The sequence below is a fragment of the Glaciecola sp. KUL10 genome (assembly GCF_003203515.1).
Classification (GTDB): domain Bacteria; phylum Pseudomonadota; class Gammaproteobacteria; order Enterobacterales; family Alteromonadaceae; genus Glaciecola.
The window spans coordinates 115,344-173,014 of sequence record NZ_BGNG01000009.1; the positions used below are offsets into that span (position 1 = coordinate 115,344).

The window sequence follows — 57,671 nt, forward strand, 5'->3', positions numbered from 1 at the left end:
GTTGAAGAAGACGATAAGTGGGCTGAGTTTAGACCCTATGATGGCTTTAAGGTCAACTTCAAAATTGATTTCGATCACCCTGCTATTTCACAAACGCGCCAGCACGTTGAATTGGATTTTTCAAAAGACTCTTATGTTGACGAAGTCAGTCGAGCGCGTACGTTCGGCTTTATGAAAGATTTGGAATTAATGAATTCAATGAATTTGGCGCTTGGTGGTAGCATGGACAACGCCGTTGCGCTTGATGAGTACAGAGTGCTAAACCCTGAGGGGCTTCGATATTCGGATGAGTTTCTCAAACACAAGATTTTAGATGCTGTGGGCGATTTGTACTTAGGCGGTAATAGTCTAATTGGTGAACTAGTGGCATACAAAACTGGGCATGGTTTAAACAATAAGTTACTCAATGCAATTTTAAAAGATACGAATGCTTGGGAATACGTAGAGTATGAAGACGAAAGCCGCATGCCAATTAGGTATATTGAGCCGGCCCTTGCGTTTTGAGGGATAAGCGCGAAGCAAGTAAGTACTAACTTTTGTATCTCGTACAACTAATGATATGGATAAATATAAGTGTCACGCTCATGTAAAGGTTTAAATGTACCGATAACAAGGTTACACTTAAGTTAATTAAAGATTAATTTTAAATACACGAAAGGTATCAATGAGTATTACAGTTCTATTCAGAGGAAAAAAGCGTCGCTTTGCCACGCGGTTCTCTGTACGCAAATTTTTGAGCGTAGTAGTACTGTCTTCGTTGGTATTACTGATTTCGAGTCGTTCCTCTGAGTCTGTTTTCGAGAATCATGTGCGTGTGAATGTTGTTAAGACTGGTTTAGAAGGCCAAGCCAAGCTCGTTCAGCAGCTTCAAATTGATACCACAGAACAAATCAAAGGCATCGTCAATCAGCTCGCTACCATGCAGAGCCAAATTAATAAACTCGATACCAAAACGGGTGCGATCGCCGAAAGTGCGGGGCTTACCAAAGAAGATTTCGTACTATCTGAAGAATTAAAAGCAGAGCTATCGGGTAAGAAAGACTTCACGGCGCAGATAGAAACCATGTCTAAGACGCTTGAATTTAAAATTGAGCAGCTCAATGCCCTTGAATCTATCTTGATGGGCCTCAATATAGAGAAAGAGAGTGAGTTGTCCGGTCGCCCTGTATCGAAAGGTTGGTTGTCGTCATATTACGGAGTTCGAAAAGACCCGTTTAGTGGTAAACCGGCAATGCATAAGGGAATAGATTTTGCGGGTAAATCAGGAGATGACGTTGTCGCCACTGGTGCAGGTGTCGTCACTTGGTCCGGTGAGCGTTACGGATACGGATATTTAGTAGAGATAGACCACGGTAACGGAATTAGAACGAGATACGGACACAACAAAGAATTGAAAGTTGCGGTCGGTGATATTGTAACAAAGGGCCAATCTGTAGCCTTGCTCGGTAACACTGGGCGTTCAACAGGTGCTCATGTTCATTATGAAGTATTAAAAAATGGGGAGCAAGTCGACCCATTACCGTACATCTACAGGTAACGCTAGCAACAAGCGCTTAAATTAACCTCTCTCTCATTCGATAGTTTATTGACGATATCCTTGCTATGATATCGCGCGTTTTAATTATTCAAGTTTTGGAATCACAGTAAGCATGTTCGCCACTATAGTAAAAAAAATCTTTGGTACGCAAAATGACCGCATACTCAAAAAGCTCAACAAAACCGTCGCTGTTATAAATGGCTATGAAGTCGAATTAGAAGCTTTAAGTGACCAAGAGTTAAAAGAAAAAACGCAAGCATTTCGAGACAGAATCGAAAAAGGTGAGAGTTTAGATCAAATTCTACCTGAAGCATTCGCTGTGGTTCGTGAAGCGAGCAAGCGTGTTTATGGTATGCGTCATTTTGATGTCCAAATGCTTGGTGGCATGGTATTGCATCAAGGTAAAATCGCCGAAATGCGAACAGGTGAGGGTAAAACGCTTACTTCTACGCTTCCTACTTATTTAAATGCTATCAGTGGCAAAGGTGTACACGTAATCACAGTCAATGATTACCTTGCCAAACGTGATGCAGATTGGAGCAGAGCGTTATTTGAATTTCTAGGTCTAAGCGTGGGCTGCAATATTCCGGGCCTATCTCCGGTTGAAAAAAAGCAAGCATACGAGGCCGATATAACATACGGAACCAATAATGAATTCGGATTTGACTATTTGCGCGATAATATGGCGTTTAGTCCACAAGACCGTGTTCAAAAATCGCTTCATTTTGCCGTCATAGATGAAGTTGACTCCATCCTAATAGACGAGGCAAGAACACCACTCATCATTTCTGGTGCGGCCGAAGACAGTTCTGAACTATATAAGCAAATAAACAAGGTTATTCCACAACTCCAAGAGCAAGATAAAGAAGACGAAGAGGGTAACTTTGGCGACGGTCACTATACGATTGATGAAAAAGGTAAACAAATTCACCTGACCGAAAACGGGCAAATATTTGTTGAAGAATTGCTTCAACAAAATGGCATGTTAGGTGAAGGTGAGTCCTTGTTTTCAGCTGCTAACATAAGCTTGTTGCATCATGTTAATGCGGCCCTTCGCGCTCACAAACTCTTCAGTAAGGATGTAGACTACATCGTCAAAGGTGAGGACATCGTAATTGTTGATGAACACACTGGTCGAACAATGGAAGGGCGTCGTTGGTCTGAAGGTCTACATCAAGCCGTTGAAGCAAAAGAAGGGGTGAAAATACAGAATGAGAACCAAACGCTAGCATCAATTACCTTCCAAAATTACTTCAGAATTTATGACAAGCTTTCAGGTATGACCGGTACAGCAGATACTGAAGCCTTTGAGTTCAATCATATTTATGGTTTGCAGACTGTCGTTATTCCAACCAACAAGCCAATGGTTAGAAAAGATAAAGCAGACAAGATTTTCCTGACGGCGCAAGAAAAATACGAAGCAATCATCGAAGATATCAAGGGTTGTGTGAAGCGTGGCCAACCTACACTAGTCGGCACGGTTTCGATTGAAAATTCAGAATTATTAGCTTCGATTCTCAAGAAGGAAAAAATTCCACACAAAGTACTCAACGCCAAGTTTCACGAACAAGAAGCGGATATTGTTGCAAATGCTGGTTTACCCGGTGCGGTGACTATCGCAACGAATATGGCTGGGCGTGGTACTGATATCGTATTGGGTGGCAATCTTCAGTCTGAAATTGACAAACTCAAAAATCCAACAGAACAGCAAATAGAACATGTGAAATCCGAATGGAAAAAACGACATGATGCAGTATTGGCGTCTGGTGGTTTACACATTATTGGGACCGAGCGACACGAGTCTCGACGCATAGATAATCAGCTTAGAGGACGTTCTGGCCGACAAGGTGATGCCGGTTCAACACGTTTCTACTTGTCACTAGATGATGCTTTGATGCGTATTTTTGCCTCTGAAAAAATGGGCAACATGATGAAGCGTTTAGGCATGGAGAAAGGAGAAGCCATCGAGCACCCTTGGGTTTCTCGTGCAATTGAAAATGCGCAACGGAAAGTAGAAGGACGTAACTTCGACATACGTAAACAGCTACTTGAATACGATGATGTGGCAAATGATCAAAGGCGCGTTATTTATGAACAACGCAATGAATTATTAGACGAAGGCGATATTGGCGATACCATCGAAAAAATTCGAGGCGACGTCGTAGATAGCTTAATTAGTCAATATATCCCGCCACAGTCCTTAGATGAAATGTGGGATGTGGCTGGTTTACAAGAACGACTCAAAAGCGATTTCCTGTTAGACTTGCCGATTCAGCAGTGGTTAGACGAAGACGATAAGCTTTACGAAGAAAAGTTGCGCGAGCAGATTCAAGAAAAAGTAGACACCGCCTACAAAGAGAAAGAAAAGGCAGTTGGAGAGCAGGTCTTGCGTCAGTTTGAAAAAGCCGTGATGCTGCAAACTCTTGATAACCTATGGAAAGAGCATTTGGCTGCTATGGATCATCTTCGTCAAGGCATTCATTTGCGGGGCTATGCACAAAAAAATCCTAAGCAAGAATATAAGCGTGAATCCTTCGAACTTTTCTCTGACATGCTAGAAGCGCTAAAAGCAGAGGTAATTAGTATTCTGAGTCGTGTTCAAGTGCGAGAAGAGTCTGATGTGGAAGCTGTCGAGCAGCAGCGTAGAGCAGCAGAAGTGAAAAAGAATTATGAGCATGAAGCTGCCAGTGCAACTGGTCAAGCGCCTGCCCAGCAAGCTAATGCGCCTGTTCAACGCGAGCGTAAAGTTGGCAGAAATGACCCATGCCCTTGTGGCTCAGGTAAAAAGTATAAGCAGTGTCATGGTAAGTTGTCATAGGCTAAACCCAGTACAAGATGAGCATATTGAAAGAAATACATGTTGCAGTGGGTGTCGTTAAGCGTAACGACACCTTTTTTATTTGTAAGAGAAGTAAAGAGCAACATCAGGGTGGTTTGTGGGAGTTTCCGGGCGGGAAAGTCGAACCGGGTGAGTCTGTTTTTGAAGCTTTGTCGAGAGAACTTTCCGAGGAAATAGGTATTCAAGTTCATTCTTCAACACCGTTTATGGTCATTCAACATCGTTACTCAGATAAAAATGTTAGGCTTGACGTCCACCTCGTTGAGGACTTTGAAGGCGAACCTTTGGGTGCAGAAGGGCAAGAATGCACTTGGGTTAGTAACGAAAAATTAGATGAGTACGATTTCCCGAAAGCAAATGAAGAGATACTGAAAAAGCTGCTTAAGTGCTGACAGCAGCTTTTATTTTTCGTGCATCAAAATTTGAATTTCGTCGCACTCGCCATTGCAATTCCGAGATGATAGTAGGCTGCCTCGCCAATAAAATGCGGGTATATTACTGCTTCTTCCTGATAGTTAACCGTCACGCCGTCAAACCGTAAAAACATGGGCATGCCTTTTTCTAAGGTTTCAAAGTCCTTATCTTGAAGCTCGGGGTGTATCATAGCTGATATCTCGCCTGTCTGACTTCTTGGAAACGAGATCTCTTCGAGTAGCCTAAATGCATCAACTTCTACACGACTATCATTAAAGCCATGTTGATTATACATTTCACAAAACGATAATATTGCCTCGCACATTTGCTTGGTTTCAAGATAGGCTTGTCCTCGCAAAACGCCTTGTGGTTGTGGACCTACTTCTATCATGACGCCCCTTTTACCAAGGGTACAAAGGTACTTATGTGCTAAGAAAGGTTTTTCATCTTCCACTAAGATTACTGCTTCTGGCATGTTCGCTGTGACATAACTGGCTAATTGACGGTGGAATTCATCACTTTCTAAAACAATAAGTGTTGGTCCCATATTGCTTGTTGTGTTGTGAATATCAATCACGAGGTCAATCTTTGAGTTTCCCTTCGGGCCGAATTGTCGATTCAATGCTAATGCGATTGCGTGTTCAGCTGACGTTGCATTGATTTGCTGTAGCTTTTCGGGTGTGAATTGCCGATTAAGATCCTCTTCGCAGTAGCGAGTGCGAGCGTCTATTGCAGGTTGATTCGCGAGATGCCAGTGCAGGTTTAGTAGTGGGTACGCTTGCTCAGTTGCAAGAGCTTGTTGATCATCGATTAGGTGATTTTTAACATAGGTGACTCCCGATAATTCGTTGCCATGCGTACCACCTACGATCAGTATTTCTTTTATATGGTTCATCTAATTAGCTTTAAAAAAGTCAGGTTCTTGTTGACTCAACAAGGCTTCAATATCTTCGATATCAAGGCTCGAAGCCATTTCATTTTCTTTGTCTGAACCCGCGGCAATTGAATTTTCTTCATTTGCCCAGCCGCCGAGATCGATAAGCTGACAACGCTTTGAACAAAATGGCCGATACTCACTGGTAGTATCCCATACAACTTGGGTTTGACAGGTGGGGCATTGAACTTTCATAAGATTGTGATAATTACCTCTGTAATTCATGTAATACGATAACGTTAACAGCTTGCTAACTCAAAAATAACTTGTTGTGCGACGGCTCCACTAGAACCGGCTGATGGATGTAACTCCATAAATTTAATGCCATAGCGATGCTTGTTACCACTGAGGACTGGATAAAAGCCGCTTGAAGTATCATATTTCACTCTTACCATATCTATCTTGTTATCTACCATAGCTTGGTAAAACGCGTTCTCACCGACGATGGTTTTAAATTGCCCTTTTTCGCGCAAAAATGACAACAGTAGTGATATCGAATCTTGTACAAGTGAAAGCTGCGATAACCATTGAGTTATATGCGCTTGTCTGTTTTCAAGAGCTTGGTTGATCCAGCAAAATAAATTCGGTAAATCAAAACTAGTTGCTCCGCCAGGTATTGAAAAGCGTTGCCGAATTGAGCTTAAAAATTTGTCTTCTTTTAAATTGGAACCCAGTTTCTTTGTGGTTTTTAACTGCGCGATGATATCGTGAATCTGCTGTAATGCTTTGTTAAGCGCTTGAGTGTCAATATTGGGATGACTTGACCAATGCACGAGGTTTTTTTCATGCACATCGATGTCTCTAATTAAATCAGTCCGCAAATCTATGCGCTCAAGAAGATCAAGCATTGTAAATAGGACGTCAAAAAAATACAGCGTTTGGAATTTGTTATCGGACTCAATTGTTGAATTAAGTTGCGCGAAGAGCTGCTCAAGCCGCAGATAGTTTCTCACTTTTTCGGAAAGTGGAAATTCGTAAATTGCGACTGACATTAACGCTCCTCTTTATTATTGTTATTCCATTTTTTTAGTTTACAACTATTTAGCCGCTAAGGTTAAATAGTTTTTATGTAACTGGGCAACTTTGCGGCTCAAAAACTCTTGGTCTTTATCATTGACTATTACATCGTCAGCTAGTTCAAGTCTTTGTTGCCTATCTGCTTGTGCTTTCATGATATTTTTAATTAAATCCTCACTGCATTGATCACGTTTAACTGCGCGACTCACTTGTAGTGCTTCAGGGACATCTATCACTAACACACGGTTGCATAATTTATTCAGGCCATTTTCAACAAGTAAAGGAACGACCAAAACCACATAAGGTGTTTGAGATGCTTCAATCTTTGTTTGCATACGCAGTCGTATTGCAGGGTGCAATAAATTGTTCAACCACGTTTGCTCATCTGGATGGTTAAATACCTTAGCTCTTAAGGCTGCTCTAATGAGTTGCCCATTTTGATCAACCATGTCTTGTCCAAAATGTTCGATTATCGATACAAGCGCAGGCTGTTCAGGTGCTACAACTTCCCGCGCAATAATATCAGCATCCACAACATCGATGCCTAATTTAGCGAAAGTGTCACTCGCGGCTGTTTTGCCAGAAGCGATTCCACCGGTTAAGCCTACAACAAATGGTTTTTTCATTCTTCTCTCTTTAAATCACATTAGCATCAACGTTGAATAAATGTCCCTAAGTACCAATCGATCGCATGTTGCCCGTAAAGCATGGTTAACCAACCCGCAGCGGCAAGGTAGGGACCAAAGGGGATTGCTAAATTACTATCTTTTTTATTCAACATCATTATTGCGATTCCAACAACTGCGCCAACTAGTGAAGAAAACAATATGATGACCGGTAGTTGTTGCCAGCCTACCCATGCTCCAAGTGCTGCGAGTAACTTAAAATCACCAAAACCCATCCCCTCTTTGCCAGTGATTAATTTGAACACGTAATAAACACTAAAAAGGCTAAGGTAGCCCAATATAGCACCTAAAATGGCACTATTTGGTGCCAAGGTATCAGGGAAAAGGCTCAGACCAAGTCCTACCCATAGCAGAGATAGTGTTAATGAATCGGGTAATAGCATTTTATCAAAGTCAATAAAGGTCATCGCGACGAGCAACCAAGTCGCTAAAATAAAACCTAAACCAGTTGTCGTATAACCTAGTTCATATGCTACCAGCGTTGAAAGGATAGCCGTTAAAAGCTCTATCATCGGGTAACGAGCTGAAATAGGGGCTTTACATTGACTACATTTTCTACCGAGCAATATCCAACTAATGATAGGGATATTTTCCCAAGCTCTTATTTTGTGTTGGCACTTGGGGCAAGTAGAGTCAGGCTTAACTAGATTGAAAGTATCGTTGTTTACATTTTGATGGGCGTTACCAGTATTATTCGCAATTACTTCGTCAATTTGAGCTTGCCATTCTCTTTCCATCATGACGGGCAGGCGATAAATTACTACGTTTAAAAAGCTTCCCACTAATAGGCTAACGATAAATGTAGTTATTAAGAATAGGGTAGGAGACTGCTCAAGTAATGAAAAAATAGCAAAGATATCCATTCAACGTCCCTAGGTAACAATATGTGTGATAAATCAGGCGGTCCTGCTCACGTGGTAAAGCAAGCCCAGAAGTTTTGAAGGTACTTGATTTACTCTAGGTGAGCAAGTGTAAATAATTGAATTATAGCGTTAAACTACGTTACCCATCTGGAATATTGGCAAATACATTGCCACTATTAGTCCACCAATGACAACGCCAAGTACTGCCATGATCAATGGTTCTAGTAGACTAGTTAAACCATCAACCATATCGTCGACTTCGGCTTCATATATGGTTGCAATTTTCGCGAGCATTTCGTCAACAGAACCAGACTCTTCGCCAATCGCAATCATTTGCGTCACCATATCAGGGAAAACGTTTGTAGCGCGCATAGCAACATTCATTTGCATCCCGCCAGAGACTTCGCGTTTTATAAATAGTATGGCTTCTCTAAATACAGCGTTTCCCGAAGCCCCAGCTGCAGAGTCTAGTGCGCCAATTAGAGGAACGCCTGCAGCAAAGGTGGTAGATAGTGTGCGTGTAAATCTAGCAATAGATGCTTTTTTCAGAATTTCACCGATGACGGGAATCTTTAAAATTTGCTTGTCTACTTTATCTCTCAAAGGCAACGAATTTTTGTGTGCACGCATAAATGCGATGGCAAATCCGGCAACCCCTATTCCAAGAAATAGACCATACTCTTGTAGAAAAGCTGAAATACCTAAAACAAATTGAGTAAACGGCGGAAGTTCTGCCCCAAAGCTAGAGAAGATCTCTTCAAATTGAGGGACAACAAATATCAATAGAATTGTGGTAACGATGAAAGCAACCACCAGGACAGCGACAGGATAAAACATCGCTTTCTTGATCTTCGACTTAAGTGCCTCAGCTTTCTCTTTATATAAGGCGATACGGTCGTATATGGTCTCTAGCGCACCGGATTGCTCTCCTGTTTCAACTAAATCGCAATATAGATCATCAAAGTGTTCGGGATGTTTACGTAGGGCACTCGATAGAGGGTTACCAGACTTAACTTCTTCGCTAATTTCACCCATTAATTTTCGCATTGACTGCTTAGCATGCCCGCGCCCAATCATCTCTAACGTTTGTATAAGGGTGACACCTGCTCCAAGCATCGTAGCAATTTGTCGGGACATCATGCATATGTCTTGAGCATTAACTTTATCGGTTTTGCCGAATAAAGGTTTTGCCATCTTCTTAACTTTTGTTGCAGAGATACCTTGACGACGCAATAGGGTTTTAGCTTCTGCAAGCGTAGTTGCTGATATTTCACCTTTTGTGCGTTGTCCTTTTTTATCGGCGCCCGACCAAACAAATACTTCTGCTGCCTTTGCCATGAAGATACCTCTGCAAGAATAGTTTTATTTTTTAATAAAAAAGCCCAGCTAAACTGGGCTTTGGTATGCGTTTACATCACTATTAACAAAGTTCAGTTGGTGTGCACGCTTCAGCCCAAGTTAAGCGTCCGCTCGCAACTGTAGGAGTGAGCACGTAGGCTGCAGCTGTTGTACCGTCTGATTGTAATAAGCCTGAACCACTAGATGCTGCGGCAGTAATAATACCATTTGCTGTTGCAACACCAGCTTCAGTCGCAGAGCGAGTGACGTCTGCTGGAACACCGTTTGAAGCCGCATCACATACTGTTAAATCAGTATTGAGCGAGTAGCAGATTTCGACCGCAGCTTTTGCGGCTGCCGTTGCGTTCTTAACCTCTGTAAATTTAGCTTTCTGTGTATAGCTTGAGTATGCCGGCAGTGCAATCGCTGCCAAAATACCGATGATTGCTACAACAATCATAAGTTCGATTAAAGTAAAACCTTTTTGGTTTGCTTTTGTGTTTTGAGTTGAAATTTTCATGGTCGTCTCTCCGAGCGTTTTACCGCAGTTAAATAACAGTTTTGGATTAGTTAAAAAGGCATCGGTTCGGTAAACATTACCTCCTTAACCTTGGTTGTCAGTATAGGACTCGAAAGGCTTTTAGGAAGTATGCAGAGACATACCTAAGTAGTGGAAATGGCACAAGCAGGTTGTTAATCCTGCTTGATTAAAGACAAATCTATTGCATTGATATGTTTAGTAAGTGCACCCGATGAAATGTAGTCCACGCCCGTTTTTGCTAGTTCCTTTAGCCTTTCATGTGTAATGTTGCCTGACACTTCAAGCTTACACCTACCGGCATTAATCGAAACTGCTTGTAAGATCAGATCTTGACTAAAATTATCTAACATAATGGTATTGACACCCGCATTTATCGCCAGTTTCAATTCGTCAAGTGACTCTACTTCTACTTCTATCGGTTTGTTTGGATGGTTTAGTTTTGCTTGTCTGACAGCGTTTTCAATTCCGCCGCACGCATGTATATGGTTTTCTTTGATCAAAAACGCGTCATACAGTCCAACGCGATGATTCATACCGCCACCGCAGGCAACTGCATATTTCTGTGCCAAGCGAAATCCGGGTATTGTTTTTCTAGTATCAAGCAACTTGGTTTGTGTACCTGCGAGGCACTTAGTATATTGGTGAGTCAAAGTAGCCGTGGCGCTTAACATTTGCAAAAAATTAAGTGCTGTGCGCTCTGCACATAAAATAGCACGTGCATTACCGTTGACTTCCAGTAATACATTGTTAGCGCTGACTAAATCACCATCTATCACATGCCATTTGAGTGTTATGTCTTTATCACATTGCAAAAACGCTTGAGATGCCCATTCTACGCCGCATATTACGGCATCTTCTCGGGTTATAACCTTTGCGTTGATAGTTTTGTCTTGTGGAATCAACCCAGCGGTAATATCTTGGTTGATATCAAGATGACTTGTAAGATCAGCAGTGATCTTAAGGCCAAGATCTTCACAAAGTGCTTGATGGACTTGCATTGATATATCAGATAGTGGAGGGAGCGTATTAGGCATTTACAATTATCTAGTGGTAAAAATTGCTAGTTTACCGTTCTTCGTCTGCCTTTTGAATATTTTATGGTGCTTTAAAAGGAGTCTGAGAGGTCTGATCTATTATCTCGTGTGTTTTTAATCAACTAATGTATTCTAGGGTTGTATAGTTACTTGTGCACTGACGCGCTTATATAACATCAGAGGAAGTCGATATGACCTTGTTATCATTACTAATTGTAATGGCACTTGAACGAGTCACTAGTAAGAATCCCAAATGGCATATTCATGCCATTACACTAAAATACGTTGCGCTTCTCGAAAAAAGAGGTTTGGCGTCTGATAACGAAGCATTTGCAAAACAGATTTTGTTTGCATTAGTGCCGGCATTATTAACCTTGTGGTTGCTGTTTACAGTCAATAGCCTTTTACTAACACTGTTTTTTAACCTATGTGTGCTCTGGGTGTGTTTAGGTTGCCCTGTTACGAGAAAAAACTATAAGCAATACTTAAAAGCAGCAAATGATGGAGATAATCAAGCCTGTTCCCTACATAGTATTTCATTTGGCAACGTTAACGGCGACCTGAATAAAGTTGCCGACCAACTCGTATTCATCAATTATCGACAGTATGCGGCAGTCTTGATTTGGTTTGTAATATTCGGTGTTCCGGGCGTTATTTTTTATTCCATTCTAAAAGAATTACAAAGTTTGGCTACACCAACTGTAAATTGTGCTGGCGATCAAAGTATTTCGTTGGATGAGTTGGACGAAATCCCCCAATCTACAAGTCGTCTCGACCGGTTTATGCATGCCCTAGATTGGCTTCCTATTCGCTTAACTGGACTTGGCTTTTTGATTGTTGGACACTTTTCAAGGGCGACAAGTGTGTGGATCTCATCTTTATTTGATTTTAATAAATCCTCAAAATCAGTACTTGCTGAAATTGCTGTTGCTGCAGAAGATGTCGACGCAGGTATTGATGACTGTTTGACTAAACCTTGCACGATGGTTCGCTTGGTGAAGCGCAATGTGAGCTTTCTTCTGGTAGCCGTGGCAATTTTGACAATGGTCGGAGCAGTTAGTTAAGTTCTAATTTTAGTTTCGAATTTTTCTAATATGTTAACCCATAGGAGCCTTACCTGTCTGACTTTCAAGGTTTTCTGTCAAATTTGCTGCACTGCGGCGAATTGGTTTACCAATTTCAATAAACGCACACCCATACAACTATAGTTGCAATAGGGGTTTACCTAGCGTCAAAAGTCTTTTAATATAATTTGGTTAATTGGTATTACCATTTTGCTTGGAAGGGAAAATGACACTACGTCAAAGCATGAAACAGCCAAAGTTATCCGATGTGATCACTGAGCGTCTCGAGACTATGATTCTTGACGGCACTTTGGTTGCTGGCGAAAAACTGTTGCCAGAAAGAATGCTTGCTGAGAAATTCCAAGTTTCAAGGCCCTCACTACGCGAGGCGATTCAAAACCTTCAAGCGAAAGGTTTGATTGAACGCAAGCAAGGTGGTGGAACGTTTATCTCTCAGAATATTAGCTCTAACATGACAGACCCATTGTTAGACCTCGTTGCCAATCGACCAGAAACACAATTTGACCTTCTTGAGTTTAGACATGCACTGGAAGGGATGTCTGCTTACTATGCGGCCTTAAGAGGGCAGCAAGAAGACTATCACGCCTTACAAGATTCACTAGATCAGCTAAGCGCTGATGATAGCAATGCTATTGCTTCTGGTGATGATAAAGAAGCCGAAGCTAAGGCATTAGCAGAGTTTTATCTCACGATGGCCAAGGCTTCACACAACATGGTGCTCTTACATGTCATGCGTACAATGAAAACGATGCTGATCGAAAACATTAAGCGCAATTTAGAGATGCTCAGAGACGGCGCAGACGTCGAACAAGAAATCAGACAACAACGCAAAGCTATTGTTAACGCAATTGTTAGCGGTGATCCACTTGCTGCGCGCAATGCAAGTAATGAGCATCTTGCATTTGTAGAAAAGACGCTCCTTGATATTAATAAACGAGACGTCAAGGTGCAAAGAGCGTTAAGAAGAATTGAAATAAAAGAAAACACTGAAATCGCGTCATAGCGATTTTGTTTTATATACCGTGTTGATAGTTGTCGAAGGTAATTCGAAAGTAGCTATCGGCGTTTTGAACAAGAGAAATAGGAAAGCAGCATGAGTGAAATGATGCAAGCAGATGTAGATCCAACAGAAACCCAGGAATGGATTGACGCGTTGGAAGCGGTTTTAGAAGAAGAGGGTGTCGATAGAGCGCATTACCTTTTAGAATCGTTAATTGAAAAAGCCCGTCGCAGTGGTGCGCATTTGCCATATGATGCTACGACCGCTTATATCAATACCATCCCAGCAGGCCAAGAGCCAACCATGCCTGGCGATCAAACCATGGAAACTAAGATTCGCAATGCCATTCGTTGGAACGCGATGATGATGGTTTTACGTGGTTCTAAGAAAGACTTAGAACTAGGCGGACATATTTCTAGTTTTGCTTCATCAGCGATGCTTTATGATGTTGGCTTTAACCATTTCTTCAGAGCGCCAAATGACAAAGACGGAGGCGACTACTTGTTTGTTCAAGGTCACGCGTCTCCGGGTATTTACTCTCGCGCATTTATCGAAGGACGTTTAAGCGAAGGTCAGCTTGATATGTTCCGTCAAGAAGTCGAAGGCCAAGGCCTTTCTTCTTATCCTCACCCTAAATTAATGCCTGATTTCTGGCAGTTCCCGACTGTATCGATGGGATTAGGGCCAATGCAAGCTATTTACCTTGCTCGCTTCTTAAAATACTTAACTAACCGTGGTCTTAAAGACTGCTCAGAGCAGCGCGTTTGGTGCTTCATGGGTGACGGCGAAGTGGATGAGCCAGAATCATTGGGCGCTATCGGTCTTGCTGCGCGAGAAGGCTTAGATAACCTAACGTTTGTAATTAACTGTAACCTTCAGCGTCTTGATGGCCCAGTTCGTGGAAACGGCAAAATAATCCAAGAACTTGAAGGCACATTCCGTGGCGCAGGCTGGGAAGTGTTTAAAGTTATCTGGGGTCGTTACTGGGATGCGCTACTTGCACGCGATACCAGCGGTAAGTTACTTGACGTAATGAACGAAACCGTTGACGGCGAATACCAAAACTACAAGTCAAAAGGCGGCGCATACACGCGTGAAAACTTCTTTGGCAAATACCCAGAGCTCAAAGAAATGGTTGCAAATATGTCAGACGATGACATTTGGCGTCTTAACCGTGGTGGACATGATCCAGTAAAAGTTTATGCGGCATACAAGCGTGCAACAGAAACCAAAGGCCGTCCGCAAGTTATCTTAGCTAAAACGGTAAAAGGTTATGGTTTAGGTGATGCGGGTGAAGGTAAGAACATCGCGCACAACGTGAAGAAGATGGATATCGAATCCGTTAAGCTTTATCGCGACCGTTTCAACATTCCAGTGTCTAATGAAGAAATCGACGACTTGCCTTACTACAAGTTTGCTGATGATAGCCCTGAAATGAAATACTTGCGTGAAAAGCGTGATGCGCTTTATGGTTTCATGCCACAGCGCTTGCCGAAATCAAGTATTGAATTACCGGCGCCACCATTGAAGTCATTCGAAGCCGTGACTAAAGGGTCCGGTGATAGAGAAATTTCTACTACGATGGCATTTGTTCGCGTCTTAACAGCATTGTTGAAAGACAAGCAAATGGGTAAGCACGTTGTTCCTATTATTCCTGATGAAGCACGTACATTTGGTATGGAAGGCTTGTTCCGTCAAGTGGGTATCTATTCTAACGTCGGTCAAACTTACGTCCCTCAAGACAAAGACCAAGTTGCTTATTACCGCGAAGATAAAAAAGGCCAAGTATTACAAGAAGGTATTAACGAGCTAGGCGCGATGTCTTCATTTGTTGCTGCGGGTACTTCATATTCGACCAATGACTTACCAATGCTGCCGGTATATATCTACTACTCAATGTTTGGTTTCCAACGTGTAGGTGATATGGCTTGGGCCGCTGGAGACAGTCAAACAAGAGGATTCTTGATTGGTGGTACAGCTGGAAGAACTACGCTTAACGGTGAAGGTCTACAACACCAAGATGGTCATTCTCATATTCAAGCTGGTTTGATTCCTAACTGTGTATCTTATGACCCGACTTATGGATATGAAGTTGCAGTAATCGTACAAGACGGCACACGTCGCATGCTTGAAGATCAAGAAAACGTCTTCTATTACGTAACAGTAATGAACGAAAACTACGTTCAGCCTGAAATGCCCAAAGGTGCCGAAGAAGGCATCATCAAAGGAATCTACAAGTTAGATACCGTTGGTGATAGCAAAGCGAAGTTAAAAGTTAAATTACTAGGTTGCGGCACTATTCTAGTAGAAGTTCGCAAGGCAGCCGCGCTACTAGCAGAAAAGTATGGTGTTGCATCAGACGTCTTCAGTGTGACTTCATTTAATGAACTAACGCGTGAAGCCATTGATTGTGACCGCGCAAATATGCGTAACCCAGATGCTAAGGACAAAGTGGCTTACATCACCGAAGTATTGAGTGAAAGCAACGACGGTCCAACGATTGCGGCAACGGATTACATTAAAGCTTATGCTGATCAAGCGCGTGCTTATATTCCAGGTACATATCGCGTACTCGGCACTGACGGTTTTGGTCGTTCAGATAGTCGTGAAAACTTGCGCAGACACTTTGAGGTAGATGCAAACAACGTGGCGTATGCATCTTTATACGAACTCTACAAAGCTGGTAGCATCGATAAGAAGACACTTGCAAGCGCGCAAAAAGATCTTGGTATCGATGGCGACAAAATCAATCCACTTTACGCATAAGGAGAAGCGAAATGGCAGATATACAAGACATACTCGTTCCTGACGTAGGTGATGATGAAGTTGAAATCATTGAAATTTGTGTCAGCGTAGGCGAAAGCGTAGAAGCTGAAGATTCTATCGTGACGGTTGAAAGTGACAAAGCGAGCATGGATATTCCTGTTCCAGTCGGTGGCACTATTAAATCAATTACCGTTAGCGTAGGTGATAAAATTAAGCAAGGCGATGTGTTAGGTACACTAGAAAGCGGTGCAAGTGCTGCGCCTGAAGCTAGTGAAACACCAGCAGAAGCGCCAGCACCAGCAGTAAGTGAACCTGCTGCATCAGTTGCGGCATCTACTAGCACTTCAACAATTGAAGTCAAAGTACCTGATATTGGTGATGCTGAAAACGTTGATATCATTGAATTGTTGGTTGCCGTGGGTGACACAGTTGAGCCAGAAGACGGTTTAATCACGCTTGAGACAGACAAAGCAACGATGGACGTGCCTGCACCAGAAGCCGGTAAAGTAGTTAGTTTAGCGGTTAAGGTCGGAGATAAAGTTTCAGAAGGTTCATTGGTTTTGACGCTTGAAACGTCAAGCGGCGCTGCCTCAGCGCCTGAAGCTTCAGCACCGACTGCTTCAGCAGAAGCACCTGCAGCGCCAGCAGCCTCTGCACCGGCAGCAAGCTCTGTTATTGAAGTCAAAGTACCTGATATTGGCGATGCAAGCGATGTTGATATTATTGAAGTGTTAGTTGCTGAAGGTGACACAGTTGAGCCAGAAGATGGTTTAATTACACTTGAAACTGACAAAGCAACGATGGACGTGCCAGCGCCTGAAGCTGGAAAAATCGTTAGCTTGGCAGTTAAAGTCGGCGACAAGGTGTCAGAAGGTTCATTGGTATTAACACTAGAAGTAGCTGGTGCAGCCGCGCCAGCAGCAGCGCCTAGTGCGCCAGCAGCAGCGCCTAGTGCGCCTGCAGCAAGCACACCCGCACCTGCTGTCTCGACAGCGCCCGCGGCACCAGTTGCAGCTAAAGCACCACCTGTACCTCACCATCCTTCAGCGGGTGCGCCACCTAAAACAGGTAAAGTACACGCTTCACCATCAGTGCGTCGTTTAGCGCGTGAGTTTGGTGTTGATTTATCACAGGTAACTGGCTCTGGTCGTAAGAATCGCATTGTAAAAGAAGACGTTCAATCATACGTTAAATATGAATTGTCTCGTCCTAAGATGACCCCAGGCAGCAATGTTGCTTCAGGTTCTGGTGGCGGTTTACAAGTGCTCGCGCCACCTAAAGTAGACTTCTCTAAGTTTGGTGAAGTTGAAGAAGTACCATTAACACGCATTCAAAAGTTGTCGGGGCCAAACTTACACCGCAACTGGGTAACTATTCCACACGTTACTCAATTTGACGAAGCGGATATCACAGAACTAGAAGCGTTCAGAAAAGAGCAGAACGAAATTGCTGCCAAGCGCAAGCTTGGTATCAAGATCACACCGCTTGTGTTTATGATGAAAGCTGTTGCCGACGCATTAAAAGCATTCCCAACCTTTAATTCATCATTATCTGAGTCTGGTGAAGCCTTAGTGATGAAGAAATATATCCACATCGGTATCGCAGTGGATACGCCAAATGGACTTGTTGTGCCAGTGGTTCGTGATGTTGATAAAAAAGGCATCATGGAAATTTCTGCCGAATTGATGGAAATAAGTGTTAAAGCTAGAGATGGAAAACTAAAAGCTGCCGATATGCAGGGTAGCTGTTTTACTATTTCAAGCTTAGGCGGCATTGGCGGTACAGCGTTTACGCCTATCGTAAATGCACCAGACGTTGCTATCTTGGGTGTCTCTAAGTCTGAAATGAAACCAAAGTGGAATGGTAAAGACTTTGAGCCTCGTTTAATGTTGCCGTTGTCATTGTCATATGACCATCGCGTCATCGATGGTGCGTTAGCCGCTAAATTTACAGTGCATGTGAGTGGTGCGTTAACTGATTTAAGACGCATATTGCTTTAGTAGTAACTTAGCATTGGGCTAAGTTATGTCTCTTGGCATCTTAGCCCAAACGTTTTACCCAAATTTTATGTGCATTTAATTTGCACGTGAAACGAACAAACTTTGCAGACAAGCGGCAGGGTATGTAGAATTCGCCCGTAGCTTGCATTTTTTAATTATTTTTGAGGTCATAATGAGCGAGATAAAAACTCAGTTGGTCGTACTAGGCGCAGGTCCTGGTGGTTACTCAGCAGCTTTCCGTGCTGCCGATTTAGGTATTGATACAGTTGTTGTTGATGCGCGTGAAACGCTAGGTGGCGTATGTTTGAATGTGGGTTGTATCCCATCAAAAGCATTACTTCACGTGGCTAAAGTTATCCAAGAAGCAAAGCACTTGTCTTCTCACGGTGTTAGCTTTGGCGAGCCAACGTTTGACCTTGATAAAATTCGCGGCTGGAAAGACAGCGTAGTGAGCCAATTGACCAAGGGTCTTGGCGGCATGTCTAAAATGCGTAAAGTGCAGCACGTTCAAGGCTACGGTAAATTCACGAGCAGCAATACATTGGAAGTTGAAGGCAAAGACGGTAAAACAACAATTACCTTTGATAATGCAATCATCGCTGCAGGTTCAGAGCCAGTTAAATTGCCATTTATACCAAATGACGACCCTCGCGTTATTGATTCAACCGGGGCTTTGGAAATGAAAGATATTCCAGAAAAAATGCTTGTATTAGGCGGCGGTATCATCGGTCTAGAAATGGGCACTGTTTATCACGCGCTTGGTTCGCAAATCGATGTGGTTGAATTCTTAGATCAGCTTATTCCGGCTGCTGATAAAGACATCATCAAAGTTTACATGAAAACTATCAAAGGCAAGTTCAACACCATGCTTGAAACTAAAGTAACGGCAGTTGACGCGAAAGAAGATGGTTTGTATGTCACATTCGAAGGTAAAAATGCACCTGCTGAGCCAGTTCGCTACGACAAAGTGCTATGTGCTGTCGGTCGTACACCAAATGGTTCATTAGTCGCTGCTGAAAAAGCAGGCGTTGAAGTGACAGATCGTGGCTTTATCAATGTTGATAAGCAAATGCGTACTAACGTACCAAACATCTTTGCAATCGGCGACCTAGTAGGTCAGCCAATGCTTGCTCACAAAGCGGTTCATGAAGGCCATGTTGCAGCAGAAGTTATTGCTGGTAAGAAGCATTACTTCGATCCTAAAGGTATTCCTTCAGTCGCCTACACCGAGCCAGAAATCGCTTGGGTAGGTTTAACCGAGAAAGAAGCAAAAGAACAAGGCGTAAACTACGAAGCAGCGGTTTTCCCATGGGCAGCTTCTGGTCGTGCCATCGCGTCTGCCGCAACTGACGGTATGACTAAGATGATCTTTGATAAAGACAACGGTCGTGTACTTGGTGGTGCTATTATCGGTACAAACGCAGGTGAGATGCTTGGCGAAATCGGTTTGGCTATCGAAATGGGCGCAGACGCTGAAGACGTTGGTTTAACGATTCACGCTCACCCAACGCTTAACGAGTCTATTGGTCTTGCTGCTGAAATCTTTGAAGGTAGCATTACTGATATGCCTAACCCTAAAGCGAAAAAGAAAAAGTAAAATAATATACGTTTCATTCTTTCGCAGCAGCAACCCGAGCTGCTGCGAAGAAACGTCATGCTCGCTCATGCGGGAACTTCCTCGGAATATAACAAACTCTAGTATCGCAAGTCTTTGCAAATAAGCATCAATTCACAATTGATTAAAAAACACTCCTATTTATTAAAATTCAACCGATAAACCTTTAGTACTAGTGAAAAGTGACTGACTTAATAGTTGTTTCGGTTAACTTATACAAGCGTTTGTTAAAAAGCTATTTAGGTTTGATATGAAAATAAAGACTAAAATGATACTGGGTGGTGCACTTTTAGCTGTATTTCCACTGATGGTGGGCAGTCTTTTTATTGGTTCTGTGGCAACCGATTTGGGGCGAACGTCACTCGAGCATGATTCAAAGCAATCGCTTATTGCAATCAGAGATATCACGGCATCTCAAATTACTAACTATTTTCAAAACATCGAATATCAAGCTCAAACGCTTTCTGAAAATCTCATGGTGATAGAAGCAACTTCGGAGTTTACTGAAGCGTTTAATGCTTATTCCTCTCAAATTGAGTCTATTGATGATAGTTCTCTCGATGAGAGCCTGAATGAATTTTATTTGAATGAATTTGGGAGCAAATTCAAACGACTCAATCCTTCTGATAATTTGGTCGCCACTTCACTTAATGAAAATTTGGCCCAGAACAAGAAACGGCTACAATACGATTATATAAGCGCAAACCCGCAAGCGCTTGGCGAAAAGCATCTTTTAGCAAGTGCTGAGAATGGTTCTGACTATTCGAAATTACACGCTAAATACCATCCGTTTTTTAAAGGGTTTATAGAGCGATTCGGATTTTATGATCTCTTCTTGGTCGATATATCTTCTGGCAACATTGTGTATTCGGTTTTCAAAGAGCTGGACTACGCGACGTCGATGAAGACTGGACCCTATGCTGACTCGGGAATAGCTGAGGCGTTTAGGCTTTCGGAAGATGCATCTGACCCCTCATTTACAGGATTGACAGATTTCGCCCCATACTTGCCCTCATACAATTCACCAGCGTCATTTATCAGTAGCCCGATATTTGATGGCGACAGAAAAGTTGGCGTCATAATACTTCAGATGCCGATTGATAAGATCAATGAAATCATGACTTATGGCGGTAATTGGGAAGCATCAGGTTTAGGCGCATCAGGTGAGACATATCTTGTTGGGCAAGATTTTACAATGCGCAGTGATGGACGATTTTTGATAGAGGACAAACAGAGTTATTTACGTTTAATGAAGCAGGTAGGGCTAAGCGAAGATATTATTAACTCACTTGACAACAAAGAGACAACCATCGGACTTCAACCTGTTAAATCAAAGGGCACGCAAGCAGCTATCGATGGAAAAGCAGGATTCGATATCTTTCCTGACTATCGAGGAATTGATGTGCTTTCCGCATATAAGCCAATTGAGATCAATGGCTTACGATGGGCGATCATGAGTGAAATTGATGCTGAAGAGGCTTTTTCACCTATCAAAAACCTGATTGACAAGGTCAGCCAAACTGCCGTCTTAATTGGGCTAATCGCTATTCTCTTAGGGCCTTTTGCCGCATTTTTATTATCAAAGGCCGTTATCGGTCCGCTTAAAGAACTGCACGATACTATGCTTGATATGGTTGAAGGTGATGGTGATCTAACGTTTAGGATTAAGATTCAAAATAATAATGAAATCAGCGATGTATCGTCAAAATTCAACCAATTCATTGCGTACTTGGACAGTACTTTTTCAGATTTAATTGCGTCTGCAATGAGATTAATTCCTATGTCACAAGAATTAGCAGACGGCAATGAATTGATCATTAATGCTGCAAATGCTCAAAATAAACAAATTTCTGTGATGCGAGATAGGCTTTATCGCGCCAGCGAATCATCTGATCAAGTTAGGGATGAATCTAATCTTATTTTTGATGATGCAAAAGAGGGGGCCAGAGGTGTTGTTGATGGCTTAAAAGCATTCGGTGAAACAGAAACTCATGTTAACCAATTAGACTCCATTATTTCGGACACGTCAGATTCTATTGATTCACTCAAAGGGGAAAGTGACAACATCGTCACCGTGATTGATGTGATCAATGGCATTGCTGAGCAAACAAATTTATTGGCATTAAATGCGGCTATTGAAGCGGCACGAGCGGGGGAGGCTGGAAGAGGTTTTGCGGTGGTCGCTGATGAAGTAAGAGCCTTAGCGTCAAGGACTCGTGAATCAACCCTAGAGGTATCATCAATGGTAGATGCCATTCAGTCCAAAACTGATATGGTAGTTGCCACCATGGGCAAAGGCAAAGCGGCGACTGCTGAGTGCTATGAAAAAATTAAGGTTGCTAAAGGAAAGCTTGAAAATATTGATGAGACCATGAAAACTATTAACGAAAGAGTAGTGACCATCAGCGAGCGAGTAAAAGAACAGCGCGAAAACTTTGATCAGGTGGCGGTTGATTTTGATGGCTTAGATGAGTGTTTTATCAATTCTCAACAGGCCAGTGCAATCGCTGTTCAGATTGGTGATGATATGAGTAATATGAGCGTGAAACTGCATGGCATGGTTGAAAAGTTCAAACTCAGTGACGAAAATTGGTCGACAAAGAAACGTTCAGGTACCAGGATCAACGAAGCGCTTGTGGCAGCCAAACAAAGGGCTGCAATCAAAAATGAAGAGACAATTGACGATATGTTGTTTTAATAATTCAGTATTACGTTAGCGCATTGTGTCTTTGCACACTTTATGATTTGTGCAATCATACTGCACATTATTCAACCACCATTAGCAGTATCTATCTTGAGCAATATGGAGCAACTCGAATTTTTTTCTATTCCTAGCCCGTGTATTGGTATGTGTCAGTCGGGACCAAGAGGATATTGTAAGGGGTGTTTTAGGAGCCGAGAAGAACGCCTGCATTGGTTAAAGATCGACGACCAAACCAAACGTATCATAATAAAAGCATGTAATAGGCGCAAAAAGGCTCACCTCAATAAAAAGCAAGAAAGCACAAGGGTGTTAGCAGGTGATCAAGGCTCTTTGTTCTAAGGTATCAATTTACTTAACTATGTATTAAATCTCAATGCACATGTCTTTCGGAAATTCGATATCATTTCACAATCCATAATAGATTAAAGTGGTCACCCAAAGCCCAATGTCCATAAAAACGCTCACAAAATTTGCGACAAAGTCTTTTACCTTACCAGATACGTGCGTCAGGTTAAGAGACAAAATCAACGATCCGCGTTCATCAGCAGACGACATCGGTGCCATCATCTCAGTTGACCCATCATTAAGCGCTAAAGTATTAAAACTCGCAAACAGCGCGCTTTTTCGTTTCCCATCTCAGATAGAGACGGTCCCCAAAGCCCTGAGCGTGATAGGTGGGGAAGCTGCTTACAATATCAGTATTGCTGAAACAGCAAATGTTGCCTTTCAGAAATTCGAAACGCCATCAATAGATTTTCAAAGCTTCTGGAATCAAGCAGTCATGTTTGGCTTGGTTGCTAAGAGTATTGCTCAACAAGCGCAAATTCGCGGAAGTGAGCGTTTTTTCGCATTGGGAATACTGCAAGCGTTAAGCGAACTATTAGTGGCTATTAAGTTTGAAGACAAGTATGAGCGATATTTGTCAGACAAGAGTGTAATGCTTCCTTCTATTAAACAACAAAGCTATTTTAAGTACACATTTGCTCAATGCAGCGGTCACATTTGTGAAGCGTGGGGGTTACCGGAATCATTGACATCGCCGTTACAAAGGCAATGCTTTCCGCCAACTAAGCGTTTTGATCAAACCGATAGTGTTTTATATGCAAGTATGGCTTTACTTTATGCCGATGCTGCCGATATCAAATGTATGGACTTGCCAAAAATAAATGAGCAAGCATTGGCTAATTTAGAATTGTCGGAAGAGGACTATGCGATGGTCTTAAATTTCGCTAAACTGGAAGCAACAAAGATTGCTAACTTACTAAATTAACAAATTCGCCATATCATGTTGAAGTTATTAGTAAGGTTCACTGCGGTGAGCCTTTTTTTATTTGCTCAATGACTAATCCGGCCTATGCAAATAATGACATACTCAAAATGCTTTACGAAAAAGAAGTAAAGCGCAAAAAGCGAGACAAACCCTTTTCATTGGTGGGGGAGTTTGGCCTGTTAACCGCCAGTGGAAATACCAATACTACAACCTTTAAGTCTTCGCTAACCGCCGACCACGAGATGACAAAGTGGAGCAACAAATATTTTTCTGAGTTTATTTATAAACGCAATGATGGTTCTGGCGATCGTTCTGGTACGGTGACCGCTCAGCGCTTTTTAGCCACTGTTCAGCTTGACTATAAGCTTGCAACCGAGAAAGACCGTCTGTTTATTTATGCAGAATATGATGATGACCGATTTAATGGTTTTCGCTATCAAGCTGCAGCAGCCGCTGGTTATAGCACGATTGCTTGGAAAAATAGCGATGGTCAATTTAGATACAGTATTGGACCGGGTTATAGCTTTTCACAAAAATATGAAGTAGACGAAAGTAACGAAAGTTATTTTAAGACAATTAAAGAAACGATCGTTAGAGCATCCTTAGACTACCGTTATAAAATGAGCGAGCATGCTCGTTTTCGTCAGTTTTTCAGTGCAGAAGCGGGAGAGCAAAACAAACGTTCGCGCTCAGAAACAAGTCTGACGACGAATCTTGTAGATTCTTTGGCAATGAAGTTTTCGTTCGTGATGATATACAACGAAGCTGATTTCAACTTGAATGACAATCTAAGCACAGAAACTAGTATTTCACTGGTGTATCAGTTCTTTTAGTTTACGCGTCAAGCAGTAAGCGCTACCATACGCGCAATTAAGCTAAGAAAGTTTAATCCACTCAATAACAGGGGTTTGAGTGCGTCAAATATACACTTAAAAGGGATAAGCATGAAAATCAAGTCAATTGCTTTGTTAACTTCACTTGCAATTACATCCAGTCTTGTCGAAGCACAAGACGCGAAGCCGTTTACACTTGATGGCGAACTTGGATTTATTTTTACTTCTGGTAATACCGAGACTACTTCAGCTAACGCAGCATTAAATGCGAAACAAGAACTAGCTTCTTGGAGTAATGAGTATGTCGCAAAAGGCCTCTATAAAAAAGATGAAGTAGACGGAGTAGAAACAACTTCAGCTCAAAAATTATTCGCCTCTGCACAAGGTAACTATAAGCTAGAGAATCCTAATCACCGTTTGTTTGTGTTTGCATCTTATGAGGACGATCGCTTTAGTAGCTTTGAGTATCAAGGTACGCTTGCTGGTGGTTGGAACCACAGCGTGTGGAAAGATGAGAGAAGTGAGTTTGACTACAGTATCGGTCCTGGTTACGCTTTTGCAGAAACAATTGATGGTGAAGATGCCGATGGGCTGCTAGTTCGTGGTGCATTTAATTATCGTTACACCATTTCGGATAACGCAAAGTTCACTCAGAAGTTTTCTACTGAGGTGGGTGAAGATAACACAAAATCTCGCTCAGAAAGCGCAATAACAGCTAAATTGGCGGGTGGTTTATCAATGAAAGTGTCTTTGAAGTTCGATCACAATAGCGAGGCGGCTGAAGGTCGTGAAAATTTAGATACTGAAACATCAGTCAATCTGGTTTATACATTTTTCTAAGCAATAGCGTTTTTGCAGAAAGATACAAGAAAGGGAGCATAGGCTCCCTTTTTTATAAGTCTTTAGTGCAGGACACGGGTTTTAATAGTCCCGTCGATCTTCTCTAATTGAGTAAATGCCTCATCAGCTCTATCAGTATCCACGTCAACTACAACGTAACCAATATCTTCGTTAGTTTGCAAATATTGAGCAGCAATATTGATATTGTTTTCGGCAAATGCTTGGTTTATTTGAGTTAGCACACCTGGGTGGTTTTTGTGTATGTGCAGCAAACGCGAACGGCTAACATGCGATGGTAACGATACCTCAGGGAAATTGACTGCTGATAAAGTCGATCCATTGTCACTGTATTTTGCTAGCTTACCAGCAACTTCAATCCCGATATTTTGTTGAGCCTCTTGTGTACTGCCGCCTACATGAGGCGTCAGGATAACATTGTCGAATTTACGCAACGGTGACTCAAATTCTTCAGTGTTTGATTTTGGTTCAATAGGGAACACATCAATTGCAGCGCCACTTAGCTTTCCAGATGCTAGTGCGTTTTCAAGCGCAGGGATATCGATAACAGTGCCACGTGCAGCGTTAATTAGAATCGCGCCTTGTTTCATAGCGCTAAGTTCTTTCTCACCAATCATATTTTGTGTATGGGTTGTTTCTGGAACATGCAGACTGACCACGTCTGAAGTATTTAATAACTTCTCTAAAGATCGTACTTGCATGGCGTTACCTAATACTAGTTTATCTTCGATATCATAAAATTGAACGCGCATACCTAAATGCTCGGCTAAAATACTCAATTGTGTGCCAATATGACCATAACCAATAATACCGAGTGTCTTTCCACGAGCTTCGTAAGAACCAACAGCGCTCTTTTCCCATTCGCCTCTATGTGCTTTCGCATTTTTAGAGGGGACGCCTCTTAAAAGCAAGATCAACTGCCCCAGAACTAACTCAGCAACCGAGCGCGTATTTGAAAATGGAGCGTTGAAGACAGGAATGCCGCGAATCAAGGTTGCTTTAAGGTCTACTTGGTTGGTGCCAATACAAAAACACCCAACCGCTACTAGCTTGTTAGCAGCTTCAATTACTTTTTCACTCAAATGAGTACGCGAACGAATACCAATAAAATGGACATCTTTGATCTTTTCAATAAGTTCGTCTTCAGGCAAAGAGGTTTTTAAGGATTCAATATTGTGGTAACCATTCGCTTTAAGGGTTTCAACTGCACTGGCATGAAGGCCTTCTAACAATAAAATTTTAATCTTTTCTTTTGGGAGTGACACTTTTGTCATGAAACAACAACCTTAAAAACGAAATTATAAAAACAGACATCTAGACGTCCGAGTAATATATCAAACTGCCGCTTGCTCGCAAAGTGGCAAAAGCTCATTTCTATGCGTTCTGATATACTATTTTTAGTATTTTTTGTGTGAATGATTATTTCTATGAATTCACCACACCTTGTTCTGTGCCAGTCAACACAATATCGGCGCCACGTTCAGCAAACAAACCGTTAGTAACAACGCCGACAATGCCATTGAGTTGTTGCTCTAATGCTCTAGGATCGACGATAGATAGGTTGTGCACATCTAAAATGACGTTGCCGTTATCTGTAACTACTCCTTGCCTATAAACTGGGTCGCCACCAAGTTTAACTATTTCACGCGCAACATAGGACCTTGCCATTGGTATAACTTCAACTGGAAGTGGAAAATCACCTAACACATCGACGTTTTTTGTGTCGTCTATGATACAAATAAAGGTTTTTGCAACAGCCGCTACTATTTTTTCGCGCGTTAGTGCAGCTCCGCCGCCTTTGATCATGTGTTTATGTTTGGTAATTTCATCAGCCCCGTCGACGTAAATATCAAGCTTATCAACAGAATTTAAGTCGAATACCTCAATACCAAGTGCTTTTAGTCGCTGCGTTGAAGCATCTGAACTTGACACTGCGCCTTCAATCACATTTTTTTTACTCGCTAACGCATCAATAAAATGATTAACAGTGGACCCTGTTCCAACACCAACGATCGTATCCGGTTGAACATATTCTATTGCCGCTTGCGCTGCAGTTTGCTTCTTTTGGTCTTGATTCATCTGAGCTTCCTTTTGAGGAGAGTTGCTATTCGATTTAAGTTAAAAATGATAAAGCTTAGTAGGCGTCATGATCCATTTTAATGGAATATCCCAAGCTTCAGTGGGCAACGATAGTGTTTTTTGAATATCATGAGCTAAACCAACCACCTTGGGGCTTGCTCGGTCTATGCAATCGTGCAGTGATGCCAACGTACGATCATAAAACCCACCGCCCATTCCCAAACGGTTGCCAGCACCATCAAAAGCGACTAGTGGGGTAAATAAAACATCCAACGCTGCCAACGGACAGACATGTTGGCAATTAAGTCTTGGCTCTTGAATACCAAAACCGTTAACCATCATCGCCGAGTCTTGGGTGTATTCAATAAAAAGTAAGTGACCATCAGAGAAAGGGTGCAGCACAGGAAGGTAGACACTTATCCCGTTTTCCCACATGTGGTTAATAAGTGGTTGAGTGTCTAACTCACCGTCATTTGTCTTGTATATGGCGACCCGTTTTGCTGAAGCAAATACACCTGAGTCTTCGCACTGCTTAACAAGCGCTTGAGCAAAATGCGCCTGCTCTTCATTTGTTAGTCGGCGACGTCGCTCTCTGAAGGTTTGCCTCAGTGTATTTCGCAATTGTATTTGGGTGGGTTCTTGCGCCATACGAATTATAGAGCGTAGGTGTCGATAAATAACTTCGTTAATTCAGGATGATCGACTTTTGTTGCAACCTTAGCACTTTTCGCTTCTGTCCATAAAGAGCTGGTGGTCGTTCCAAATGGCGCAAACACTGTTTGGCCTTTATTGAGCTCATCGGTTGAGATCCGCATGTTGCCATCAGTCATTTGAAACAACTCTGGGTTAGTCAAATAAGCGAGTGGAAACGCGTCATGAAAATAACACTGTTGAGTGTCTTTACCCTCTGAATAAAACGACATGTAAAATTGTGATGAGCGTTGTACAAAATCACCTAAAACAGCATTTTTTTCAGCTAATATATCAACGAAATTAGGTGGGAATGGAAGGTCGTAAGTCACGTCCAAGCCAAACATATTGATTTGCCAATCGGCCGAAAATACGATGTCCGCAGCGTGTGCATCATTCCAAATGTTGGCTTCGGCAACGGGTGTCACATTGCCTGGGACGAAAGCCGCACCGCCCATAATATTTACCGACTTTACGAGTTTAGGAAGTGCCGGTTCCAAACGCAATGCCAAGGCTAAGTTACCTAGTGGACCGACAGCAACAATTGTGACTTCGCCAGGGTTGGCTTTGACCGTATCAACTATAAATTGAGCGGCGCTTCTAGGATCTAATTTACCTTTCGGTGCAGGGTGGTTTATGTTGCCAAAGCCATCATCACCATGCACAAAATGCGCGTAAGTAGACTCAGCCCCAATCCATGGTCGGGCAACGCCCTTAGTGACAGGGATATCAACCTTCGCTAGTTCGCAAAGTGCAAGTGCATTTTGTGCAGACATGTCTACAGGCACGTTGCCAAACACAGTCGTTAAACCTAAGACTTCAATATCTGGATGCTGAAAAGCGAAAAATATTGCCATTGCATCGTCGATGCCAGGATCAGTGTCTAAAATGATTTTATGTGCCATGTAACGTCGTACTCTTTAGTTAAATTCTGGTTTGTGCTTTGCTAATTATTTGGGGTGGCGTAAAAACTGATTCACGTCATTTAAATCAGGAATCGATTGCGCAGCACCACTTTTTGTTACAGATAGAGCTGATGCCGCACAAGCGAAGCTAAGCGCATCTGTTATATCTTGCTTTTGTTCAAGCCCGGCAAGGAAAAAACCAATAAACGTATCGCCAGCTGCGGTTGTATCAATTGCATTCACGACAAATGCTTCAACACTTACCTCTTGTTCTTTATTAAAAAAACAAGCGCCTTGCTTGCCCAAGGTAATCACAAAGTGGCTTTCAGGATAGCGTTCGAGCAAAGCGGCTTTGATATCGTTTAAGTTAACGAACCCGCTAATTTGTTCTGCTTCGATTTCGTTGAGGACAAATAAATCGACAAAGCTAAGTGGAAGCTCATTTACCGATGGCGTCATCGGTGCAGGGTTAAATACTATTTTCATTTTCTTATCGAAAGCGGCTTGCATCACTTGGTGCAACGCATTGATTTCATTTTGAATGAGTAAATAATCGCCTGCTTGAGCACTCGTCAATGCCTTGTCTATTTGTTGCGGACAAAACGTTTGATTTGCACCACCAAAAAGGATGATCGAGTTTTCAGCCTGTTCATCAACTTGAATAATTGCATGTCCACTTGCAACGTCATCACATAACCTGACCAACGAACAATCGACGCCATAGCTTTGCATTTGCTCTACAAATCTTATGTCGCCTTTATTGACAGCGCCCACATGCTTGACGTCTACCCCAGCTTTGGCTAATGCAATTGACTGATTCGCCCCTTTACCGCCAAGGACCGATTGAAAATGAGTTGAGGATAAGGTTTCGCCAGGTTTTACTAGATGAGGTACCTGGTATACAAAATCTATGTTAATCGAACCAAAATTAAAGACTGACATTTAAGAATCTCAAGCTAAGCAATTTAAAAATTTGGTGCCACCCAAAATGCCGCCGTACATTTTTCGTCCGTGTGCCGACAAGGACACGGTGGATGTATCATCACTGCCGTAGGTTTCTCGATACAAGTCGAGCTTACGCAATAGCAGTGGAATCAACTTCCGGGGTTTATAGCATCGGCCAGGAACATGAAATGCACTAGCAAACATTTCAGGCGACTAAGTCTGAACGTCGTGCGCTAGGAGGCGGAGTTTACACGATATGAATCCGTGATAGAAGCAAATTAGACAAAGAAGCTTGAAGATATGATGGTACTTAGGTTCCGTTTAATTAACTCGACGGGTGTCGTTTTTCTTTAATATTTGTCGCCGCGAACAGCTTTAATTACTTTACTCTTTAGGCCCTTAGTATTTTTCTGCTAAACTCCCAACATCATAAGAATGTAGGAATGCAAGTGTCAGACTCAAGCACCCAATACGAGCACTATAGCTCACTCTTATCTCAAGAAAATATTATTGTTGACGCCGCTGAGATTCAAGGGATTTTATGCGGTATGCTCAGTGGTGGTATGGATACAAATGACCAGACTTGGATTGAAGCGTTAAGTGACGTGGTCAACCAAGGCGAGGCGTTTGCCCCCAAAGCAAAAAACTCAGTAATCGACTTATTTAATGAGACATGTCAGCAGCTAATAGAGGCTGATTTTGCTTTGACCCTTTGTCTGCCAGATGATAACGCACCTATAAATGAACGTGGTACAGCTTTATTGCAGTGGGTTCAGGGGTTTCTCCTTGGTTTTGGTCTACATCAAGCAGACCTCACTAATTGCTCGCAAGATGTAAAAGAAGGGTTGGAAGACTTTTCCGAAATCGCACGTATGGATGAAGAAATGACCGAAGACGAAGAATCGGAGCAGGCACTTTTTGAAGTCATGGAATACGTAAGAATTACAGCAATGCTATGCTTTAATGAGTTGGGCAAATCACCATTAGAATCTGATGCCGAACCTTCGGTACATTAGACCATTATTATGAATCACGGGCCAATTTCTCCACTTTCCAACGAAGACTTTAAGCAGCGTCGTAGCGAACTACTTAGCCGATGTCTACCCAATAGTCTATGCATTATTCCAGCTGCTAGTCTAGTCAAAAGAAGCAATGATACTGAGTATGCCTTCAGACAAGATAGTGACTTTTGGTATTTAACTGGATTTAACGAGCCTGAAGCTGTTTTGCTATTATCTAACTCCGATGATTACAACGGACAAATGAGCATGGTATTTGTGCAGCCTACAGATGCGTTTGCCGAAGTATGGCACGGTCGACGTTTGGGTGTGCGCAATGCGGCTAATACGCTTGGTGTTGATTATGCTCATAGCGTTGAAGAGCTTGATGAGCATTTGACCGACATTGTGGATGGCCACCACCAGTTATATTTTGCAAGCAAAGCAAACCCAAGGGCTGATGACTTTATTGAATTTGCAATTGAAAGTTGTCGCAGTGCACCCAAGCAATCAAAAGCCGCACCTCATGCAATATGTGATATTCGTCCAATTCTTCATGGTATGCGGTTGATTAAATGCGAAAAAGAAATAGAGATTTTGAAGCGCGCGGCTGAAATTTCAGCTGAAGCGCATATCAGAGCAATGAAGTACGCCTATGCAGGTTGTAATGAATTTGAGCTTGAAGCCGAAATTAAACATGAATTTGCTATCAAAGGCGCTAAGCATGAAGCTTATCACTCTATTGTTGGTGGCGGCGAGAATGCATGTATTTTGCACTATACCGAAAATAATCAAGCGATTGCCGATGGCGAGCTTGTGTTGATTGATGCGGGGTGCGAATTACACGGTTATGCAGCGGATATTACTCGAACGTTTCCTGTTAACGGGCAGTTTACTGAAGCTCAAAAGGCGCTTTATCAACTTGTCTTGGATTCACAGTATGCAGCGCTTGAGGCTCTAAAGCCAGGTAACACAATCGCTCAAGGGATGAGTGCTGCGGTCAGAGTGATAACAGAAGGACTGATTGAACTCGGTATTTTGCAAGGTGATTTAGATGAAAACCTTGAAGATGAAACATGGAAAGCTTTTTTTATGCATGGGCTGGGGCATTGGTTAGGTTTAGACGTGCATGACGTGGGCGTATATAAGTCAAAAGGGAAAGACTGTCCCTTGGTGCCAGGAATGGTAATGACCGTTGAACCTGGCCTTTATATTCCATCAAGTGCCAAAGTGGCTCCTCAATTCAAAGGCATCGGCATTCGCATTGAAGATGATATTGTGATTACTGAATCAGGTCATAAGGTCCTGACTAGCAAAGTCCCTAAGCGCATAGAAGACATCGAGGCTTTGATGTCGTGAGTGCTGAAGCTTTGCAAAAAGTAGACGTAATAATAGCCGGTGGTGGCGTGGTAGGACTCAGTGCTGCACTAGCCATCGCCAACCATACAAACTTTAAGGTGGCTGTTGTCGAGGCCTTCTCTGTGACCTCTCAAAATACATCAGATCTTAATGTTGCCCTTGGACATCCCAGTTTTGATGCACGCGTTGTTGCGCTCGCAAAGCAATCTTATCTTCAGTTGCAACGATTTGGTGTTCAGGTCGATAGGGTCGATCTGTGTCCAATTAAACATATTCATGTTTCTGACCGCGGTCACCTTGGCCAAGTGAAGTTAGAAGAAAAAGATCCAATGGGCTACGTGGTTGCCCTACAACACTTAGGGGCGCAACTGCAAAATCAGGTAGAAAAGCATTCAAATATTAGCCTTTATCAACCGGATAAAATACGGTCTATTACTCAAGAACCTGGCGCAATTGAGTGTCGGTGTGAATCTGTCGCTTTAAGGGGAAAATTACTCTTGGTAGCAGAGGGCGCTACTTCTACGACCAAATCTTTGTTAAACATCAGTAATCACGTTGTGGACTATGAACAAACGGCAATTATTGCGAATGTTGAAGCCCAACGTCCACACCACAATCAAGCGTTTGAACGATTTACTTCACAAGGCCCTCTCGCGCTGTTGCCAATGAATGGCGGCAATGCAAACAGGCTATCCATGGTATGGACACTTGATAGTAGTAAAGCGAACGATATATTAAGCCTGACAAATACTGCGTTTTTAGACGCGTTACGTCGATTGTTTTCGGACAAGTTGGGGCGATTTTTAGCGTGTTCAGACAAGGTCAGTTATCCGCTTAAATTAACGACTGCGAGTGACTTTATTCATCACCGCGCTATTTGTTTGGGGAATGCCGCTCAAAGCCTACACCCTATCGCTGGACAAGGTTTTAACCTAGGGGTGCGAGATATAGACGCGTTGCTAGATGTATTAAAAGATGGTCAATATGCGCTTGGTAGTTTTCATCAATTAAAGCGTTATCGCGAATTAAGAGCGCCAGACAAACAATCTGTTGTGACTGCGACAAATGCGCTTGTGAAGGTTTTTTCTAATCAATACTTGCCCTTGATAGTGGGCAGAAACTTAGGATTATTGGGGTTGAATCAATCTACTTTATTCAAGCAACAGTTTGTTAAATTTGCAATGGGTGAGCGTTGATGAGCATAAAAACGGTTGATGTTATAGTTGTTGGGGCCGGCATCGTGGGTATGGCGCTAGCAGTTGCACTTAAGCAAGCCGGGATCGATGTTGGCGTATTAGATAAAAATACCTTGGTACCTTCGGTCGATGGAGATGCGAACCAAAATCCCCCTAATTATCATCCCAGAGTGAGCGCAATTAGTCTTGCTAGCCAAAACCTATTCGAAACTTTAGGCGTTTGGGAGAGGATCGTTCGAAAAGCACCGTATACACAAATGGATGTATGGGAAGACCAAGCGTTTGGAAGAATCAGTTTTGACGCAAGTGAAACCAACGCTGCTCACTTGGGTCATATTATAGAAAACCAACAAATCACCGATGCGCTAATCAATCAAGCCCAGGCTATTGGCGTGAAATTATTTTTGGGATGTGAAATCTCAAAGATTGAAAAAGACGATCATAGACAATGCGTGACCATCTCGACTCAAGATCAAGGCCTTATTCAAGCTCAGTTGCTCGTGGGTGCAGACGGTGGACAATCCTTTGTTAGGCGGTACTTTAATTTTCCGATGACCTTTTGGAGCTATGATCACCTTGCAATCGTAGCCAATGTTAGAACAGATAACGCGCACAAGAATATCGCTCGACAAGCGTTTTCTAAATTTGGTCCGTTGGCATTTTTACCATTACAAGATGAGCACTACAGTTCAATCGTATGGTCTCAAACAACACTTGAAGCCCAACGATTACTTTCATTGTCAGAAAAGGAATTTTGCCAATCCTTGCAAGTGGCCATTGACAATGAGTTAGGTAACGTCAAATTGGCAAGCAAACAATTTTCATATCCCCTTAAAATGCAATATGTCCGACAATGGGCACAAAATGGCGTGGTGTTAGCAGGTGACGCCGCTCATACCATTCACCCTTTGGCTGGACAGGGGGCCAATTTAGGGTTACTCGACGCGGCTGCTTTAGTCGACGAATTAGCCGCTTTAAAGGCTAAACAAAAGCCGTTTTATCTTCATAAAAATTTGCGTGCTTACGAGCGTTGGCGCAAAGCTGATGCTGTTAAAGTGATAGCAACGATGGAAGGTTTTAAACAAGTTTTTGACGGCAACAATGACCTAAAAAAATTGGCCAGAAACTGTGGTCTAGGGATAGCATCAAGGGTCACACCGATTAAGCGGTTTTTTATTCAACAAGCAACGGGCGGAAGTGGTAACTTGCCAACTTTGGTGGTTAAATCATAATTGACGATATTAATTGGTTTCTGACGTTTTAATATTTAATTGCTTGTTTAATTTGCCCATGGCAATAGCGTTGCCTATGAGCACCAATAGGACACCGCCGGCAGCTAGCCATGACCAAACATAGCCTTCTAGGAATGTTGAAAACACAAGCGCTATTAAAGGATACACCAGAACAACGTATGCCGCTTTGTCAGAGCCAATTTGACGCAGTAACTGCATGTAAGCACCGAACGCAATAACAGAGCCGAACACAGCCAAATACAATAGTGAGTAGTAGTAACTTGCTACCTCTGGGAAATAAAATTTTGCGCCACTGATAAATGCATAGCCAAAAGTAAATACCAAACTATAACTCATGGCATAGAAATTCATTTGAATAACAGGCGTGCCTTTGTCTAAGATTTTTTCAGACACGACATTGCCAACGCCTGCACTTAAAAATGAAGCCGCGGCGAATAACAAACCAAGGGTTAAACCTTGATTCACGCTCAGCGCTTTAAACTCAGGAATAAAAATCAGTGTCACACCAAGCATGCCTAATGTTGCACCTATAATCACTTCTAAGCGCATGGGTTTACCTAACAGAATGCGCCTCAAAACCACATTGATATATATAATGCTGGAGCTTAGTAATGCTAAAAGAGCACTGATGATATGCTGTTGTGCAGCGTACAAAAAAGTGTAGTCTAAGGTGTAAAATAGCAAGCCAACTAGCACGATCTGTTTATGTACATGCCATGGTAGGCGAAATGATAAGCCTTTGATTAATCCCCATGCACCCAAGAGGCATGCGGCGATCCCAAATCTAATGCCAACAGATAAGGCTGGATCGAGGTGCCCTGTTTGGTAAGCAATACCGATCCACGTTGAGCCCCAAATCAGTACAACAAGTATAAATAGCAAAGGATTAGACATATCACTCCAGTCTTAGTATCTTCCATCAAAAAAGGCCACGGGAGGCAAATTGAACTTCACCGATATTAATCTTTACGTTGTGATAATCCTAACTATCAAACTTGGGATTGGTGTGACATTGTGTTTTGTGGGGGCACTGATAACGGTGGCTACCGCGTTTGGCAACGAACACAAAAAATGGGCAATCATTTGTATTGCATTACTTCCCCTGACGCCAGTTTATTGCTTACTGTATCGCGATACTACCCGTTACCCGCAAAAATATTTAATGGCAGGCGTGCTTCTCATCGTCATTACTGGGCTGATAACCCTATGGTTATCAACAGGTACGAATTAAGGTTGAGTGTCCTTTAACTTTGCCTCTTTTACGATTTCTCTGACGTCAGCCAGCATTTGTTTGGCGTCATACACAATGCCATCTTTGATTGTGTACTTCACACCACCGCTGCGTATGGGTTGATTATCATCGTTAAGGCGGTAATGCCCCGTCCCATAGAGCGTTTTTAGGTTTTGCAGCGGGTTCTCAGTTAATACTACCATATCAGCAAGTTTACCAATACTGATCGACCCTATTTGGTCATCCATACCAAGTGCTTGCGCCCCGTTTAACGTAGCCGCCTGAATAACTTCATAAGGGTTGAAACCAGCCTCGCGTAAGAGCTCTAGTTCACTGATAAAACCAAACCCATAAATTTTGTATATGTACCCAGAGTCAGACCCTGTGGTAACACGTCCACCATGATTTTTATAATCATTTAAAAACTGCATCCAAATGCGGTAATTTTCTTTCCATTCAATTTCTTCGTCAGTGGTCCAATCAAACCAATAAGAACCATGCGCGTAACGACTAGGAGTAAAAAAGTCCCAAAGCGTCGGCAAGGTATACTCTTCATGCCAATCTGCGTTGCGCTCACGCATTAGATCACGACTTGCTTGATAGATCGTCATCGTCGGATTAATCGTAAAATCTAAGTCGATGAGTTCATCACGCACAACATTCCACTTTTGTGAACCATAGGGCGCTGCTTGTTTCCACAACTTTCCTGCTTCAGCGAACCTATCTTGTTCATTGTTGTAATTATAGCTCGCAGGGTAATTTTGAATGGTTTGGTCTTCAAATAAAGCTTCTGGTAACCCGTACCAATGTTCCATGGTTGTTAAACCTAATCTAGCAGAATCTAATACATTCATACTCATTACATTAAGCTGAGCGTGATGCATCATGGTCCCGAGCCCTTGCTTCTTCGCTTCATCTAGTGCAGCAGTCATTACTTTTGGGGTAGCTCCGAAAAACTTGATACCTTTAGCACCGTCTTTTCTCGCTCTTTTGACCCATGCTCGTGCTTGTTTGGCTGTAAATATCGGTTCATCCGCGCCCATTCCAAAACCTAGATACGGGATAATACGAGGTGCCACGATTTCATTTTTAGCACTTCTATTGACGTGATCCAATACCCAATCTAGTCCATTGAAACTGCCAGGCTCCCTAACGGTGGTAATGCCATGTGCCATCCATAGCTTAAATACATATTCTGCGGGAATATCATCTGCTGAACCGCCGATATGACCGTGCATATCAACGAAACCGGGCACTATATAGTGCCCGGTTAAATCTAATTCTTTGTCGCCAGCGTTTGCTTTAGGTCGTCCTTTTTCTTTTATTGGGACGCCAGGGTGTCCAACGCTTACGATATTGGTGATTCGGTTCTGTTCTATCACAATGTCGACGGGGCCACGCATAGGGGCGCCTTCGCCGTTAATAAGATTAACACCCCGAAGGATAAGACGGGCGTACGGCCCGTCTCCTTCGGTTGCTAGTTTAGTTGGCGCAGGTTCACCAGGCGATGCTGCTGCAATGGCAACGGTTAAAAGGACAAGACTGACTACTAAGACAAATAGTCTCACGAAACGCGCGAGCGCGGGATAAGGAAGTTGTCTGTACATGGTATTTTCTTATGTTTGTGAAAAAAGAAAGATAGAAATTAAAGAACAATGTAACAGATGTTATCAACATGGTATTACTAACAACAAATGTTATGCGAACTATAGTTGTTTTTACAAAGTGTTTACAAGCACAATCTTTATATCAATTATGAATAAATCAATACATTATTCAAATGAAAAAAAATACCTCGACTAAAGTAGGTGTTGAACACGATTTCTAATGAACTCTGACAGGGTTGCGCTCACCTGCGGGTGTTGAGAGTTTTGGTTAAACAAACAGATATTAATCGTACCTAGTTCGGGTAACATCGGGTGTTTAATGATTTCTAATTCGGGTGGAACGCTTGATTTGGCGAGCACCGTGATACCTAAGCCCTGTTTGATCGCTGCGATCAAACCATAAAGGTCAGTATTGGTATAGGCAATTCGCCATTCAATCGTCTGTTGTTTTAATACTTGGATAGCCTGACTTCTATACATACAGCCATCGGGCGCTAGCACTAAAGAAAGCTTCTTTTTGGGTAATGGCAGTCTACTATCTCCAACCCAAACCAATTCATCTTCTAATAACAGTTCACCATCACTGCTTTGTTGTGAACTGATCAAGGCCAACACTAAATCGTATTGATTTCGTTGGTTTACGCTAAGTAGTTGTCTCGATAAAGCCGAACTAACATCTAGAGAAACATCTGGGTAACGATTGTTGAACTCTCCTATAATGCTTGGCAGTAGTCGTGTTGCAAATTCACTTGGAATACCAAATCTCAATCTACCTTTTAGTGTTTCTTGTTCAAACTCCGTGAATATTTGGTCATTTATTTGAAGCATCGTTTTGGCTTGCTCATAAAGCCACATGCCATGCGAATTGGCTTGATAACGTTGACCAAATTTATCAAATAATTTTTTGTTAATCTGCGCCTCTAATTTTTTAATTTGTAAGCTGATAGCTGGTTGTGAGCGGCCCACAAGTTCGCCCGCCTTTTGATAACTCCCTGTTTCGATGACGGTTACAAGTGTTCTTAAATTATCAAGTGATAGTTGCCTCAAATTTGCTCCAAGTCACTCAAACAAAAAATAATTGCATGATTAATTCAAATGTAAGTCTGTAAGTATATAAGAATTTTAAATGTATGTATGAGGTTTTTTAATTAGTTTATCCAGACAAGTATTTTTATACTCATACCAATACTAAAGAAGTACCTTCTCACAAGGAATCGACATGAATAAAACAGTTTTGCATAGCGCACACATAGAATCTGGCGCAAAAATGGTGGATTTTTTCGGTTGGGATATGCCTATCAATTATGGCTCTCAAATAGAAGAACACAATGCGGTGAGGCAAGATGCAGGTATGTTTGATGTGTCTCACATGACTATTGTTGACGTGACTGGTAAAGATGCAAAGCCATATTTACGTTTTTTACTCGCCAATGATGTTGAAAAACTTCAGGCGAAAGGAAAAGCGCTTTATAGCGGTATGATGAATGAAGCTGGCGGTGTGGTCGATGATCTGATTGTCTATCACTTTGATAGCAACAACTATCGTTTGGTTGTTAACTCAGCCACGAAAGAGAAAGATTTGAACTGGTTGGCAAAAGTGTCACAAGGTTTTGACGTCGATATCACTGAGCGTGACGAGTTTGCGATGATCGCAGTACAGGGACCTAACGCGAAAGAAAAGGCGAGCCAACTATTCACAGCAGCTCAAAAAGAAGCTACCGAAGGTATGAAGCCATTCTTTGGTGTACAAGCCGAAGACCTATTTATCGCTACCACTGGTTACACAGGCGAAGCTGGCTACGAAATTATGGTACCAAGTGAGCGTGCGCTTGAATTTTGGAATGCACTTCTAGAAGCCGGTGTTGCTCCTTGTGGATTGGGCGCAAGAGACACGCTAAGACTAGAAGCGGGCATGAATCTGTACGGTCAAGACATGGACGAAAGTATCTCACCTCTTGAAGCAAACATGGGCTGGACCATAACATGGGAACCAACAGACCGTGACTTCATGGGGCGCAAAGTACTCACCGAACAAAAACAAAATGGCCACCAAAAACTCGTGGGCCTTGTGATGACTGACAAAGGCGTTTTGAGAGCTGGCCTAACGGTAAAATCTGAGGCAGGTCAGGGCGTTATTACCTCTGGCACTTTTTCTCCGACACTTGGACACAGTATTGCAATGGCCAGAGTGCCTAAAGAAGTTGAAATTGGTTCAACAGTTGAGGTTGAAATGCGCAAAAAGTGGGTTACAGTATCTGTAGTTAAACCTAGCTTTGTGCGCAACGGAAAAAGCGTACTTTAAGCAACGTCGACCTCAACAGCGAACTGAAAAACGGATTAACAACAAGTATTCATTTGCCTTTGCTTATTGAGCCAAAGGCAAGTGAGAATAAATTAAATACTGACGAACAGTCAGCACGATTAGGAACGATTATGAGCAACATCCCTACTGAATTACGTTATGCATCCACTCATGAATGGGTTCGTCCAGAAGGAGACGGTGTATTTACAGTTGGTATTTCACATCACGCACAAGACTTACTTGGCGATATGGTATTTGTTGATTTACCTGATGTTGACGACGCTGTTGCGACGGGCGATGACTGTGCAGTTGCAGAGTCAGTAAAAGCAGCGTCGGATATTTACGCGCCAATTACTGGCACGGTAATCGAAATAAATGAGCAGTTAGAAGATTCACCAGAGCTAGTTAACTCTGACCCCTACGGTGACGGCTGGATGTTTAAAGTGAAAGCCGATGACGAAGGTGAAGTCGAAAGCCTGTTAGATGCAGAAGCTTACGAAAACTCAATCGAAGAAGAATAAGCGTATAACGCATATCTTTTGAATTAAAGCGCACGTATATCGCGTGCGACCTATTCGCTGTTGAAAATTTTTGCCAATGTTGGGCACTCTTCTCTAGAGGCCGCCGAGTATTGCTAATTGCTAAGTTAGGTAAACGATCTTATGAACAATGCAAATAACGCTGTATCTTTGCTCGCTCTCGAGCAACAAAACGATTTTATTCGACGTCATATTGGTCCGGGTAAAAACGAAATCAAAGAAATGCTCGATTTTGTAGGCGCTGACTCACTCGATGATTTGATGCAACAAACTGTACCTGCCAGTATTCGTTTGCCAGAGCCATTAAACGTAGGCGAAGCTCAAACTGAAGTAAATGCGCTATCAGAGCTTAAAAAAGTTGCAGCTAAAAATGTGATTAATCGCTCGTTTATCGGTATGGGTTATAGTAATACTCATACGCCTAATGTGATTTTGCGCAATGTACTAGAAAATCCGGGTTGGTACACGGCTTATACGCCTTACCAGCCAGAAATCGCGCAAGGTCGTTTGCAAGCTATTTTGAATTTCCAACAAGTAACCATTGACTTAACTGGCTTGCCATTAGCATCGGCTTCACTATTAGACGAAGCAACAGCCGCTGCCGAAGCGATGGGTTTGGCAAAGCGCGTTTCCAAAAATAAAAAATCTAACAGCTTCTTTGTGTCACAAGGCGTTCACCCGCAAACATTGGATGTTGTTAAAACACGTGCAGAAATGTTCGGTTTTGAAGTGATAGTAGGCCATGCGTTTGAAGCATCAAATCACGATATTTTTGGTGCATTGCTTCAATACCCAAGTTCGACGGGTCAAATCAAAGACATCTCAGAAGTCATCAAAGAAATTCAAGCTAACAAAGGTGTTGTTGCAGTCGCAACTGACCTAATGGCCTTGACTTTATTAACGCCTCCCGGCGAATTAGGTGCAGATGTTGTATTGGGCTCAGCGCAGCGCTTTGGTGTACCGATGGGTTATGGCGGTCCACACGCAGCATTTTTTGCCACTCGCGATAGCTATAAACGCTCGCTTCCAGGTCGTATTATTGGTGTGTCTAAAGATACTCGCGGTCGCCCTGCTTTGCGCATGGCACTGCAAACACGCGAACAACACATTCGTCGTGAAAAAGCCAATTCAAATATTTGTACCGCTCAAGTTTTACTTGCCAACATGGCTTCTTTCTATGCGGTATACCACGGTCCGGTGGGCTTAAAAACCATTGCAAGTCGCATTCATCGCTTCACTGATATTTTGGCTGCGGGTCTTCAAAGCAAAGGGCTTGAGCTAGCACATGACACATGGTTTGATACGATTACTGTAAAAGTCGACAATAAAGACGCAGTATTAAAAGCCGCGCTTGAAAAGGGCATGAATCTGCGTGCTGACCTAGACACTGGCGTTGGTATTTCGCTTGACGAAACCACTTCGCGCCAAGATATTCTAGATTTGTTTAGCGTACTAGTGGGCGATGACCACGGTTTAAGTGTTGAAGACTTAGATCAACAAATCATTGCTAATGGCTCAGCGTCTATCCCAGAGCAACTAGTGCGCAAATCAGACTACTTAACACATGAAGTATTTAACTCATATCACTCAGAAACCGAAATGATGCGGTATATCAAGTCACTAGAAAACAAAGACTTGGCATTGAACCACAGTATGATTTCACTCGGTTCATGCACCATGAAACTAAACGCAACTGCTGAGATGATCCCAGTAACATGGCCTGAATTTGGTCAACTGCATCCTTTTGCGCCAGTTAATCAAGCGCAGGGCTATAAAGAAATGATTGATGAGTTAAGCGATTGGCTGATCAATATTACCGGCTATGATTCGTTATCTATGCAGCCAAACTCGGGTGCGCAAGGTGAATACACTGGCTTGTTAGCGATCACTCGCTATCATCAAAGCCGCGGAGAAGGGCATAGAAATATTTGCCTGATTCCGCAATCAGCACATGGTACTAACCCAGCATCAGCACAAATGCTCAGTTTAAAAGTCGTCGTGGTTAACTGCGACTCAAAAGGTAACGTTGACTTAAATGACCTTCGTGCAAAAGCCGAAGAAGTTAAAGATAACTTAAGCTGTGCCATGATCACTTACCCGTCCACACACGGCGTATACGAAGAAACAGTCAAAGAAATCTGTGACATCGTGCATGAGTTTGGCGGTCAAGTGTATATGGACGGCGCAAACATGAACGCACAAGTGGGCATTACATCACCAGGACTAATTGGCTCTGATGTATCACACTTAAACCTGCACAAAACATTTTGTATTCCACACGGTGGTGGCGGCCCAGGTATGGGACCAATTGGCGTAAAATCACATTTAGCCCCGTTTCTACCGAGCCACACACAAGTCGGCTTACAAGCTGGTGGAACAGGCGAAAACCTTGGTAATAATGGCGCAGTATCAGCCGCCCCATGGGGAAGCGCATCAATTTTGCCAATCAGTTACATGTACATCAAAATGATGGGCAGTGAAGGCCTGAAAAAAGCAACCGAAGTTGCCATGCTAAATGCCAACTATGTCGCTAAAAAGTTAGAAGGTCATTACCCAATATTGTACAAAGGCATGAGCGGCCGCATCGCACACGAATGTATTATCGATTTGCGCCCATTAAAAGAGGCTTCAGGTGTCACTGAAATGGACATCGCAAAGCGCTTAAATGATTACGGCTTCCACGCACCAACAATGAGTTTTCCAGTAGCCGGCACGCTAATGATCGAACCCACCGAGTCAGAAGCCAAAGCAGAACTCGACCGCTTTATCGAAGCCATGGTCTGCATCCGCGAAGAAATCGCAAAAGTAGAAAGTGGCGAATGGGATGCAACAGACAACCCACTGCACAACGCACCGCACACACTAGCCGATATCATCGACAACAACTGGAAACGCAGCTACGACCGCGAATTAGCCGCCTTTCCAGTACCTGCAGTCGCTAAAGATAAATTCTGGCCAACGGTCAATCGAATAGATGATGTTTACGGTGACCGTAACTTGATTTGTTCTTGTCCTGATTTGGATAGTTATCGGGAGTTTGCTGAGGTTGTTGTTGAGTAATAATTAAGTTATTCACGAGCTTAAGATACTTTCAGAAAACGGCACTTGTTGTCGTTTTTTTTGCTCAAGTAAAAGAGAAACAATAAATGGATATATTGGAGTTTAACAAAGCTGTTTTCTTACAAACAAAGTCATTGTTTAGTTCACAAGTAGCTTGGGTGAGTGCTCAAAAGCAGTGCGAGTTGAGCTTCGTTTTTCTTCACCAATAGGATGTATATGTATTAGCCACAATTGCTTTTGGCTAAACGCTTTGATAGCTTCGCATAGACTTCAATTTTAAGAATAACAAGATACTAAATATGCTGACCATTTCACTGCGGAGCGCAATAAACATATTCGTGTTCGCGATGCTTTTGTATTCATCGACAGCAAGCGGCCTGCAGAACTCGTTCAATAAGAAACCGCATGATCGTCAACAGGTCGAACTATTAGAACTTTCGCTAATAGCAGAGCAAATTGACAAGCGAGTCTCGACACTACAAGTCATTGCGAAAAACTTAGCAAACGATGGGCATATCCATTCATGGGTCGATGGTGGATTTCTTGAGAGTGGCGAATCGATCTTGTTGGATAAGCTTCGATACAAAGTTTCAGAATATTCATTAACCAGTGCATCTTTTGCAGACAAGAGCTCAAATAAGTATTGGAACCACGAAGGCTTTTTGCGAGTGTTAGAGCCAAGTATTGATATATGGTATTTCGACTATGTAAGCACCCGTAATAATGATTTAATTAGTATTTACTATGACCAGAATAAAAAACGCGTTGACTTGTATGTTAATCACCAGCAACTTCCAGGGAATGGCCTTTCTGGTGTGGCGACTTCCTTTGAAAGTGTTCTTGCAACTTTGGATAACTCGGATTTATCGACACGAGGAACCCTGTTTATTGTCGACAAAAACGCAGATGTTAAAGTGCATCCAAAAATCAATTTTCAGCAGACTTCCTATGATTTACCACTTGAAGTAAAGCGAGCACTTCAACAATCAATACCGTCGCTAAAAACAAGCTCAAGTATCTTAACTAGCAACAACACAAATATTCTCGCTACACCAATTGGTGATTTTGGTTGGTATTTGGCATTCGAGAGCAAAGGCGACAAAATTGAAGATAAATGATATTTAGAATTTGCTTTGTGTCCCAAGAAAAGCAAAAAAAAACACTTAATATCTCAGTTCAAAAATTAAACAAATTTAACATTCAATCCAAACACCGCTTCCTTCTTGTATCAATCATCACTACTTGTCGCGAGACTGGCCAGTAGCCCTAAAACACTTATTAGATTCAAATAACTTTGAGTAAGGAAGATTTATTATGTTAAAGCTAAAATCCCTTTTTGCTGTTGCAATTGCGTTGGTTGTCGCCACAGGCGTATATGCGGGTGACTACGGTAAAAAATACATGAAGAAACAAGATATTGTTGGTGTTGCGGCAAGTAACCCCGATTTCTCGACACTAGTAACAGCAGTAAAGGCCGCTGGTTTAGTTGATGCGCTTAAAGGAGATGGTCCACTCACCGTGTTTGCACCCACTAATGAAGCGTTTGCAAAGCTTCCGGCTGGGACAGTTGAAGATTTATTGAAACCTGAAAACAAAGATAAGTTAATTGCCGTGCTGACCTATCATGTAGTTCCCGGTCAAGTCACTGCTGCAGATGTGGTCAAAGTAGATTCTGCAACAAGCTTGCAAGGCCAAAGTATCGACGTCAACGTAATGAATGGCAAAGTGACTGTTGATAATGCGAACGTAGTTGCCACTGATATCAAAGCAAGCAATGGCGTTATTCATGTGATTGATAGCGTGATTTTACCCGCTAGTTAAGCCTAGTGATTGCTTAAAAAAAGCGGCCTGTATTCAGGCCGTTTTTGTGGTTCCCTGCAACGATTACTTATGTTTGTGCAAAAATCGCAAACGCGACCCTTTTGCTGTTCCACAAGACGTGGTGGAATATTTGGCGAATGGGCACTCTTCAATAGACGCATGGCGAAGGCACCGTAATCTTTCACAAGCTGATATTGCAAACCAATTGACGAAAAACCCTCAATAAATACTCCTCTTTTCAATTATGGAAAAATCGTGGAGTTTTGCTCAGTTTAAAGACGACACTCTTCCATTCATGTAAATTAACAAAGTGTAAACTTCGCTAAACAATATAGGGAATTAGCAGATACCAATTGAAACATGCTGAATGGACTCAAAGCGCAGTTTTAATACTTTCAGTCCAGGTGCCACTATGAAAAAAACGTCTATTTTGAATTATCGAATCTTGCGTATCCTCTCTCATTCATTGTTTCTTACGGGTTTAGTCTTAACACTAACTGCTTGCGGTGGCGGAAGTGATTCAAGCCCAGAGGTGCCAACAGATCCGACACCCACACCGGTAACCAATAGCGCACCAACAGGAGAGGTCAGTATTACCGGTGGCACAATGGTGGGTAACACCTTAAGTGCAGATGTTTCTTTAGCAGATGCAAATGGACTTGGAACCTTTAGTTATCAATGGCGACGATTGAGCGGTGGTGTTCACAACGATATTGATAATGCGACCTCAGATAGTTATCAATTGACTGAGAGCGATATTGATTTCACTTTGTCTGTCAGCGTTAGTTATACAGATGGAGACGGATTTGCAGAAAGTGTGGATAGCAATGAAAGTGAAATCATTACCGCAACACCTGATTCGAACTCGGCAGGTAAACCAAATATCTTACTTATCATTGCCGATGATCAAGGCGTGGATGCTTCAGCACAATACAGCTATTCGAACGATTTACCACTGACACCAAATCTAACGGCGCTAGCAAACCAAGGGCTAATTTTTGATAATGCATGGGCAACACCTGCTTGTACAACAACACGCGCGACAATTATTACGGGGCAACACGGCATTAACAGTGGTGTTGACTTTGTGCCAGCCGTTATGGATTCGAGTGCACTAACACTTCAAAAACATATCAAGAGTTTAGACAGTGATTATCAAACAGCGGTTATTGGCAAATGGCATTTAGGCGGTGCAAACCCTGATTTGGATCATCCTACAGACAGTGGCGCTGATTATTATGCGGGCACTATTACTGGAACAATCGACGATTATTATGATTGGCAGTTGACTGAAATGGGTGCAACCAGTCAACGCGGGGATTATCACACCACTGGCATCACTGATTTAGCTGTCGATTGGTTGGCTGAACAAAATTCCCAAGAGCGCCCATGGTTTCTTTGGATGGCTTATGTTGCGCCTCACTCTCCGTTTCACTTGCCTCCTAGCGAACTTCATGAGCGCGATGATTTAACCGGGACTGCTAGTGATATTCAGAATAATAGACGAGATTATTATTTGGCGTCAATTGAAGCGATGGATAGTGAAATTGGTCGCCTACTCGCTTCATTACCAGACAATGAACGTGAAAATACCTTAATCATTTACATAGGGGATAATGGAACGCCTGCTGGTGTAATTGATACAGAGGTGTTTAGTACGGCGCATAGCAAAAACACGCTTTATGAAGGCGGCATTCGCGTCCCGATGTTTGTTAGCGGCCTAACTGTTGAGCGTCAAAATGAAAGAGAAGATGCATTGATAAACAGTACGGATATTTTTGCTACGGTGAGTCAGTTTATCGGTGGAAACAATACTCAAATAAATGATAGCTATAGCTTTTATCATTTATTTAGCAATGGCGAAGAAGCGCTTCGAACATACAACTATTCAGAATTTACTCGTGATAATACAAGTGGTTGGTCGGTAAGAAATCAAGAATACAAATTGCTTTCAGTGGACTCTCAATCTCAAGCTTTGTATCAAGTGAACAACGATATTAATGAAGAGCAGGATTTAAGTGGCGACAATGCTTTATCGACAGTCTTGAATGAACTCAATCAAGAAGCAAATCGTGTGAGAGGTATTCAAAACACGCCAATTGATATCACCAATGCAATATTAACTAACCGAAGTGGCAGTTGTACGGATTATATTGAGCAATATCAGTCTACTGTTTTGGATGTCAACAATAGCGCCGTTTTCAATGGTGACATAAAGATATCGCTAGTCGGTGATAAGTGTCATTTTGACACCAATAATATTCCTAACCACGATTTTAATGATGGCGATGAAAGTTTTCCTCATCATGTGGCAGAGCAAGATGCGCAGTTAGAAATAACGGCAAGTCCCACGCATGCATCCACGACTACTGGTTTAAGTTTAGCGCTTAACAATGCCGTTATGTTGAATGGGGTAAAGGTCGATTTGTTAGCGGCGGCGTGTTTTGGCGTTGGCAATGAAAAAACAGGTTGTGGCGACCTCGATCAACCTTGGCGCTTTGACCCTATGCATGAAGCCAACGAGTTCAGAGTGGACTCGCATAATGCTCATTCTCAAAATGATGGTGCCTATCATTACCATGGCAAACCCAATGCATTATTTGATGATAGCGATGACAGTGCACCGTCTCCTGTCGTTGGTTTCGCAGCGGATGGTTACCCCATTTATGGTTCGTATTTTGATGACGGTAGCAACATTCGAAAAGCACTTTCTAGCTACCAATTAATAAGTGGCGAACGCCCATCAACCACTGGAAACCCAGGTGGAACCTACGATGGTAGCTTTAGAGATGACTATGAGTATATTCAAGGAAGTGGCGACTTAGATGAGTGTAATGGCATGACCATCGATGGCGTTTATGGATATTTCATTACAGATGGGTTTCCATATGTTTTGGCTTGCTTTAAAGGAACACCAGACCCGTCGTTCAACAAATAAATTGTTTTTTGGCGACGTTTTTACCTATTTAAAAACGTCGCTTTTTAAATGCATTTTGTCGTTTTTTGGCGTTTTTTAACTAATCTAGCGCGTATTCTCACCCCACCTAAGCGGCGGATGACTTCAGCTTAATACAAAGCTAAAAGTCACTGCCAATATCATGTTGTAACTCGTTTAGTGGAGAGTGAGATGAAACATAATCAACACCTGCAGTATTTGCGATTAACCCTTTGTGCAACCGTGATTTCTAGCTTGATGGCTTGTGGAGGTGGCGGATCAGATAGCGCTCAAACTGCACCTGCACCTGTTCCCGCGCCAGCATTAGCACCTAATCAAGCACCTACAATTGGCAATTTACTTGCACAAGAAGTGGCGGAGCGAACAAGTATGATCATCGATGCTGATGCGACGGATACCGACGGCTCTATTGCCAGCTACCAATGGTCGCAATTATCTGGGCCTGCTGTAGAGCTGGGTATCAGTGATACTCAATCTCTTTCGTTTGAAGCGCCAACGGTTGAGCAAAACGAAGAGATCGTGTTACAACTCACTGTGACAGACAATGAAGGCAGTAGTACAACTGAGTCCTTGCAAATCACCGCTTTAAATACTCACTTTGAAACTGATATTCGCGGTAAGATTAGCCTTGACGGTGAACATCAGGGCGATGTAAGCGTGCGTTTTCAATATGGTTCGATTCAATTAAGCAGTCGTACTGATGCGCAAGGCGATTATCATTTTGAGGCTGAGTTACCTTTGCCAATTCAGCAACTACCTTATCGAATTGAGGCTGATACCGAGCATGCAGTGCTTTCAAAAGTAGACTTTATAGAGTCTTTGCTTAATGAGCGTGATATTGCACGCTCACCTTTGGCGTTTTCACAGAATGTGAGTGATATTGATAGTGAAGTAAAAAGCGAAATAAAAAGCGAAAAACAGACAAACAGTATAGAAATAAACGAACTAACAACTTCTGAAAGTGCACTGCTCAGCGCCTTATACGAGCAGCCAAGTCAGATTCTATCTGAAGCGTTTATTGATAGCGATGAGTTCAGCAGTTTGTTCGACCATGTCAGTACTGCAAAATTCATAGAACTATCTGCGTTTATGACTTACATGCAACAGAACGATATTCCCGCGCCGACACCGTTCACCTTTGAAAATCTAGCTTTGTTAATTGAAGAAACACAGGCAGCCACTGAGAATTTTGATACAGCCATGTCTGATATTTCTGCATCCCTCGCAAGTGCTCAAGCCAATCGCGAAAATTTTGATGATATCGCATCCGCGCAATTCCCGTTGACTGTATTTCCCATTTTAGCCAGTGCCAAAAATACAGTTCGATTGGGTATTAACTTTGATTTTGTTTATCGTTTTGAATCAGAAGATCACGTACTGGTGATAAACAATGATGGCAGTAAAGTATTGGCTAGTTGGGAAATATTAGACAACGGAAAGCTTAGAGTCTCTCGAGATGATGCTCAAGGGTGGTATCAGTGGAGTTACAACACTGCTGAACACGGAGTCTGTTCAGAAAAAGCCACTTCAAAAGATTGGAGTATGATTCGCAAAAGAGGTAACGCACCTGACGCCGCGCTTATCGACGTTAATTATCGTGTTGAGTGTGAAGATGGCTATACAAATGATTTCTCTACACCACAGTATGTATCGCTTGTGACTGAAGACAACTCAAAATCGTTCAGGGTTAATGAGTTTAACGACAAGCTATTGGCAATTGAATTGCCAGGTGAGGAAGCAAGAGGAGATAACTTCGTTGCTAATGTGTTGAGATTTGATAGCGACATGAGCGGCGTTAACCAAGACTCAGGAGAAAACTTTACGTGGTCAATCGATAACGGCGTCACTTCTATTAGTTTTGCTAGTGGTGAATCTGTAAACGTGCATAAAGTACAAGAAAACAAACAAGGTGCTTATGGTATTGTTCAAATATATACAGACCAATCAGGTGCTTTGTACTCAAATAAAGGCATGATGGTGGAGGTCACTACCGACCAGGGCTTTGTGAATGAAGATGATTATTACGGCGTATGGCGTTCTGGTTTTGATGTTAGCCAAGCTAATCAGCACCGCAAAATGGGATTTTCGATAGTGCTGAGCGCTAACGGGAACTCAGAGAGAATATCATCTAATTTTTATGATAACGAAATACATACTTCAACTTCGCCGATGATATGGGAAATCGAAACAGGTCAACTTGTCAACTATCGGTCTATATTAGGGGGGCAGTTTGAACGTTGTTTACCCTCAGAAGATACAGAATGTTGGAATTTAAATGTTAGAAAGTGGGACTTATTAGCGCAACACGGCAATCGAATATATGTAAGAGAATCATTGTATTATAATTTTTCCAGACCTGAAAATAATCAAGAGCTTGCACCCTTGAGTGACTCTAGATTGAATTTCTATCAGATTGATTAGCTTAGTGGTGTAAGCAAAGTATAATTATGAAGTAGAGTCCTCTTAAAATAGCGGGCTTTTTTATGTTTGGGCTTGTATTAGCGCTTCAATGCCGCAATTTTAGAAGGATGTATGTGATACGCCTTTGCAAACAATCGCGTGAATTGAGCTTGGCTACTAAACCCACATTCGATCATCACTTTTTTGACCGCTGTACCTTTGCATAAGGCTTCATAGGCTTTTTTCACTCTTACGTAATTAATGCGTTTAGCCGGTGTGCCTAGAGAGAGTTTCTTCATTTTACGTTCGAGTTGGCGCACTGGCATTCGCAAATTGTCAGCAAGAAGGTCTACCGAAAAGTCAGGATGACAAAAGCTAGCAAATATCGCCGCGTCTAATTGCTTCGTAAAGTCTTCGCGTTGTTCCGAGTTATCTACCAACAAATGCAGATTGCTTTTTTGTTCAATGGCTCGGCGAGCGACACTTCGCAATAAATTGATGATGTTAGCCACTTTAAATAAAAGCTCTTCCGTGTTAAAGGGTTTGCTTATTACTTCTATTCCACCGTTTGCATACGCACTTGCATGTTGATCATTATGATTTGCTGAAGCAAGCAAAAAGATGGGTATGTGCTGCGTGTTAGAATCTAATTTAAATTGTTGTAAATTGCTAATAGAAGAGTGTTCGCCCCAATCGCTCACTATGACGTCTGGTTCAAATTCGATTGCTTCGTTGTATAGCTGATCAAAAGTATCAGCGTAATGGGCGATAGCATGCTTTGAGAATAGCAGTATTAAAAACTGTTTTAATTCTGGGTTGCTTTCGTGGATCAATATTTTACAGTTTTCAGGAAATGAGCGAGCCAGTTGTTCTTGTGTGCTTAATTCGTTGGCATGTAGTTGTCGAACTATTGCATCTTTATCTGCTTTTATTGGCGTCACATTAGATACTCGCCAGATTAATCCAAGTTTATTTTTGTCTTTAATTGCTTCTAAAACCCACTCGTACTTTGCATAGACCGTGTTTATTAAGGCAAGATCTTCTTCGTTAAAAATGTCTTCAAACTTATCAAAGGGGCAACCGTTTATTTCAAAAAAAATGCAATGTTTTTAGCGTTATCAGTGATTTTTTGAGTGACCGTAACAGAAGATGGTGTTGATGAGTACCGAAGGATTGACCCTAAAACACAGGCAAGCACCGAAGCAATTGATTCGCGATTAAACATAGCCAAATGCACCTCTTTAAAATGCCACGTAAAGTTAACCGAAACATTTTTAAAACTGGTTTCATACGCGATGAAGTGTTTAACAAATTCATCTTGGATAATTGCCATATTTGAATGTGACGTTTGAGTCGTCAATTGATTCAAAGGTTTACTTTGTGCTTTGATTTGCTTTCCTCCTGACGCTTTTGGAACACCCATCATTCACGACGTAGACGTTAATAGGTCGCTCTATAAGTTTATTTCGGCCATTGCCTGCAAAACATGTGAACTGAAATGTTGGAAAATGACTAAGAGGTCAGTGAGCTGTGTCGATACTAAGTACAAACGAGAAGAACTTGTTACGAATAGACATCAAGCCACACGAGCTGATAGTGACGATGATAACGACGGTGTGTCTGACTCTTCAGATGGGTTTCCATATGTTTTGGCTTGCTTTAAAGGAACACCAGACCCATCGTTCAACAAATAAATTGTTTTTTGGCGACGTTTTTACCTATTTAATAACGTCGCTTTTTATTTTACGTTTTAAGCAAATCGACGCCTTAAAAATAGCAAGGCTAACAACCCTAACAACAGCATTGGTGAAGTGCTTCCACCGCCACTTCCGGATTCTGTACTTGTTGGTGTAGGACGTTCGGTTCTTGATGAGTCTAATGGAAACGCATCTGAAGAGTCAGGCACACCGTCGTTATCATCGTCACTATCAGCGTTATTACCTATGCCGTCACCATCTGAATCGGTTGTTTCGGCGGCATTATATGGGAACGCATCGGATGTATCATCGACACCGTCGTTGTCATCATCATTATCAGCGTTATTTCCAATGCCATCACCATCAAAGTCTTCGGTTTCTGTGGCATCTAATGGAAACGCGTCATTTGCATCTGCAACACCGTCATTGTCGTCATCGCTATCTTCGTTATTGCCGGTTCCATCGAGATCGGTATCAAGCCATTCGTTTGGATTAAGAGGAAAAGCATCATCTTGATCTAGGTACGTGTCGTTATCATCATCAGTGTCAGCATTGTTACCAACGCCATCTAAGTCAGTGTCTACCCATTCACTTGCGTCTAAAGGAAAAGCATCATCAGTATCAATATAACCGTCACCATCATCATCTTCGTCAGCGTTGTTGCCAATACCATCTAAGTCAGTATCCAGCCATTCGCTTGCGTCAAACGGAAACATATCCTCGGTGTCAGGCACGCCGTCGTTGTCATCGTCTGGATCAACTGAATCGTCAATACCGTCTAGATCGTTGTCACGGCGGATATTAGGATCATCTGGATTAGCGTCTACGCTATCAACTACGCCGTCATTATCATCGTCGGGGTCCAAGTAATCTAATATGCCATCTTCGTCTGAGTCAGTTACGCCGGTGCTGCTAATAGGAAGCCCTTCTATGGGTAAAAATTCGTCAGTAGATGTGATGGGTGGTTCACCCAAGCCTAATTCATAATCTACGTAGTCAGTCCTGCCAGCTACCCACATTTGTCCTGTTGCATCAACCGCATAGTTTGCTTCTCTCGTAGCATAGGCAGTTGCCCAGAGGTTATCAGATGTAACAGAGGTTAGTCTCCTTATAGGGGACGCGCCTCTTCCCAATCTGGGGGCTGATTGGGTGGCGGATGTCCATAGTTTGTTTTCTTGATCGATACCGATGAAGCCATAAGTGGCATAACTCTTCACTTTCCAGTTTTGCGTATTAGACAAGGTCAGTGGGTAATAGCCCAGCTCATTTCGTTCTTCTTGGGTGATACTGTCTTGCATGAAATTGTTTGAACCTAAGCCATATATGCCATCTTGTGTGTCGACAAACATGCGCCACAAGGAGAAAAACATATCTTCTACTGGTACATCAAAATCGATTGGAGACAAAAAACTATTGCGTAGAGGGCGTGCCAACGAGCTAAAACGAGGAGTGCCGGAGGTCCATACTTTGCCTTCGTTGTCGAAAAAAGCACTGACTTCGTCAAACTTTCCACCTTTCCAATTATACAGCCCATTTAACTGCACAACATTCAATGGAGTATAGGGGAGGGACTGTTTGTGGGCAGGCAAGTTTTCTGTCGACAAATAATTACCTAGCGCCCAGATACTGCCATCTGCTTTAAGTGCTAATGTGGCGGAACTAAACGTGTCACTATCTTGCAGATCAACCCAATCATTGTCAGTACCGATTTGAACGGGGCCAATAATGTCATTGCCGCCGTCGCTGAATAACTGTCCTTCTTGACCTTCAAACCACAACGAGCCGTCAGCCTTTAGTAAATACAATGCGCTTTGGTTTAGATCAAAATCTACCCAGCCGGATGAACGTAAATGTGGTTGGCTGTAAATAACGTTATCAATAGAATTACCCCATTCATATAAATCACCTCGATGGCTTAAAAACAGCGTTCTTCCTTGTATGCTCGACAGCTTTTGTTGATAGGGCAGTTCTTGACGCGGTAAGGGTAAAATGTTGATTAACACAGTATGAGTTTGCTCTGAGCTCACGTCTTTTACGGATAACTCTAATTGATCTGATTCAAAATCATTATTGGGAGAATAATTGAATGTATGCTCCATTAAGCTAAGCTCACCAAAACTAGGAGCTTTGACTACCTCGTAAACTAAATCATCGCCATCAATATCTTCACCGGGCAATTCTCTTAAAAGCGTTTGTCTAGGTTTAACAAATACGTTTACCTGTTCAGGCACTATGGGTTCGTTGTAAATTGATCTTTCAACTGAAATGTTGACGTCTTTTGTGGTAGTCAATTCGCCATCAAAAACAACCACAGATATGCTTGTTTCACCAAACAGTTCACTTGTTGATTTTATGGTTATAACGCCATTTTCGTACGCTATCGCATCTGGGTTAATCAATGTTTCATCGTTTGAAAGGGCAGAAACTTCGATCAGATCAATACGTGACTCATCAATTATCTTCAATGGTATCTCGACGCTTTGAAGTTGTTGTAAAACAGCATTTTCCTGGACTTCAATCATCGGCGCTTGATTCACAAAACCTTCGGCGACAATCCAGATTTGTTTTACTTCATCAGCATTTCTCACTTGGACCTGAGCAAATCCATTTGTGCTATTTTGATTTTCAATAACAAGTTGGAATTGATCATTTTCCAATGGCGCTAGTGTGACTGAAAATTCGTTATAGTTACCTTGGTCAACAATACTGACTGAAGGGTTATTAGCATTTTCGATGACAAAATCAACAGTAAACACGGTTTCTGCGCTAGTAGACTCAAATACTGTAGGCAGGGCAATATTGTTAGCGGATGATTCTGCTAGGTTGATTATGGCGGGTAAACTGTACAGGCTTTTGATTTCAACTTGTTGGTCATCAACCCATTCATATGATTTTTTGGCCGCCACAGAGATACATAAGTTTGCCACTCGACTCGAAGGAATAGTGATCAACGCGCTATTGTCACTTATTTCTGGAGTGAATGTGTAATTGGTAGAGAATCGGTCGAAACGACACTCTTCATTCGAGTGCCACCTCGCTTCAAGTTCAAAAGCATCTGCATTTGGAAACTCATCCCAGCTTACTTTGAGTTCACGCGGCGTATCAGTTTTGCTCACCTGAATATTGGTAGGGGCACCTGCTCCTCGAAAGTTGGCAACAATATTAGCACTTTGATTCATCATTAATGAGTTGTCGGCTGACTCTGGGTCTGTTCTCTCTATACCGACAGCAGCATCGCCATCTAAAACACGCGGATTTGAAAAGTAAGGGATAGTGTCACAAAACCCAACTTCATCGTTACAGCGATCATTGTATGACATGATGGTTTGTTTTTTGTTTTCAGTATCTACAAAACCGTAGTTGAAATAGTCGTTACCGCCGTCTTCTACATACCGGTCATGCTTTGCAGCAAGGTTGTGACCAATTTCGTGCGCAAATGTTAGATTACCAAAGCAACTGTCGCTAGTTGAGCCTAGGCCATAAACCTCATCGCTCCAACCTGATTCATCTACGGAGTACCAAGCTTTGCCGCATACAAACCCGATTCTTCCACCAAAAAAGTGTACAAGATCAGCTTGGTATCTGTTTCGTAAGTTGGGCAGATTTTGATACGCGCCCTGTGCACTTAACATATCAAACAAGTTATCGTCTTGATTGGCGTCATTGACCTCAATCACCGCTGTCTTTACAAGGTTGATGTCTATTTCAGATGCTTCAAAAGCGGCATTCGTTTCAGCAAATTCAAGCTCAATTAATGCTTCAATATCTGGATGTTTACTCTTGGCTTCGCTACTGTAGTAAACCAATACGTTTATCTGATTCTCTTGCTCAAAACCATAGCTTTTGTGGCGTTCTAATGAGCTTTGTTGTCCTGATGAGCTTTGAGCATTGCTTGACTTTTCCTTCGGCAGGTTACGCGAGTCAAGCACATCAAGTTCAGAGCTTTGTTCGCGCTCCGCAATTTCAGAATTGAGTACGAATTCATAGTCATTTTCGTGGTGCTTAATCAAATTCCAAACCTGACCATTTACCCTCAGGTGCCCACTGAGCCCGTAATCAGATTGAATTAAACTTAAACTTTGATAAGCATCCGTTTGCCCCAGCCAGATTCGGTTTCCATTTGCAGTAACGTTTTGTTTCATTGAGCTAAATGTATACTCGATATTTTCAACGCTGACTTGAATTGAGTTAGACTGAGCAATTGAAAGCGGGATATCTTGCTGTTGCAGTTGAAGAGATGAGCTGTGTAACTCACCTAAACTTGATTTAAATAGCGATTGTAATGTGTCTGCTTGAGACGGTTGGCAGCATATTATCGAGAGTGCTGCAGCACTGAACACTTTTCTCATGACTTTCCTTTGCCTTGCTCTTCCTTAATTTACTAGAGTAATAGTTGAGGTAAAGAAAGGCAAGAATTCGAAGCTATGTAAAGAAGATTAAAACAACCGCTTTTCGCTATTTTGAGCTCTCTTATTCAATCCAATAGAAATAACTGCGTTAAAAAAGGTGAGACATCAATTCCTTTTTCTTTTCGCCATTGTTCATTGTGAATACTTTTGAGATAACGCGATCCCTCATCGCAGATCAAAGTCACGATACTGCCTTTTTGATTGTTTTGCTGCATTTCGGATGCAAGTTTTAAAGCGGCAAATACATTTAAACCTGTAGAGCCACCGACTTTGCGATTTAACAAGTTTTCTAGCCAAATAGCGGTAGCGATGCTCGCCGCGTCGCTGACTTTAACCATTTTATCAACAATGTACGGATTGAATGAGGGTTCGTATCTTGGCCTGCCTACACCTTCAATGTTGGATGGTGAGCATTTGAATACCTCGTTGCCCGTTGTGAATGACTTATCACTGGTTCGTACTGACGAATAAACGTCATAAAAAACAGAGCCTTCAGGATCGGCTACGCACAACTTTGTGTCTTTAATATTTGCTGATTTATAGCGAATATAGCGTCCAATAGTGGCAGACGTGCCACCTGTTCCTGCACCAACGACTACCCATGAGGGCACGCTAAAGGGTTCTTCACTCATCTGTTCAAATAAGCTTTCAGCAATGTTGTTGTTGCCTCGCCAATCAGTTACGCGCTCAGCATAGGTAAACTGATCCATAAAATAACCGTTTTGCTGATCCGCAATTTCTTGAGCTTTGACATATATTTGATCGGATGCTGCATAAGCAATTGTGCCACCGTAGTGCTTAATGCTTTCTAGCTTTTCTGGAGAGGTGCCATCGGGGACCACTGCAACAAATGGAAGCCCTAATAAACGCGCAAAATAGGCCTCGGATAT

The 57,671-nt window shown here is 42.3% G+C and carries 47 protein-coding genes and 1 other RNA gene (2 of these 48 cut by a window edge); 27 read left to right on the forward strand and 21 right to left on the reverse strand.

Features of this window, described 5'->3' with window-relative positions; translation table 11 throughout:
* The 4 genes from lpxC to mutT all read left to right on the forward strand — a co-directional run.
* A protein-coding gene (lpxC, locus tag KUL10_RS14690; RefSeq protein WP_110429704.1) for a UDP-3-O-acyl-N-acetylglucosamine deacetylase crosses the window boundary here: on the forward strand, positions 1–504 show its 3' portion. The gene continues 411 nt to the left of window position 1, outside the view; only the last 504 of its 915 coding nucleotides appear in the window; its start codon lies off the left edge, out of view; the stop codon is at positions 502–504.
* A gap of 160 nt (positions 505–664) precedes the next feature.
* Positions 665–1,537, forward strand: a complete 873-nt coding sequence (locus tag KUL10_RS14695; protein WP_110429705.1) for a M23 family metallopeptidase — start codon at positions 665–667, stop codon at positions 1,535–1,537.
* 112 nt (positions 1,538–1,649) lie between these two features.
* The gene (secA, locus tag KUL10_RS14700; protein ID WP_110429706.1) at positions 1,650–4,355 is read left to right on the forward strand and encodes a preprotein translocase subunit SecA; all 2,706 of its coding nucleotides are present in this window, start codon (positions 1,650–1,652) and stop codon (positions 4,353–4,355) included.
* 17 nt (positions 4,356–4,372) lie between these two features.
* Entirely contained in the window at positions 4,373–4,768 is a 396-nt protein-coding gene (gene mutT, locus KUL10_RS14705) for an 8-oxo-dGTP diphosphatase MutT (protein ID WP_110429707.1), read from the forward strand.
* A gap of 23 nt (positions 4,769–4,791) precedes the next feature.
* Here mutT and KUL10_RS14710 read toward each other — a convergent pair whose 3' ends face one another.
* The 8 genes from KUL10_RS14710 to nadC form a co-directional block, all read right to left on the reverse strand.
* Entirely contained in the window at positions 4,792–5,685 is an 894-nt protein-coding gene (locus tag KUL10_RS14710; RefSeq protein ID WP_110429708.1) for an aspartoacylase, read from the reverse strand.
* On the reverse strand, positions 5,686–5,919 hold the full coding sequence (gene yacG, locus KUL10_RS14715; protein ID WP_110429709.1) for a DNA gyrase inhibitor YacG: 234 nt from the start codon (positions 5,917–5,919) through the stop codon (positions 5,686–5,688). It abuts the gene before it with no gap.
* A 44-nt stretch (positions 5,920–5,963) separates the two neighbouring features.
* Complete coding sequence (gene zapD, locus KUL10_RS14720; RefSeq protein ID WP_110429710.1) at positions 5,964–6,716, reverse strand: cell division protein ZapD; 753 nt, start codon at positions 6,714–6,716, stop codon at positions 5,964–5,966.
* Between the two features lie 45 nt (positions 6,717–6,761).
* Positions 6,762–7,367, reverse strand: coding sequence for a dephospho-CoA kinase (gene coaE, locus KUL10_RS14725; protein WP_110429711.1), 606 nt, complete (start codon positions 7,365–7,367; stop codon positions 6,762–6,764).
* Positions 7,368–7,393: 26 nt separating this feature from the next.
* Positions 7,394–8,290: an A24 family peptidase gene (locus KUL10_RS14730; RefSeq protein ID WP_110429712.1), complete on the reverse strand. Its 897-nt coding sequence runs from the start codon at positions 8,288–8,290 to the stop codon at positions 7,394–7,396.
* Between the two features lie 129 nt (positions 8,291–8,419).
* A complete protein-coding gene (locus KUL10_RS14735) occupies positions 8,420–9,628 on the reverse strand; it encodes a type II secretion system F family protein (RefSeq protein ID WP_110429713.1) in 1,209 nt (402 codons plus the stop codon).
* Between the two features lie 82 nt (positions 9,629–9,710).
* Positions 9,711–10,148, reverse strand: a complete 438-nt coding sequence (locus tag KUL10_RS14740; protein ID WP_110429714.1) for a prepilin-type N-terminal cleavage/methylation domain-containing protein — start codon at positions 10,146–10,148, stop codon at positions 9,711–9,713.
* A gap of 173 nt (positions 10,149–10,321) precedes the next feature.
* Positions 10,322–11,203: a carboxylating nicotinate-nucleotide diphosphorylase gene (gene nadC, locus KUL10_RS14745; RefSeq protein WP_110429715.1), complete on the reverse strand. Its 882-nt coding sequence runs from the start codon at positions 11,201–11,203 to the stop codon at positions 10,322–10,324.
* 191 nt (positions 11,204–11,394) lie between these two features.
* On the opposite strand from nadC, the gene ampE reads away from it, so the two are divergent.
* The 10 genes from ampE (at position 11,395) to KUL10_RS14795 (ending at position 25,316) form a co-directional block, all read left to right on the forward strand.
* Complete coding sequence (gene ampE, locus KUL10_RS14750; protein ID WP_110429716.1) at positions 11,395–12,267, forward strand: regulatory signaling modulator protein AmpE; 873 nt, start codon at positions 11,395–11,397, stop codon at positions 12,265–12,267.
* Positions 12,268–12,493: 226 nt separating this feature from the next.
* Positions 12,494–13,291, forward strand: a complete 798-nt coding sequence (locus KUL10_RS14755; RefSeq protein WP_110429717.1) for a GntR family transcriptional regulator — start codon at positions 12,494–12,496, stop codon at positions 13,289–13,291.
* Positions 13,292–13,381: 90 nt separating this feature from the next.
* Positions 13,382–16,054 carry a pyruvate dehydrogenase (acetyl-transferring), homodimeric type gene (gene aceE / locus KUL10_RS14760; protein WP_110429718.1) on the forward strand — a complete coding sequence of 891 codons (2,673 nt, stop codon included), beginning with the start codon at positions 13,382–13,384 and terminating at the stop codon, positions 16,052–16,054.
* 11 nt (positions 16,055–16,065) lie between these two features.
* Positions 16,066–18,054 carry a dihydrolipoyllysine-residue acetyltransferase gene (gene aceF / locus KUL10_RS14765; RefSeq protein ID WP_110429719.1) on the forward strand — a complete coding sequence of 663 codons (1,989 nt, stop codon included), beginning with the start codon at positions 16,066–16,068 and terminating at the stop codon, positions 18,052–18,054.
* A 172-nt stretch (positions 18,055–18,226) separates the two neighbouring features.
* Entirely contained in the window at positions 18,227–19,651 is a 1,425-nt protein-coding gene (gene lpdA / locus KUL10_RS14770) for a dihydrolipoyl dehydrogenase (protein ID WP_110429720.1), read from the forward strand.
* A gap of 268 nt (positions 19,652–19,919) precedes the next feature.
* A complete protein-coding gene (locus tag KUL10_RS14775) occupies positions 19,920–22,367 on the forward strand; it encodes a methyl-accepting chemotaxis protein (RefSeq protein ID WP_110429721.1) in 2,448 nt (815 codons plus the stop codon).
* Between the two features lie 105 nt (positions 22,368–22,472).
* The gene (locus tag KUL10_RS14780) at positions 22,473–22,712 is read left to right on the forward strand and encodes a DUF1289 domain-containing protein (RefSeq protein ID WP_199509264.1); all 240 of its coding nucleotides are present in this window, start codon (positions 22,473–22,475) and stop codon (positions 22,710–22,712) included.
* A 106-nt stretch (positions 22,713–22,818) separates the two neighbouring features.
* Complete coding sequence (locus KUL10_RS14785) at positions 22,819–23,643, forward strand: HDOD domain-containing protein (RefSeq protein WP_110429722.1); 825 nt, start codon at positions 22,819–22,821, stop codon at positions 23,641–23,643.
* A gap of 107 nt (positions 23,644–23,750) precedes the next feature.
* Positions 23,751–24,476 carry a YdiY family protein gene (locus tag KUL10_RS14790; RefSeq protein ID WP_233499846.1) on the forward strand — a complete coding sequence of 242 codons (726 nt, stop codon included), beginning with the start codon at positions 23,751–23,753 and terminating at the stop codon, positions 24,474–24,476.
* Positions 24,477–24,587: 111 nt separating this feature from the next.
* Positions 24,588–25,316, forward strand: a complete 729-nt coding sequence (locus tag KUL10_RS14795) for a YdiY family protein (protein ID WP_110429724.1) — start codon at positions 24,588–24,590, stop codon at positions 25,314–25,316.
* A gap of 62 nt (positions 25,317–25,378) precedes the next feature.
* Here KUL10_RS14795 and serA read toward each other — a convergent pair whose 3' ends face one another.
* The 6 genes from serA to ssrS all read right to left on the reverse strand — a co-directional run bounded on the left by serA (position 25,379) and on the right by ssrS (position 30,168).
* Positions 25,379–26,608, reverse strand: coding sequence for a phosphoglycerate dehydrogenase (serA, locus tag KUL10_RS14800; protein ID WP_110429725.1), 1,230 nt, complete (start codon positions 26,606–26,608; stop codon positions 25,379–25,381).
* 151 nt (positions 26,609–26,759) lie between these two features.
* A complete protein-coding gene (gene rpiA, locus KUL10_RS14805) occupies positions 26,760–27,413 on the reverse strand; it encodes a ribose-5-phosphate isomerase RpiA (RefSeq protein ID WP_110429726.1) in 654 nt (217 codons plus the stop codon).
* A gap of 39 nt (positions 27,414–27,452) precedes the next feature.
* Positions 27,453–28,061: a 5-formyltetrahydrofolate cyclo-ligase gene (locus KUL10_RS14810; protein ID WP_110429727.1), complete on the reverse strand. Its 609-nt coding sequence runs from the start codon at positions 28,059–28,061 to the stop codon at positions 27,453–27,455.
* 5 nt (positions 28,062–28,066) lie between these two features.
* Complete coding sequence (locus KUL10_RS14815) at positions 28,067–29,008, reverse strand: nucleoside hydrolase (RefSeq protein ID WP_110429728.1); 942 nt, start codon at positions 29,006–29,008, stop codon at positions 28,067–28,069.
* 45 nt (positions 29,009–29,053) lie between these two features.
* Complete coding sequence (locus tag KUL10_RS14820; protein ID WP_110429729.1) at positions 29,054–29,950, reverse strand: ribokinase; 897 nt, start codon at positions 29,948–29,950, stop codon at positions 29,054–29,056.
* Positions 29,951–29,984: 34 nt separating this feature from the next.
* Positions 29,985–30,168: non-coding RNA, 6S RNA (gene ssrS, locus KUL10_RS14825), on the reverse strand.
* A gap of 234 nt (positions 30,169–30,402) precedes the next feature.
* On the opposite strand from ssrS, the gene KUL10_RS14830 reads away from it, so the two are divergent.
* The 4 genes from KUL10_RS14830 to KUL10_RS14845 are packed head-to-tail and all read left to right on the forward strand — an operon-like array spanning position 30,403 to position 34,738.
* Positions 30,403–30,969 carry a UPF0149 family protein gene (locus tag KUL10_RS14830; RefSeq protein WP_373415192.1) on the forward strand — a complete coding sequence of 189 codons (567 nt, stop codon included), beginning with the start codon at positions 30,403–30,405 and terminating at the stop codon, positions 30,967–30,969.
* Between the two features lie 9 nt (positions 30,970–30,978).
* Positions 30,979–32,310: a Xaa-Pro aminopeptidase gene (gene pepP / locus KUL10_RS14835; protein ID WP_110429731.1), complete on the forward strand. Its 1,332-nt coding sequence runs from the start codon at positions 30,979–30,981 to the stop codon at positions 32,308–32,310.
* Complete coding sequence (locus KUL10_RS14840; protein ID WP_110429732.1) at positions 32,307–33,506, forward strand: FAD-dependent oxidoreductase; 1,200 nt, start codon at positions 32,307–32,309, stop codon at positions 33,504–33,506. The genes pepP and KUL10_RS14840 overlap by 4 nt, the downstream gene beginning before the upstream one ends.
* A complete protein-coding gene (locus KUL10_RS14845) occupies positions 33,506–34,738 on the forward strand; it encodes an FAD-dependent monooxygenase (protein WP_110429733.1) in 1,233 nt (410 codons plus the stop codon). Before KUL10_RS14840 ends, KUL10_RS14845 begins: the two co-directional genes overlap by 1 nt.
* A 9-nt stretch (positions 34,739–34,747) precedes the next feature.
* Here the strand turns inward: KUL10_RS14845 and KUL10_RS14850 are convergent, their stop codons facing one another.
* On the reverse strand, positions 34,748–35,653 hold the full coding sequence (locus KUL10_RS14850; RefSeq protein WP_110429734.1) for a DMT family transporter: 906 nt from the start codon (positions 35,651–35,653) through the stop codon (positions 34,748–34,750).
* Between the two features lie 49 nt (positions 35,654–35,702).
* Between KUL10_RS14850 and KUL10_RS14855 the strand changes: the two genes are divergently transcribed.
* Positions 35,703–35,990, forward strand: coding sequence for a hypothetical protein (locus KUL10_RS14855; RefSeq protein ID WP_110429735.1), 288 nt, complete (start codon positions 35,703–35,705; stop codon positions 35,988–35,990).
* Here the strand turns inward: KUL10_RS14855 and KUL10_RS14860 are convergent.
* Entirely contained in the window at positions 35,987–37,597 is a 1,611-nt protein-coding gene (locus tag KUL10_RS14860; RefSeq protein ID WP_110429736.1) for an amidohydrolase family protein, read from the reverse strand. The two genes, KUL10_RS14855 and KUL10_RS14860, sit on opposite strands and share 4 nt — an antisense overlap.
* 192 nt (positions 37,598–37,789) lie before the next feature.
* Entirely contained in the window at positions 37,790–38,644 is an 855-nt protein-coding gene (locus tag KUL10_RS14870) for a LysR family transcriptional regulator (RefSeq protein WP_110429738.1), read from the reverse strand.
* Positions 38,645–38,816: 172 nt separating this feature from the next.
* Between KUL10_RS14870 and gcvT the strand changes: the two genes are divergently transcribed.
* From gcvT to KUL10_RS14905, 7 genes are all read left to right on the forward strand, one after another.
* On the forward strand, positions 38,817–39,899 hold the full coding sequence (gene gcvT / locus KUL10_RS14875) for a glycine cleavage system aminomethyltransferase GcvT (protein ID WP_110429739.1): 1,083 nt from the start codon (positions 38,817–38,819) through the stop codon (positions 39,897–39,899).
* A 131-nt stretch (positions 39,900–40,030) separates the two neighbouring features.
* Positions 40,031–40,420 carry a glycine cleavage system protein GcvH gene (gene gcvH / locus KUL10_RS14880; RefSeq protein WP_110429740.1) on the forward strand — a complete coding sequence of 130 codons (390 nt, stop codon included), beginning with the start codon at positions 40,031–40,033 and terminating at the stop codon, positions 40,418–40,420.
* Positions 40,421–40,561: 141 nt separating this feature from the next.
* Positions 40,562–43,498, forward strand: coding sequence for an aminomethyl-transferring glycine dehydrogenase (gene gcvP / locus KUL10_RS14885; protein ID WP_110429741.1), 2,937 nt, complete (start codon positions 40,562–40,564; stop codon positions 43,496–43,498).
* Positions 43,499–43,797: 299 nt separating this feature from the next.
* A complete protein-coding gene (locus KUL10_RS14890) occupies positions 43,798–44,616 on the forward strand; it encodes a cache domain-containing protein (RefSeq protein WP_110429742.1) in 819 nt (272 codons plus the stop codon).
* Positions 44,617–44,812: 196 nt separating this feature from the next.
* Complete coding sequence (locus KUL10_RS14895) at positions 44,813–45,319, forward strand: fasciclin domain-containing protein (RefSeq protein WP_110429743.1); 507 nt, start codon at positions 44,813–44,815, stop codon at positions 45,317–45,319.
* Between the two features lie 412 nt (positions 45,320–45,731).
* Positions 45,732–48,257, forward strand: a complete 2,526-nt coding sequence (locus KUL10_RS14900) for a YHYH protein (protein WP_158525401.1) — start codon at positions 45,732–45,734, stop codon at positions 48,255–48,257.
* Positions 48,258–48,446: 189 nt separating this feature from the next.
* Positions 48,447–50,696 (forward strand): hypothetical protein, encoded by a 2,250-nt coding sequence (locus KUL10_RS14905; protein ID WP_110429745.1) that lies wholly within the window; start codon positions 48,447–48,449, stop codon positions 50,694–50,696.
* A 77-nt stretch (positions 50,697–50,773) separates the two neighbouring features.
* On the opposite strand, the gene KUL10_RS14910 is transcribed toward KUL10_RS14905, so the two are convergent.
* Together KUL10_RS14910 and KUL10_RS14915 are read right to left on the reverse strand one after the other, a co-directional pair.
* Positions 50,774–51,616 carry an AraC family transcriptional regulator gene (locus KUL10_RS14910; RefSeq protein ID WP_110429746.1) on the reverse strand — a complete coding sequence of 281 codons (843 nt, stop codon included), beginning with the start codon at positions 51,614–51,616 and terminating at the stop codon, positions 50,774–50,776.
* 143 nt (positions 51,617–51,759) lie between these two features.
* Complete coding sequence (locus KUL10_RS14915) at positions 51,760–52,101, reverse strand: hypothetical protein (RefSeq protein ID WP_110429747.1); 342 nt, start codon at positions 52,099–52,101, stop codon at positions 51,760–51,762.
* 82 nt (positions 52,102–52,183) lie between these two features.
* Between KUL10_RS14915 and KUL10_RS18545 the strand changes: the two genes are divergently transcribed.
* Positions 52,184–52,369, forward strand: coding sequence for a hypothetical protein (locus KUL10_RS18545; RefSeq protein ID WP_146216788.1), 186 nt, complete (start codon positions 52,184–52,186; stop codon positions 52,367–52,369).
* Between the two features lie 56 nt (positions 52,370–52,425).
* Here the strand turns inward: KUL10_RS18545 and KUL10_RS14920 are convergent, their stop codons facing one another.
* The gene (locus KUL10_RS14920) at positions 52,426–56,721 is read right to left on the reverse strand and encodes a zinc-dependent metalloprotease family protein (protein ID WP_110429748.1); all 4,296 of its coding nucleotides are present in this window, start codon (positions 56,719–56,721) and stop codon (positions 52,426–52,428) included.
* Positions 56,722–56,846: 125 nt separating this feature from the next.
* On the reverse strand, positions 56,847–57,671 hold the 3' portion of the coding sequence (locus KUL10_RS14925) for a PLP-dependent cysteine synthase family protein (RefSeq protein ID WP_110429749.1). 327 nt of this gene lie beyond the right edge of the window; the window shows 825 of its 1,152 coding nt (coding positions 328–1,152); its start codon lies beyond the right edge, outside the window; the stop codon is at positions 56,847–56,849.

Excerpts from the sequence above, each read along its gene's own strand:
- KUL10_RS14695 (WP_110429705.1), top strand. The coding sequence starts at position 665 with ATGAGTATTACAGTTCTATTCAGAGGAAAAAAGCGTCGCTTTGCCACG.
- secA (WP_110429706.1), top strand. The coding sequence starts at position 1,650 with ATGTTCGCCACTATAGTAAAAAAAATCTTTGGTACGCAAAATGACCGC.
- mutT (WP_110429707.1), top strand. The coding sequence starts at position 4,373 with ATGAGCATATTGAAAGAAATACATGTTGCAGTGGGTGTCGTTAAGCGT.
- KUL10_RS14710 (WP_110429708.1), bottom strand. The coding sequence starts at position 5,685 with ATGAACCATATAAAAGAAATACTGATCGTAGGTGGTACGCATGGCAAC.
- yacG (WP_110429709.1), bottom strand. The coding sequence starts at position 5,919 with ATGAAAGTTCAATGCCCCACCTGTCAAACCCAAGTTGTATGGGATACT.
- zapD (WP_110429710.1), bottom strand. The coding sequence starts at position 6,716 with ATGTCAGTCGCAATTTACGAATTTCCACTTTCCGAAAAAGTGAGAAAC.
- coaE (WP_110429711.1), bottom strand. The coding sequence starts at position 7,367 with ATGAAAAAACCATTTGTTGTAGGCTTAACCGGTGGAATCGCTTCTGGC.
- KUL10_RS14730 (WP_110429712.1), bottom strand. The coding sequence starts at position 8,290 with ATGGATATCTTTGCTATTTTTTCATTACTTGAGCAGTCTCCTACCCTA.
- KUL10_RS14735 (WP_110429713.1), bottom strand. The coding sequence starts at position 9,628 with ATGGCAAAGGCAGCAGAAGTATTTGTTTGGTCGGGCGCCGATAAAAAA.
- KUL10_RS14740 (WP_110429714.1), bottom strand. The coding sequence starts at position 10,148 with ATGAAAATTTCAACTCAAAACACAAAAGCAAACCAAAAAGGTTTTACT.
- nadC (WP_110429715.1), bottom strand. The coding sequence starts at position 11,203 with ATGCCTAATACGCTCCCTCCACTATCTGATATATCAATGCAAGTCCAT.
- ampE (WP_110429716.1), top strand. The coding sequence starts at position 11,395 with ATGACCTTGTTATCATTACTAATTGTAATGGCACTTGAACGAGTCACT.
- KUL10_RS14755 (WP_110429717.1), top strand. The coding sequence starts at position 12,494 with ATGACACTACGTCAAAGCATGAAACAGCCAAAGTTATCCGATGTGATC.
- aceE (WP_110429718.1), top strand. The coding sequence starts at position 13,382 with ATGAGTGAAATGATGCAAGCAGATGTAGATCCAACAGAAACCCAGGAA.
- aceF (WP_110429719.1), top strand. The coding sequence starts at position 16,066 with ATGGCAGATATACAAGACATACTCGTTCCTGACGTAGGTGATGATGAA.
- lpdA (WP_110429720.1), top strand. The coding sequence starts at position 18,227 with ATGAGCGAGATAAAAACTCAGTTGGTCGTACTAGGCGCAGGTCCTGGT.
- KUL10_RS14775 (WP_110429721.1), top strand. The coding sequence starts at position 19,920 with ATGAAAATAAAGACTAAAATGATACTGGGTGGTGCACTTTTAGCTGTA.
- KUL10_RS14780 (WP_199509264.1), top strand. The coding sequence starts at position 22,473 with ATGGAGCAACTCGAATTTTTTTCTATTCCTAGCCCGTGTATTGGTATG.
- KUL10_RS14785 (WP_110429722.1), top strand. The coding sequence starts at position 22,819 with ATGTCCATAAAAACGCTCACAAAATTTGCGACAAAGTCTTTTACCTTA.
- KUL10_RS14790 (WP_233499846.1), top strand. The coding sequence starts at position 23,751 with ATGCTTTACGAAAAAGAAGTAAAGCGCAAAAAGCGAGACAAACCCTTT.
- KUL10_RS14795 (WP_110429724.1), top strand. The coding sequence starts at position 24,588 with ATGAAAATCAAGTCAATTGCTTTGTTAACTTCACTTGCAATTACATCC.
- serA (WP_110429725.1), bottom strand. The coding sequence starts at position 26,608 with ATGACAAAAGTGTCACTCCCAAAAGAAAAGATTAAAATTTTATTGTTA.
- rpiA (WP_110429726.1), bottom strand. The coding sequence starts at position 27,413 with ATGAATCAAGACCAAAAGAAGCAAACTGCAGCGCAAGCGGCAATAGAA.
- KUL10_RS14810 (WP_110429727.1), bottom strand. The coding sequence starts at position 28,061 with ATGGCGCAAGAACCCACCCAAATACAATTGCGAAATACACTGAGGCAA.
- KUL10_RS14815 (WP_110429728.1), bottom strand. The coding sequence starts at position 29,008 with ATGGCACATAAAATCATTTTAGACACTGATCCTGGCATCGACGATGCA.
- KUL10_RS14820 (WP_110429729.1), bottom strand. The coding sequence starts at position 29,950 with ATGTCAGTCTTTAATTTTGGTTCGATTAACATAGATTTTGTATACCAG.
- pepP (WP_110429731.1), top strand. The coding sequence starts at position 30,979 with ATGAATCACGGGCCAATTTCTCCACTTTCCAACGAAGACTTTAAGCAG.
- KUL10_RS14845 (WP_110429733.1), top strand. The coding sequence starts at position 33,506 with ATGAGCATAAAAACGGTTGATGTTATAGTTGTTGGGGCCGGCATCGTG.
- KUL10_RS14850 (WP_110429734.1), bottom strand. The coding sequence starts at position 35,653 with ATGTCTAATCCTTTGCTATTTATACTTGTTGTACTGATTTGGGGCTCA.
- KUL10_RS14860 (WP_110429736.1), bottom strand. The coding sequence starts at position 37,597 with ATGTACAGACAACTTCCTTATCCCGCGCTCGCGCGTTTCGTGAGACTA.
- gcvT (WP_110429739.1), top strand. The coding sequence starts at position 38,817 with ATGAATAAAACAGTTTTGCATAGCGCACACATAGAATCTGGCGCAAAA.
- gcvH (WP_110429740.1), top strand. The coding sequence starts at position 40,031 with ATGAGCAACATCCCTACTGAATTACGTTATGCATCCACTCATGAATGG.
- gcvP (WP_110429741.1), top strand. The coding sequence starts at position 40,562 with ATGAACAATGCAAATAACGCTGTATCTTTGCTCGCTCTCGAGCAACAA.
- KUL10_RS14890 (WP_110429742.1), top strand. The coding sequence starts at position 43,798 with ATGCTGACCATTTCACTGCGGAGCGCAATAAACATATTCGTGTTCGCG.
- KUL10_RS14895 (WP_110429743.1), top strand. The coding sequence starts at position 44,813 with ATGTTAAAGCTAAAATCCCTTTTTGCTGTTGCAATTGCGTTGGTTGTC.
- KUL10_RS14900 (WP_158525401.1), top strand. The coding sequence starts at position 45,732 with ATGAAAAAAACGTCTATTTTGAATTATCGAATCTTGCGTATCCTCTCT.
- KUL10_RS14905 (WP_110429745.1), top strand. The coding sequence starts at position 48,447 with ATGAAACATAATCAACACCTGCAGTATTTGCGATTAACCCTTTGTGCA.
- KUL10_RS14915 (WP_110429747.1), bottom strand. The coding sequence starts at position 52,101 with ATGATGGGTGTTCCAAAAGCGTCAGGAGGAAAGCAAATCAAAGCACAA.
- KUL10_RS18545 (WP_146216788.1), top strand. The coding sequence starts at position 52,184 with ATGACTAAGAGGTCAGTGAGCTGTGTCGATACTAAGTACAAACGAGAA.
- KUL10_RS14920 (WP_110429748.1), bottom strand. The coding sequence starts at position 56,721 with ATGAGAAAAGTGTTCAGTGCTGCAGCACTCTCGATAATATGCTGCCAA.